Source organism: Burkholderia sp. KBS0801, from assembly GCF_005937855.2.
Classification (GTDB): Bacteria; Pseudomonadota; Gammaproteobacteria; order Burkholderiales; family Burkholderiaceae; genus Burkholderia; species Burkholderia ambifaria.
The window spans coordinates 570,448-628,118 of sequence record NZ_CP042179.1; the positions used below are offsets into that span (position 1 = coordinate 570,448).

The window sequence follows — 57,671 nt, forward strand, 5'->3', positions numbered from 1 at the left end:
GTGTTTCGACACAATCCCGCAATCAAATATCGTGATATAAAATACGCGTCGAGAATGTTTTCACGAAAATGAGCCGCGTTTGGTCTCTCTCTTGAATCGCTTTACGCACTCAGGGCAGTGCTCATCGTCGGACCTTTGTAGCGCACCTTACCGCGACCTGACTGATCGTCGACCACGCGAAAAGGATGCTCGCCCCCGCCTGGATCTCGCCTTGCTTTGTTCCGCAATAGTCAGCAGACACATCAAAGCCATGGCGAAAATCTCGCTTCATATTAATAATATTCACTTCGGAATTTCATTGGCTTTGCCAATCAATGATTAGAAAGTATAGAAAAATAAAAGCAACGAACTATAAATTTCTTTCTTGCCTGGGGAAGTTTCGCGCTCCATCTTGGCGCATAACCCACGTGCAACCCGACCTATACTTTGAAGATTTGCAGCACTGCAGGTCGGCATTCACTTATTATTAATAGAAGAATGACGAAGCGTATATTTTCACAATTATCGAAGCTGCGAATAAGTTCGCGTTTGAGTTGCACGTAATACACGCTATGTCGACGATGCAGTCGCAGAGGTGACGCCTTATTCAACGTCCGGAGAGGATCCGGTACTAGCCATTGTCGTCAACACGCGTCGGAAGACGGCTTCGGGTCGGTAACCACCCATCCCGGAAGCGCGAGCGTCGTTCTGAGCACAGGTTTACGCATTGAGCTATGTCACACATGCCGCAAGTACCGCTGCACCCGTAATCCCCCAGTGTCATCAGCCGGCGTGCGGCAACAACCGCGCAACGACTGTTCAGTTTCCGCACACATAACCACAAACGCACCCCGCTCCGCGCAGGCCCGCCGGGTGCGAACAAACCCGTATAGCCCCGTTTCGCCGCCCCTGCCTACCCTCGCCCGCATGCCGGTCGACACCCAAGCCCCCAAGCAACACCCGATCCGGCCGATCCGAATGTCCTCAGGAGCGTAAATGGATAGCAGCACCAGCACCAACACCGCACTGTTCGACGCCGACGTCTGGCGCGGCAAGACTTTCAACGGACACTGGCACGCGAGCGCGCACGCCGCCGACGTGATCGAACCGGCGACCGGCAACACGCTCGGCCGCATCGGCCTCGCCGACAGCACAGCCATCGCCGACGCGTCGGCCGCCGCGCATCGCGCGCAGCCCGCATGGTTCGGCCTGCCGTACGACGAGCGCGCGGCGGTCCTGCGCCGCGCGGCGGCCGTCGCCGAAACGCACTTCGATGCGATCGTCGACTGGCTCGTGCGCGAAAGCGGCTCGACGCGCGCGAAGGCGTCGTTCGAAACGTCGGTCACGATCAAGGCACTGCACGAAGCGGCCGGGTTGCCGTCGCGCGCGGCCGGCGAGGTGCTGCCGTCGGCGGCCGGTCGGCTGTCGCTCGCGCGTCGCCGCCCGCGCGGCGTGGTCGGCGTGATCTCGCCATTCAACTTCCCGCTGTACCTCGCGATGCGCGCGGTCGCGCCGGCGCTCGCGCTCGGCAACGCCGTCGTGCTGAAGCCGGATCCACGTACCGCCGTGTGCGGCGGCGTCGCGATCGCGCGCGTATTCGAGCTCGCCGGCTTGCCGGCAGGCGTGTTGCACGTGCTGCCCGGCGATGGCGCGGCCGGTGCCGCGCTGGTCGCCGATCCGCATGTCGCGATGATCCAGTTCACCGGCTCCACCGCGGCCGGGCGCAAGGTCGGCGAAGCAGCGGGCCGCCATCTGAAGAAGGTGTCGCTGGAACTCGGCGGCAAGAATTCGCTGATCGTGCTCGACGATGCCGACCTCGACCGCGCGGTCGCGAACACCGCATGGGGCGCGTATCTGCATCAAGGCCAGATCTGCATGGCAACCGGCCGCGTGCTCGTGCAGCGCGCGATTCACGACCGCTTCGTCGCGAAGCTCGTCGAGAAGGCGCAAAGCCTGCGTGTCGGCGATCCGGCCAGCGGCGACGTCGGCCTCGGCCCGCTGATCAACGCCGCGCAACGCGACCATGCGGCGAGCGTGGTCGACGCGGCTCGTCGCGCCGGCGCACGCGTCGAGACGGGCGGCGGCCATCGCGACCTGTTCTTCGAGCCGACCGTGCTGAGCGGCGTCGCGCCGGGCAATCCGGCGTTCGACGAGGAAATCTTCGGGCCGGTCGCGATCGTCGTGCCGTTCGATACCGACGAAGACGCGATCGCGCTCGCGAACCGCACCGAATACGGGCTGTCGATGGCGATCCTGTCCGCCGACGTCGGCCGTGCGCTGAGGATCGGCGAGCGGCTGAACACCGGACTGCTGCACATCAACGACCAGACGGTCAACGACGAAGCGATCAACCCGTTCGGCGGCGTCGGCGCATCGGGCAATGGCTCGAGCATCGGCGGTGCGGCAAACTGGGAAGAATTCACGCAGTGGCAATGGCTGACGATCAAGGGCGAAGCGCCGCTGTATCCGATTTGACGAGGAAACCGACCATGTATACCGAAAACGATACGCGCGCCGTCACCGCGGCCGTCGCCCGCGCCGCCGGCGCGCCCTTCTCGATCGAACCGGCCCGGATCCGCGCGCCGCGCGGCGACGAGGTGCTGGTGCGCGTCGTCGCGACAGGCCTGTGCCACACCGACCTGATCGTGCGCGACCAGTACTATCCGGTGCCGCTGCCGGCCGTGCTCGGTCATGAAGGCGCCGGCGTGGTCGAAGCCGTCGGCCCGAACGTGAAGACGCTCGCCGCCGGCGATCACGTCGTGCTCACCTACGGCGCGTGCGGCCATTGCGCGTCGTGCGCCGGCGGTCACGGCGCGTATTGCCGGCAGTTCTTCGCGCTGAACTTCGGCGGTGCCGATGCCGACGGACAGACGGCCCTCCGCGACGCAGCCGGCGAACCGCTGCACGATCATTTCTTCGCGCAGTCGTCGTTCGCGAGCTACGCGCTCGCGCGCGAGAACAACGCGATCAAGGTGCCGAAGGAAGCGCCGCTCGAACTGCTCGGCCCGCTCGGCTGCGGCATCCAGACCGGCGCGGGCGCGGTAATCAATTCGCTGGCGGTACGCACGGGCAGCAGCTTCGCGAGCTTCGGCGCCGGCGCGGTCGGGATGAGCGCCGTGATGGCCGCGCGTATCGCCGGCGCGACGACCATCATCGCCGTCGACATCGTGCCGTCGCGGCTCGCGCTGGCGCTGGAGCTCGGCGCGACGCACGCGATCAACGGCAAGGAAGTCGACGTCGTCGACGCGATCCGCGAGATCACCGGCGGCGGCGTCGACTACGCGCTCGAATCGACCGGGCTGCCGGCCGTGCTGTCGCAAGGGATCGACGCGCTCGGCTCGCGCGGCACGATGGGCGTGGTCGGCGCGCCGAAGCTCGGCACGAAGGCCGAATTCGACGTGAACAGCCTGCTGCTCGGCGGCCACACGATCCGCGGAATCGTCGAAGGCGACAGCGTGCCGCAGACCTTCATTCCGCAACTCGTGCAGCTGCATCTGCAAGGCCGGTTCCCCTTCGACCGGTTGGTGAAGTTCTATCCGCTCGAGCAGATCAACCAGGCCGCCGCGGACAGCAGCAGCGGCATCACGCTCAAACCGATCCTGCGGTTGCCGCATTGAGCGCGTGGCGCCGCCGGCGGCACCCCGATGCAAATCGGCGGCACGCGGCGTGCACCCTTGCACGGCACGACGATACCCCGCTTCGGGCGCCGGGCTATATTACGCATTCGCGCGACACGCCGGCCGGCATGCCCGGCCCGGCCATTCGACCCACATGGAGCGCATGTGTGAATACAGCCCCTGAATCTCCTGCACGGCTGGTCGATCTCGACCGGCTCCGAGCCCGGTTCGCGGCGGGCGAGCCGCTGCCCGAAACGGCGTTGCCGGCCAGCGTCGCGCGCTCGTGGCTGCGTTCGCGCGACGCCGGGCTGCGGCCATGGCAACACGCCCGCTATGAAATGCAGCGCGAGCTCGACGAATCGCGCGCGGACCGGCGGCTCTACCGTTGCGTCGCGCAGGAAATCGAGCCGCTGTGGGCGGCGTTCGGCGGCCGCGAGTGGACGATCTTCTGCGTCAATCCGCGCGGCACGATCGTGCATGCGCGGCGCAGCCCGCAATGCGACGACGCGCTGCTGACGCCGATCGTGGCCGGCCGCCGGATCGTCGAACCGAACATCGGCACGACCGCGCCGAGCTGCGTGATTCACGACGGCGCCGAGGCCGTCGTCGCGGGCGCCCAGCACTATCTCGACGAGTTCTCGCGGGTATTCTGCCTCGCGGTGCCGCTGGTCGGCCTCGACGGTGAAGTGATCGGCGCGCTCGACATCACCGGCATCGGCCGGCGCAACGTCGTGCAGCTGCGCGAGCAGTTCCGGCACGCGGCGCTGTCCGCCGAGCAGCGGCTGTATGCGATGTTGCGCGACTGCCATCTGCTGCAGGTCCAGCACGATCCGCGCTGGCTCGGCACGCCGCTCGCCGGCGTCATCGCGCTCGACGGAGCGGGCCGCGTGCGCGCGGTGAGCCGGCTTGCCCGGCAGATGCTCGATCTCGCGCCCGCAGGGCCGGTCGCGCCGTACGACCTGCGGCAACTGTTTCCCGGCGCGACGCCCGCGCAACAGCGTCGTTTGCTGACACCGGCGCGCACGCCGCAGCGAATCGCGCGCGACGATGGTAGCCACGTATGGGTGCGCACGCTGCGCGCGCCGCTCGATCGGGCGACGACGGCGCGCCATGCCGATGTGCTCGAAGACGCCGCCGATGTATGCACCGCGGCGGCGGCCGCCAGCCCGCAGGCAAGCCTGCACGAACAGTCGCTCGAAGCCATCCGCCGCGCGCTCCGCGAACACGACGGCAATGTGTCGGCGGCCGCGCGGCAACTCGGCATTTCACGCACGACGCTGTACGCGAAGCTCAGGCGGCTCGAAGCTGCGGGGATCGGGACTGACGGGCTGCATTGACGCGGCGTGCAACGTGCGGCGTGCGGCGTGCGGCGATGGGCATGAACCGACGGCGGCCACGCCATCGCCCTGCCCGATTCCTTGCGAACCCGATCGCCGCCGTCGCATCCCCCGTCGCGAATGGCTTGCTCGGATCTCCGCCGGGTCATCGCGAACCCGCTGCCGCGATCGTCGAGCGTGACAGGTCGATGCCGCCATTGCGGCGTGATCGTCGATCGCCGACGCGACGGAGAATCGACCCGCTACGCCACCGCCCGCCGCTCATGCAGCCGCAACGCGGCCCACGCGATCCCGGCCGAGAAGATCCCGACCACCCCGCCGAACGTGCCGATCCACGGCAGCCCGAACGCCCCGGCGATATGGTTGCCGAGCAGCGCGCCGGCGCCGATCCCGACGTTGTACAGCCCGGAAAATATCGACACGGCGAGATCGGTCGCCTCGGGCGCCAGCTTCAGCACCCACGCCTGCATCGCGAGACCGAAGCAGACGATCGCGCCGCCCCACACCAGCGTGTGAACGGACAGCGTGACGATGTTCAGCGCGCTCGGGAACAGAATCAGCAGACAGGCCGACAACGCGATGATCGACGCGAGCAGGAAATCGGCCGGCCGCTCCGGAAACACGCGATTGAAGCAGAGCGCGGCCGGCACGCCGGCGACGCCGAACAGGATCAGCACGTAGGTAATCCGGCTGCTGCTCGCATGATTGACGCTCTGCACGAACGGCTCGATGTACGTATACGACGTGAAGTGCGCGGAGATCACCAGCACGGTGATCGCGTACAGCGCCACCAGCGCCGGCTTGCGCAGGAACGTGCCGATGCTCGCGAGCGAGCCGGCGCCCTGGCTGGGGAGCGTCGGCAGCGTCATGCGCAGCGCGAGCAATGCGACGGCCGCCGCGCCGCCGATCACGAGGAACGTGACGCGCCAGCCGAGCGCCTCGCCGATCACGCGCCCGAGCGGAATGCCGGCGACCATCGCGGTCGCCGTGCCCATCGCGAGCAGGCCGAGCGCGCGGCTTTTGCGGTCGCTCGGCGCGAGCCGCACGGCCAGCGGGACGGAAATCGACCAGAACACCGCATGCGCGCACGCGATGCCGAGCCGGCCGAGCATCAGCACCGTGAAATTCCACGCGACGCCGGTGAGGACATGGCTGCCGATGAACACCAGCAGCGCGCAGCTCAGCAGCTTGCGGCGCTCGACGTGACGCGTGACGAACGTCAGCGGCAGCGACACGACGGCGACGGCCCACGCGTAGATCGTCAGCATCAGGCCGACGGCGGTCGGCTGCATCTGCAGGCTGTCGCCGATCGCGCTCAGCAGCGCGACGGGCACGAATTCGGTGGTATTGAAGATGAAGGCAGTGAGTGCCAGGGCCAGAACGCCCCACCACGACTGTTCGGAACTGACGGCGTCCGGGGTTGCCATACGGGAATTCGACGAAGGTTGGCGGCGCGGGCAGCCGGCCCGGCGCATCGGCGCGATTGTACCAGCGGCGCTTGAAACGCCGCTGCCGGCCGCGATGCGCGAACACGGCGATGACACGGCCTTGCGCCGATAATGTGTCGAATCCGCTTTCCCCGAACGAATCGCCCGAACGTCATCGGGCCAGGAGATTCACATGCGCATTGAAACGTCGTTTCTGTTCGATCTCGACGGCACGCTCGTCGACAGCGTCTATCAGCACGTGCTCGCGTGGAAGGAAGCGCTCGACGCCGAGGGCATCGAGCTGTCGGTGTGGCGCATCCACCGCAAGATCGGGATGAGCGGTGGCCTGTTCCTGAACCAGCTGCTGCGCGAGACGGCCGGCGACATCGACGCCGAGCGCGTCGAGCGGCTCGCGCGGCTGCACGCGGCCGCGTACCAGCGGCTGCGCGCGCAGGTCCGGCCGCTGCCGGGTGCACGCGAGCTGCTGGCCGCGCTGACGAATGCCGGCATTCGCTGGGCGATCGCGACCAGCGGGCGGATGGAAACCGCCGCGATCAATCTGGAGGCACTCGGCGTCGATCCGGCGAAGAACGTGGTCGTCACGCGCGACCAGGTGAAGTACGCGAAGCCCGATCCCGACCTGTTCCTGACCGCCGCCGCGAAACTGAACGTGCCGATCGAACATACGGTCGTGGTCGGCGACAGCATCTGGGACATGCTCGCCGCGAGCCGCTGCCGGGCGCTGGGCGTCGGGCTGCTGTCGGGCGGTTACGGCAGCGACGAGCTCGAACGCGCGGGCGCGCTGCGCGTGTATGACGATCCGGCGGATCTGCTGTGGCATCTGGATGAGATCGCGGCGCGGCCGTAACGCCTGAATCGTCCGCATGACCGGCATCGGCCTGGTCTCCGCGATCGCCTTCCCCGGCTTCGTTCCCCTCGGGCACGCGCCTCCCTGCCGGACGCGCGTGCCAACACCGTGCCGGTGGAATCAGTCGTCGTCGACGCGCTTGTCGACCAGATAGCGCCCGCGCTCGACGCCCGCCCGCAGCGCCTCGTCCTCGGTCAGCCACTCCGTGCCGGCCGGCTCGGGTACGTACAACTCGATGCGCGCGCCGTCGACATACACCTGCACCTCGTCGTCCCACGCGCCCCGCGCGTTGCGGCGCGCCCACACGCGAATCTCGTGGCCGCGATACGGGTCGCGAACCTGTGCGTCCTGTTGATGTTGCATCCTGGCCCCCTGTACTTATCTGCGATAAAGATGCAAAAAATGCGCGCCGCATGATCGCCGCGCGCGCCGTCGGCCCCGCGCGCACGCGGCGTGCCCGGTATCGGCCGATCCGGCACGGGCCTTGCGTCCCTATTGAGCATCGAACCGGACATCAAACCGGGTATCGATCCACTCTAGTACACCCAACAAAAGGAGGCCACGATGATCGACACGCTCGGCACCGACCGCGTGCGCGTGAAGCGATTCATCGTCCAGCAGTCGGACGACGATCCGGACACGGACGACATCTCGGTGTCGTTCTCGCGCACGAGCGGCGCGGAATTTGCGGCGATCTGCGCGGCGCTGCAAAACCTCGCCGGCGTGCGGACCTGTCGCCCCGATACTTCTTCAAGGAGTTTTGCGTGACTCAGACCGACCTGCTCTCCTACCTCGTAACGAGCCAGCTGACGGCGCGCATGCGCGGCGGCGCGTGGATGACGACCAGCCAGACGGTCGGCGCGCTGCGCGCGTGGCTCGCATGCCATCACGCCGAATGCGGCTGGCTCGACCGGATCAGGATCGCGGACGCGTCCGCCACGATTGCGCAAGGCATCTACGAGATCGCGTGCGCGTACGGCGATCCGGACAGCGGCGAACGCATCCGGCTCGACGCCGATTCACCGGAACTGCAGGCGCTGCGCGCGCGTTGCGACGTGCTGCTGCAACGCATCGACGGCGACCGGGACGTCGACGCCCGATGATCGTGCCGGGACGCATGACGCGCGCCAGCGTCGCGACGGCGCGCTCCGATGGCGCGACAGCCGACCCGTCGCGCACGGACGAGCCGCTGCGCCACGGGCTGCTCGAGCGCGGGCGCAACTGCGACACGATCCGCCATGCGGACCGCTTCGCGATGCTGGTGGACGGCGACGCCTATTTCGCGACGCTGCGTACCGCGCTGCTGCGGGCGCGCCATACGGTGTTCATCGTCGGCTGGGACGTCGACAGCCGCATGCACCTGCCGCCTGCCGATCCCGGCGACGGCCTGCCCGACACGCTCGCCGCCTTTCTGCACGCCCTGGCATCGTCGCGGCACAACCTGCGCATCTACGTGCTCGCGTGGGACTTCGCGATGATCTACGCACTCGAGCGCGACTGGCCACCGGTCTATCGCGCCGCGTGGCGCGCGCATCGCGGCATCCGGTTCCGGCTCGACGACACGCATCCGCGCGGCGCATCGCATCACCAGAAACTCGTCGTGATCGACGACCGGCTCGCATTCGTCGGCGGGCTAGACCTCACGCGCGCACGCTGGGATACGCCCGCGCACGCGGCCGACGATCCGCGTCGGCGCGACGCGCACGGGATGCCGTACGGGCCGTTTCACGACGTGCAGGCGATGTTCGACGGCGACGCGGCCGCCGCGATCGGCAAGCAGGCGCGCGCACGCTGGTTCAATGCATGCGGGCGTCCGATCGCGATCCGCGCGCAGCGGCATCTCGATCGTGAGGAAGACGTCGATCCGTGGCCGCCCGACGCGCGCGTCGACCTGCGCGACGTGCGGCTCGGCATCGCCTACACGGCGCCGCGCCACCGCGATCGCGAGCCGGTGCGGCAGGTGTCCGCGCTCGTCGAGGGCACGATCCGCGCCGCGCGCCGGCACCTGTATATCGAGAACCAGTATTTCACCGCGGCGGTGGTGCGCGAAACGCTGTCCGAGCGGCTCGCCGATCCGGAGGGGCCCGACGTGACGGTCGTCGCACCGCGCGTGCAGAGCGGCTGGCTGCAGGAAGCGACGATGGGCGTGCTGCGCGCGCGGCTGCATGGCACGCTCAAGGCCGCCGACCGTTTCGACCGCTATCGGCTGCTGTATCCGCATGTCGACGGGCTTGGGGACGCATGCGTGAACGTGCACAGCAAGATCGCGATCGCCGACGACGAATGCATCGTGATCGGCAGCGCGAACCTCAATAACCGGTCGATGGTGCTCGACACCGAATGCTGCATCGCGCTCGTCGCGGCCGGCGAGCCGCGCATCCGCACCGCGATTGCCGGCCTGCGCGACCGGCTGCTGGCCGAACATCTCGACACGACGCCTGCCGAGGTTGCCGCCGCGCTCGCGCATGACGAACGTCCGAATAGCGTGCTCGACGGGTTGCGCGACAAGCCCGGCCGCACGCTGCGCACGCTCGAGCCGGTCGTGACGCCGCAACTCGACGCACTGGTGCCGGTCAGCGCGCGGCTCGACCCCGAGCAGCCCATCGAGCCGGACCGCTTCGTCCGCGAGTTCGTGCCGCGCGAGCAGCACCGCGTGCTGACCGCGCGCTTCTTCGTGCTCGGCGCGGCCGTGCTGCTGGTCGCGGCGCTCGCGCTCGCGTGGCGCTTCTCGCCGCTCGGCACGGAACTGAACATTGCGTCGCTCGCGCGAATGGCCGCTCACGCCGCGCAGCTGCCCGGCGCGCCCGCGTTGCTGCTGGCCGGCTACGTGATCGCAGCGACGCTGTCGGTGCCGATCACGCTGCTGATCACGGTGACGGGCCTGGTGTTCGGCGCGTGGCCGGGCTTCGCGTATGCGGCGCTCGGCACGATGGCGGCCGCCGCCACGACCTACGGGATCGGACACTGGCTCGGGCGCGACGCGGTGCGCCGGCTCGCGGGCGCGCGCGCGAACCGGCTCAGCGAACACCTCGGCCGGCGCGGCGTGGTCGCGATGGCCGTGCTGCGGCTGCTGCCGATCGCGCCGTTCACGATCGTGAACCTGGTGGCCGGCGCATCGCACATCGGCCTGCGCGACTATCTGGTCGGCACCGCGATCGGGATGCTGCCCGGTATCGTGCTGACCGTCACGTTCGCGCACCAGCTGACCGCCGCGTTCAGCCATCCGGGGCCCGGCGCGTTCGCGTGGCTCGCGGCGATCGGCGCCGTGCTGGTCGGCGTGTCGGTGCTGCTCGTCAGGGTGCTGCGACGATGGCGCTGAGCGTGCAACCGGCCCCGCCGCCGCACATCGTCACGTCCGACGGCCCGCCCCCCGCCGCGCCGGGCGGGCGCGACCTGCGGATCGCGACGTACAACATCCGCGGCGGCTACGGCAAGTGGCACACACGCGCGGCACACCGGATCGCGCAGGTGATCCACGAACTCGACGCGGACGTGATCGCGCTGCAGGAAGTGCCGCTCGGCGGCACGCACGCGCCCGACGTGCTCGCGCACCTGCGCGATGCCACCGGCATGCATGCGGTGGCCGGCCCGACCATCGACACGCCCGAGCGCCGTTACGGCAACGCCGTGCTGTCGCGCTGCCCGATTCGCGCGGCGCGCACGCTGGACCTGTCGTTTCACCAGCGCGAGCCGCGCGGCGCGCTCGATGCGGACATCGACTGCAGCGCGGGCATGATCCGCGTGGTCGCGACCCATCTCGGGCTGTCGGCGAGCGAGCGCAGCGCGCAGGTGCAGCGGCTGCTCGCCGCGTTCGACACCGGCGCGATGCCGGTGATCCTGATGGGCGACATCAACGAATGGTTCGTGCGCGGCCGCGCGCTGCGGGCGCTCGTCACGCGGTTCCGGCGCGCGCCGGCGCCGCGCACGTTCCCGACGCTGTACCCGGTGTTCTCGCTCGACCGGATCTGGATCCATCCCGGCGAGTGGCTCGTCGACGTGAACGTGCATCGCAGCATGCGCGCGCGGCGCGCGTCCGATCACTACCCGCTCGTCGCGCGCATGCGTGCGACGCCGGGCACGCCGCTTGCGCGACGAGCGCCCCAGCCTGATGAAACCTGACGGAGCTTGCCGATGCGAACCGACGAACTCGCCGGAACCGCCCTCGATTACTGGTGCGCACGCGCGTTGTGCGCGGATGACGAAGACACGCTGTGCTTCACGGCCGTCGACCCGAAGGTGATCCTGACCGGCGCGTGCGACGCGTTGCGGCGCCTCGACGCGCATTTCGCGCCGTCGGCGTCGTGGGCCGATGCGGGCGCCGTGCTCGATCGCGTGGCCGACCTGCGGATCGTGCGGCGCGGCGATGGCATCGAATGCGACGCCAGCTTCATCGACGGCCCGTCCACCTGCGCGGCACACGCGCCGGACGTGCGCACCGCGGTGCTGCGCGCGTTCGTGCGTGCGCGCTTCGGCGACGAGGTCGACACGCCGCCGTCGTTCGCGCACCGGATCGAGCATGGGGCGGCAGTGCGCTACGACCCTGGCGAGCCGATTCCGGAAGCGGACGATGATGCGGCTACTGGTGACAGTTCGGATATTCGATCGATTCCGCGAATGTGAGGGTGTGTTGCGTGGCGCCGCCGGCTGCTTACGGGGTTGTCGGCGACGATGCCAGCGCATGCGCCGAGTTTTTCATCGCCCGCTCGACGCCATTGGCAAAAGTTTCACTCGGCCGGCCCCCTCGTCGATCACGCGACCCCGCGTAAAAGCGCTGACACCGCGCCCCAGGATGCAAAAAACGAGCATCCGAGCCGTAGCGAACCCTGCCGAAGCGTTTACAGGACCACCCGCCTCACAGCAGGAACACGCATTGCGGCAAGCACACCTGTTGCCGATCCGGCCGCCGCCCGCACACGCTACCCATGAACCCCACACCACCCTTCGCTCCTCACATCTACTTCTGCGACGCCCGCCTCGTCGGCCCGCTCGATGCATGGCCCGACACGTTCCAGCACATCGCCGGCATGGGCTTCGACCACGTGCTGATCGGCGGCTTCTGGGCCGCCAGCGTCGCGGGCTTCCCGCGCCACGTCGCCGATTTCCACCGGCCGGCCGCGACGTTCACGACGCGCGCCGGTGCGCTCGAGACATTCTCGCGGCTCGCGCAGCTCGCGCACGGCCACGGGCTGCGCGTGCTGCTCGAAGTGGTGCCGGACCGCATCGCGCGCGACAACCCGCTGCGCGCCGAGCATCCGGACTGGTACGTCGAGCGCGCGCACGACGACGCGTTGATCGATCCGCGCAGCGCCGCCCATGAAATGGACATCGCGCATGCCCAGGTCGGGGAAGACGCCGCGCACGACGCGCTGTCCGCGTGGTGGTGCACGCACCTCGCCACGTTCGCGGATGCCGGAGCATCGGGTTTCCTGATCGACGCGCCGCATCACCTGCCGGCCGCGTGGTGGCCCGGCTGGCGCGCGGCGCTGCGCCGCGCGCGCCCGGACATCGCGGTGCTGGCCGGCGTGCCCGGCCATGCGCGCGACGCGCTCGCCCAGCTCGAGGCGGCGGGCTTCGATGCGGTGTTCTCGTCGGTCCGCTGGTGGGACCTGCACGCGCCGTGGTTCGTCGACGAACACCGGCTGCTGCGGCGCATCGGCTCGCCGATCGCGTTTCCCGACGCAATCGACGGCCCGCGCCTCGCCGACAACTGGAACACCGCGCCGGACGAGACGGTCGCCCGCGCGTACCACCGCGCGTTGTGGACCGCCGCCGCGGTCGGCACCGGCTGGCTCGTGCCAATGGGCTTCGAGCGCGGCGTCACGCTGCCGCTGATGGCGCGCGACGCGGACGCCGCACGCTTCCGCGCCGCGCTGGACGACGCGCGCTTCGATCTGTCGGGCGCGATCGCCGACGCGAATGCATGGCGCCGCGCGACATCGCTCGCGGCCGAGCGCGGCGAAATCGCGCAACTGAGCGCGCCGGGCGCGCGCGCGACGGCGCTGCTGCGCGGCAGCGGTCCGTCGCTCGAACACGACGACACGGCGCTGCTGATCGCGCTGAATCCCGATCTCGACGCGCCGACGCACGTCGATCCCGCGGCGATCCTGCCCGGCGTGCCGGGCGGCTTCACGCACGTCTCGCCACCGAACGGCGCGCGCAAGCCGGCGCCCACCGCGCCGGTCGCGCTGCAAGCCTTCACGCTCGAGCCCGGCGGCTATGCGCTGCTCGACGCGCGGCGCGCGCCGCCCGCGCTCGCTCGCACCGATGCCGCGGGCGAGCGCACCGCGCTGTCGGCCGCGCTCGCGGCCGACCGGATCGCGATCGAGCGCGTCGAGCCGGCGGTCGACGGCGGCCGCTTCGCGATCAAGCGTGTGATCGGCGAAACACTGGTTGTGCACGCATCGATCTTCACGGACGGCCACGCGCATCTCGCGGCCGCACTGCAGTGGCGAGCCGACGACGAAGACACATGGCGCGAAGTGCCGTTCGTCGCGGAGCCGAATGATCGCTGGCACGCGTGCATCTCACTCGACCGGCTCGGCCGCCACGCGTTCCGCGTAATCGCATGGCGCGACGACTGGGCGTCGCTCGTCACCGACATTGCGAAGAAGCGCGCGGCCGGCCAGGACGTGACGCTGGAGCTACGCGAGGCGCAGCTGCTGCTCGCAAGCGCGTTGAAGCATGCCGATCCGGTCGACCGGCGCGCGCGCACGCGGATGGAACAGCTCACGGCGGAATTCAACGACGCATCGCCCGACAAGCGGCTCGAACTGCTCGGCGCGTCCGCGCTCGCCGATGCGTACGCGGCGCTGCGCTACCGGCCGTTCGTCACGCACGACGATGCCGTCTACCCGGTCGACGTCGAACGCCGCACCGCGCGCTTCTCGAGCTGGTACGAGATGTTCCCGCGCTCGGCGAGCACCGACCCGCACCGGCACGGCACGTTCGACGACGTGATCGCGCAATTGCCGCGCATCCGCGACATGGGTTTCGACGTGCTGTATTTCCCGCCGATCCATCCGATCGGCACGACCGCGCGCAAGGGCCGCAACAACACGCTGACGGCCGGCCCCGACGACGTCGGCAGCCCGTACGCGATCGGCTCGCCCGAAGGCGGCCACACGGCCGTGCATCCGCAGCTCGGCACGCTCGCGTCGTTCCGCACGCTGGTCGACGCGGCGCATGCGCAGGGGCTCGAGATCGCGCTCGATTTCGCGATCCAGTGCTCGCCCGATCATCCGTGGCTCGCCGCGCATCCGGGCTGGTTCGCGTGGCGGCCCGACGGCTCGCTGCGCTATGCGGAGAATCCGCCGAAGCGCTACCAGGACATCGTGAACCCCGATTTCTACGCGCCGGATGCGCTGCCCGACCTGTGGGTCGCGCTGCGAGACGCGGTGCTGTTCTGGGTCGACGCCGGCGTGCGGATCTTCCGCGTCGACAATCCGCACACGAAGCCGCTGCCGTTCTGGGCATGGATGATCGCGGACGTGCGCGGCAAGCATCCGGACGTGGTGTTCCTGTCGGAGGCGTTCACGCGGCCGGGAATGATGTACCGGCTCGCGAAGGTCGGCTTCTCGCAGTCGTACACGTATTTCACGTGGCGCGAGACGAAGCGCGAATTCATCGACTACCTGACCGAGCTGACGGCCGGCCCCGCACGCGAGTTCTTCCGGCCGAACTTCTTCGTGAACACGCCCGACATCAATCCGCGCCACCTGCAGAACGCGCCGCGCTCGCAGTTCGTGATCCGCGCGGCGCTGGCGGCGACGCTCGCCGGGTCGTGGGGCCTGTACTCGGGCTTCGAGATCGGCGAATCGGCGCCGCTGCCCGACAGCGAGGAATACGCGGACGCGGAGAAATACGAGCTGCGCGTGCGCGACTGGCGCAAGGCCGCGCACATCGGCGGCGAAATCGCGCGGCTCAATCGCGCGCGGCGCGACCATCCGGCGCTGCAGACCCATCTCGGCCTCACCTTCGTCGATGCGGACAACGACCAGGTGCTGGTGTTCGTGAAGGCGACGCCCGCGTACGACAGCGTCGTCGCGGTGGCGATCAGCCTCGACCCGTGGCATCCGCAGGCCGCGAATTTCACGCTCGATGCGGCGCTGTGGCGTGGCTTCGGGCTCGTCGACGGCGAACCGCTCGACGCGCTCGAGCAGGACGCCGCGCATGCCGAAACCTGGCGCGGGCATCGCCAGTACGTATCGCTCGACCCGCACGTGCGGCCGTATGCGATCTGGCGGCTTGCGCCGTCTCCCGGCGCCGCGCGAGCGGCGGCGCCCGACCCGGCCAATGCCCGGGGCCATTCCGGAGCACACGGATGATGAAACGCGAAGATCCCCTCGACGACGTGCGTCGCGCGCAATTTCCGTCCCTCGCACCGGCCGGCACGCCGCGCCGGCGCCGTTCACGGCGCCGCGCGCCCGCGCTCTGCGCGGACGATCCGCTGTGGTACAAGGACGCGATCATCTACCAGGTACACGTGAAGTCGTTCTACGACTCGAACAACGACGGGATCGGCGACTTCCCGGGCCTGATCATGAAGCTCGACTACATCGCCGAGCTCGGCGTCGACACGATCTGGCTGCTGCCGTTCTACCCGTCGCCGCGCCGCGACGACGGCTACGACATCGCCGACTACCGCGACGTGCATCCCGACTACGGCACGCTCGCCGACGTGCGGCGCTTCATTCGCGAAGCCCACGCGCGCGGCATCCGCGTGATCACCGAGCTGGTGATCAACCACACGTCGGACCAGCATCCGTGGTTCCAGCGCGCGCGGCGCGCGAAGCCCGGCTCGATGCATCGCGACTACTACGTGTGGTCCGACACCGACACGAAATACGCGGGCACGCGGATCATCTTTCTGGATACCGAAACATCGAACTGGACGCACGACCCGGTGGCCGGCCAGTACTACTGGCACCGCTTCTACTCGCACCAGCCGGACCTGAACTTCGACAACCCGGCCGTCGTGCGCGAGGTGATCCAGGTGATGCGCTTCTGGCTCGATCTCGGCATCGACGGGCTGCGGCTCGACGCGGTGCCGTACCTGGTCGAGCGCGAAGGCACCAACAACGAGAACCTGCCGGAAACGCATGCCATCCTGAAGCGGATCCGCGCGACGATCGACGCCGAGTATCCGAACCGGATGCTGCTCGCGGAAGCGAACCAGTGGCCGGAGGACGTGCAGGAATATTTCGGCGAGGAGAACGAATGCCACATGGCGTTCCACTTCCCGCTGATGCCGCGCATCTACATGTCGATCGCGAGCGAGGACCGCTTCCCGATCATCGACATCATGCGGCAGACGCCGGCGCTCGCGCCGAGCAACCAGTGGGCCGTGTTCCTGCGTAATCACGACGAGCTGACGCTCGAGATGGTGACCGACTCGGAGCGCGACCTGCTGTGGCAGACCTATGCGAGCGACCGCCGCGCGCGGATCAACCTCGGGATCCGGCGCCGCCTCGCGCCGCTGATGGAGCGCGACCGGCGCCGCATCGAGCTGATCAACTCGCTGCTGCTGTCGATGCCCGGCACGCCGGTGATCTACTACGGCGACGAGCTGGGCATGGGCGACAACATCCACCTCGGCGACCGCGACGGCGTGCGCACGCCGATGCAATGGTCGTCCGACCGCAACGGCGGCTTCTCGCGCGCGGACCCGGAACTGCTGGTGCTGCCGCCCGTGATGGGCGCGCTGTACGGCTATGACGCGGTCAACGTCGAGGCGCAGACGCGCGACCCGCATTCGCTGCTGAACTGGACCCGCCGGATCCTGTCCACGCGCCGCGCGACGCAGTCGTTCGGCCGCGGCACGATCCGCTTCCTGCGTCCGGAAAACCGCAAGGTGCTCGCGTATCTGCGCGAGCTCGAAGGCCACGAGACGGTGCTGTGCGTCGCGAACCTGTCGCGCGCGTCGCAGGCGGTCGAGCTCGACCTGTCCGAATTCGCGGGCCGCGTGCCGATCGAGATGACGTCGGACTCGGCGTTTCCGCCGATCGGGCAGCTCACGTACCTGCTGACCTTTCCGCCGTACGGGTTCCTGTGGTTCGTGCTGTCCGAGCACGGCCGCGAGCCGTCGTGGCGACAGCCGCACGCGGAGCCGCTGCCCGAATACGTGACGATCGTGATGCGGCGCGGCGACGCGCGGCCGGACGTCGGGCAACTGCACACGCTCGCGCACGATGCGCTCGCGTCGTGGCTCACGCGGCGGCGCTGGTTCGCATCCAAGGACCGGAAGATCGGCGACGCGTGGCTGAACGTCGTCACGCCGATGCCGGACGAACCGTTCCAGTACGCGGAAGCCTGGGTGTCCGCGAGCGACGGCGGCGTCGAGCGCTATGTCGTGCCGCTCGCCACCGCATGGGGCGGCGAGACCTCGCATCCGCTGTTCACTCAACTCGCGCTCGCACGCGTGCGGCGCGGCCATACGGTGGGCTACCTGACCGACGCATTCGCGCTGCCGGCGTTCGCACGCGGGATGCTGCGCAAGCTGCGCGATGGCGCGACGGTGCCGACGTCCGACGGCGGCCGCCTCGACTTCCTGCCCGAGCACGCGCTCGCCGGCCTCGATCCCGGCGACGAGGCCGAGGTGCGCTGGCTCGCGGCCGAACAGAGCAACAGCTCGCTCGTGATCGGCGACGCGATCGTGCTGAAGCTGGTGCGCAAGGTCGCGCACGGCATCCATCCGGAAGCGGAGATGAGCCGGCACCTGACGCGGATCGGCTATGCGAACACCGCGACGCTCGCCGGTGAAGTCGTGCACGTCGATCCGGACGGCACGCCGCATACGGTCGCGATCCTGCAGCGCTACGTCGACAACCAGGGCGACGCGTGGACGCGTTCGTTCGATTTCCTGCGGCGCGCGATCGACGAGCTCGCGCTACCGGCCGCGGGCGACGGCGACGCAACCGAAGTCGACGACGAACCCGATGCGCTGCTCGGCTACGCGGCGTTCGCGGGCATTATCGGCACGCGGCTCGGCCAGTTGCACGTCGCGCTCGCGCAACCGTCCGACGATCCCGCGTTCGCCCCCGAAGCCGCGACGCCCGAGCACGTCGACGGCTGGTGCGTGGATGCGATCGCATCGTTCGAGCGCGCGCTCGACGTGCTGCGCACGCAGCTCGACAAGCTCGATCCGGTCAACCGCGCGGCCGCGGACACGCTGCTCGCGTCGCGCGACGCGGCCGTGCAGGCCATCAGCGAACTCGTGCCGCGCACGCTCGATGCGCAATGCACGCGCATTCACGGCGATTTCCATCTCGGCCAGGTGCTCGACGTGCAAGGCGACGCGCTGCTGATCGACTTCGAAGGCGAGCCGGCGCGCGCGCTCGACCGGCGCCGCGCGAAATCGCATCCGCTGCGCGACGTGGCCGGCCTGCTGCGTTCGCTGTCGTACGTGAGCGCCACCGCGCAGTTCGCGATCGAGAAGGCGCCGCCGCAGACGGCCGGCCGCAAGCGCGCGCTGTTCGACCGCTTCGGCCAGGCCGCCGCCGACCGCTTCGTCGAATGCTATCGCGCGGCCGCCGACCAGGCACCCGAGCGCTTCGTCGACCCGCGTTACGCGGACCGCCTGCTCGCGCTGTTCCTGATCGACAAGGCGTCGTACGAGCTGTGCTACGAAGCCGCGAACCGCCCCGACTGGCTCGGTGTGCCGGTCGGCGGGCTCGCCGCGCTGATCGAACGCCTGCTCGCGACCGACCGCGCACCCGACCACGGAGGCAACCGATGACCGACATGCTGTTCGACCGCACCGACATCGACGCGCTGCTCGCCGGCCGCCATCCGGACCCGTTCGCGTGTCTCGGCCCACACGCCGACGCCGGCCGGGTCGTCGTGCGCGCGCTGCTGCCCGGCGCGCAGCGCGTGCGGGCGGTGACGCCCGACGGCGACGAACTCGGTGCGCTCGCGTGCGTCGACGACGCCGGCTGCTTCGCGGGCACGCTCGCGCACGACGGCCGCTACCGGCTGGCCATCGACTGGCCGGACGCCCGCCAGATCACCGACGACGCGTATGCGTTCGGCACGCTGCTCGACGAGGCCGCGCTCGCGCGTTTCGCGTCCGGCGACCCGGCCGCCGTGCTCGACTGCCTGGGCGCGACGCCCACGCGCGTCGACGGCATCGACGGCGTGCGCTTCGCGGTGTGGGCGCCGAACGCGCAGCGCGTATCGGTCGTCGGCGACTTCAACATCTGGGACGGCCGTCGGCATCCGATGCGGCTGCGCCGGCCGTGGGGCGTGTGGGAGCTGTTCGTGCCGGGCATCGGCGCCGGCGAACACTACAAGTACGAGCTGCGCGCGGCCGACGGACACGTGCTGCCACACAAGGCCGACCCGTGCGCGCGCGCGACCGAAGCGCCGCCGCGCACCGCGTCCGTCGTCGCCGACACCGCGGCGCTCGACGCGTTCGCGTGGCACGACGACGGCTGGCTGCACGCGCGGCCGCCCGCGGACCGGCGCTTTCGCATGCCGTGGTCGATCTACGAGGTGCATCCGGAATCGTGGCAGCGCGTGCCCGAGGAGATGGACCGCAGCGCGACCTGGGACGAACTCGCCGAGCGGTTGATCCCGTATGTGCGCGGCATGGGCTTCACACACGTCGAATTCATGCCGATTTCCGAATACCCGTTCGGCGGCTCGTGGGGCTACCAGCCGCTCGCGCAGTTTGCGCCCTCGGCGCGCTTCGGCCCGGTCGAGGGATTCGCGCGCTTCGTCGACCGCGCGCACGCGGCCGGCATCGGCGTGATCGTCGACTGGGTGCCCGCGCACTTCCCGAACGACGCGCACGGCCTCGCGCAATTCGACGGCAGCGCACTGTACGAGCACGCCGATCCGCGTGAAGGCATGCACCCGGACTGGAACACCTGCGTGTTCAATCTCGGACGCAACGAGGTCGGCGCGTTCCTCATCGCGTCGGCGCTCGCGTGGGCGCGCCGCTATCATGTCGACGGGATCCGCGTCGACGCGGTCGCGTCGATGCTGTATCGCGACTACTCGCGCAACGAAGGTGAATGGGTGCCGAACATCCACGGCGGGCGCGAGAACCTCGAATCCGTCGCGTTCCTGCGCACGTTGAACGACACGCTGCACGGTACGCTCGCGCCGCCCGGCGTCGTCACCTTCGCGGAGGAATCGACCGCGTGGCCGGGCGTCACGGCGTCGACCGGCGATGGCGGGCTCGGCTTCGACTTCAAATGGAACATGGGGTGGATGCACGACACGCTGTCGTATGTGCGCGAGGATCCGATCCATCGCCGCTATCACCACGACCGGATGACGTTCGGGCTCGTCTATGCGTTCTCCGAACGATTCGTGCTGCCGCTGTCGCACGACGAGGTCGTGCACGGCAAGGGCTCGCTCGCCGTGAAGATGCCGGGCGACGCGTGGCAGCGGCTCGCGACGCTGCGCGCGTACTTCGGCTTCATGTGGGCGCATCCGGGCAAGAAGCTGCTGTTCATGGGCAGCGAATTCGCGCAATGGGCCGAGTTCGCGCACGATGCGACGCCGCACTGGGACCTGCTCGACGCACCGGCGCATCGCGGCGTGCAGCGGCTCGTGCGCGACCTGAACCGCACCTACGCGGCCGAGCCGGCGCTGCACGCGCTCGACTGTCACGCGTCGGGTTTTTTCTGGCTGATCGGCGACGATCGCGACAACAGCGTGTTCGCGTTCGCGCGCCGCGACGATACCGGGCGCCTCGTCGTCGCGATCTGCAACTTCACGCCCGTGCCGCGCCCCGGCTATCGCATCGGGCTGCCCGCGCCCGGGCACTGGCGCGAACTGATGAACACCGATGCCGCCGTGTATGGCGGCACGAATGCCGGCAACGACGGCGCCGTGTGGACGGAAGATGTGCCGTCGCACGGCCAGTCGTGGTCGGCCACCTTGCGCCTGCCGCCGCTCGCGACCCTATGGCTGAGCCCGGCCTGACGCCCGGCGCCCTCGACACGGAGACAATCCCCCCATGCCGACCGCCCTGCCTTCCCGTCTCGAACCCGGCCGCTGCTATCCGCTCGGCGCCACATGGGACGGCCTTGGCACCAACTTCGCGGTGTTTTCCGCGCATGCGCAGCGCATCCAGCTGTGCGTGTTCGACCCGACCGGCCGCAAGGAACTCGCGCGCCTCGACCTGCCCGAATGCACCGACGAGGTGTGGCACGGCTACCTGCCGAACGCGCATCCGGGCACCGTGTACGGCTTTCGCGCGGATGGCCCGTACCAGCCGCAGCACGGCCATCGCTTCAACCCGACCAAGCTGCTGCTCGACCCGTACGCGCGCAAGCTCGTCGGCCAGTTCCGCTGGTCCGACGCGCTGTTCGGCTATCGCGTGCATTCGAACCGCGCGGACCTGTCGATGGACCGCCGCGACTCGGCGCCCGCGATGCCGAAGGCCGTGGTCGTCGACGAGGCGTTCGACTGGCGCAACGACCGGCGCCCGGACGTGCCGTGGCGCAGCACCGTGATCTACGAGACGCACGTGCGCGGCGCGTCGATGCGTCGCGCCGGGCTGCGCGTGCCGGAGCGCGGCACGTTCGCGTCGCTGTCGCATCCGGCGTTCATCGATCACCTGCTGTCGATCGGCGTGACGACGATCGAATTGCTGCCGGTGCACGCGTTCCTGCAGCAGCGTGCGCTGGTGAACCGCGGGCTGCGCAATTACTGGGGCTACGACACGGCCGCGTTCTTCGCGCCGGAGCCGTCGTACCTGACGACGCGGCGGCTCGACGAAATGCGCATCGCGATCCGGCAGCTGCACGCGGCCGGCATCGAGGTCGTGCTCGACGTGGTCTACAACCACACGTGTGAAGGCAACGAGCTCGGCCCGACGCTGTCGTGGCGCGGCCTCGACAACGCGAGCTACTACCGGCTGCGGCCGGACGACCGGCGTTACCATGTCGACGAGACCGGCTGCGGCAACACGCTGAACCTGTCGCATCCGCGCGTCGTGCAGATGGTGATGGATTCGCTGCGCTACTGGGCCACCGCGTTCAACATCGACGGCTTTCGGTTCGACCTCGGTGTGACGCTCGGCCGCGAGGATCACGGCTTCGAGCCCGGCGCGGGGTTTTTCGACGCGTTGCGGCAGGATCCGGTGCTCGCGCAGCGCAAGCTGATCACCGAACCGTGGGACATCGGCCCCGGCGGCTATCAGCTGGGCCGTCATCCGCCCGGCTTCGCCGAATGGAACGACCGCTTTCGCGACACGGTGCGGCGCTTCTGGCGCGGCGATGCGGGCCAGCGCCCGGAGCTCGCCGCGCGGCTCGCGGGCTCCGCCGACCTGTTCAACCACCAACGGCGCCGGACCTGGGCGTCGGTCAATTTCGTCACCGCGCACGACGGCTTCACGCTCGCCGATCTCGTGTCGTATGCGCACAAGCACAACGAGGCCAACGGGGAGGACGACCGCGACGGCCGCGACGACAACTGCAGCGCGAACTGGGGCGTCGAAGGCGCCACCGACGATGCGTCGATTCTCGACCTGCGCTCGCGCGTCGCGCGCTCGATGCTCGCGACGCTGTTTACCGCGCTCGGCACGCCGATGATCGTCGCCGGCGACGAATTCGGCCGCACGCAGCACGGCAACAACAACGCGTATTGCCAGGATAACGAAATATCGTGGCTCGACTGGGACCTCGCGCACAGCGAAGAAGGCGTCCAGATGATCCGTTTCGTGTCGCGGCTCGCCGCGCTGCGGCGCATGTACCCGGTGATGTCGGCGCCGCGCTATCCGTCCGGCGACCGCGACGGCGCGCCGGGCATGCGCGAGATCGGCTGGTTCGACGAACACGGCCTCGAGCTGAGCGTGCCCGCGTGGGAAGACGGCGAGGGCCGCGCGCTGACGATGCGGCGCGTCGGCACCGGCCGCACCGGGCGCACCGAGGCGTTGCTCGTGATGCTGAACGCGTCGGCCGGCACCATCAAGTTCAAGCCGCCCGCACCGGTGCTCGACTACCGCGTGCTGCTCGACACCGCGACGCCCGACTCCGGCCCGCGCTCGTGGCCGGATGCCGGCCTCGACGTCGCCGCGCACACGGCCGTGATCGCGGTCGCGGCCGTGCCACCCGACCTGCCCTCGTGAGGAACCGCCATGTCGTCACGCACCGCCCATCCATCCGGTACGCACGCGTTCGCATCGTCGTTCGGCGCGACCTGCGTCGACGCGCAGCACACCCGCTTCCGGCTGTGGGCGCCCGCGAGCCGCACGGCCGCAGTCGAACTACACGGCGACGAGCGCATCGCGATGCAGGCCATCGGCGACGGCTGGTTCGAGGTCGTCGCGCGCTGCGGCGCCGGCACGCTGTACCGCTTCCTGCTCGACGACGGTCTCGCGGTGCCCGATCCCGCGTCGCGCTTCCAGCCGTCCGACGTGCACGGCCCGAGCCAGGTCGTCGATCCGACCACGTACCGCTGGCGCAACGACGCGTGGCGCGGCCGGCCGTGGCACGAGACGGTGCTGTACGAGTTGCACGTCGGTGCCTGCGGCGGCTATGCGAGCGTCGAGCGGCGCCTGGCCGACATCGCCGCGCTCGGCGTGACCGCGCTCGAGCTGATGCCCGTCAACGCGTTCCCCGGTGCGCGCAACTGGGGCTACGACGGCGTGCTGCCGTTCGCGCCCGCTGCGTCATACGGCCGGCCCGAGGAGCTGAAGGCGCTCGTCGACGCCGCGCACGGGCTCGGACTGCAGGTGTTTCTCGACGTCGTGTACAACCACTTCGGCCCCGACGGCAACCTGCTGCCGCGCTATGCGCCCGAATTTTTCCGCGCGGACCGGCAGACCGCGTGGGGCCCGGCGATCGATTTCTCGCGCGCGCAGACGAGCGCGTTCTTCATCGACAACGCGCTGTACTGGCTCGACGAATTCCGTTTCGACGGCCTGCGTATCGACGCCGCGCATGCGATCGACGACGATGCGTGGCTGCGCGAGCTGGCACGGCGCGTGCGTACCCATTTCGGCGATGCGCGCCACGTGCATCTGGTGCTCGAGAACGAACGCAATACCGCGAGCCTGCTCGGGCCCAACGGCTTCGATGCGCAGTGGAACGACGACTTCCACAACAGCGCGCACGTGTTGCTGACCGGCGAGCGCGAAGGCTACTACCGCGCGTATGCCGACGCGCCGCTGCGCCGTCTCGCGCGCACGCTCGGCGAAGGGTTCGCGTATCAGGGCGAGCCGTCGCCGCTGCACGGCGGCGCGCCGCGCGGCGAGCCGAGCGCGCACCTGCCGCCGACCGCGTTCGTCACGTTCCTGCAGAACCACGACCAGATCGGCAACCGCGCGTTCGGCGAACGGCTGCGCGCGCTCGCGAACGACGACGCGGTGCGCGCCGCGACCGCGTTGATGCTGCTCGCGCCGCAGATCCCGCTGCTGTTCATGGGCGAGGAAGACGGCAGCACACAGCCGTTCCAGTTCTTCACCGACTATCGCGGCGAGCTGGCCGATGCGGTGCGCGAAGGCCGTCGCCGCGAGTTCGCCGCGTTTTCCGCGTTCGCCGATCCCGCGCACCGCGATGCGATCCCCGATCCGAACGATGTCGCCACGTTCGTGCGTTCGTCGCCGGCCCACGCGGACGACGATGCGTGGCCCGACGCCGATGCATGGCGGCACTTCTACCGCAGCGCGCTGACGGTGCGCGCGGCGCTGGTGACGCCGCACCTGCCCGGCGCGCGCGCGCTCGGCGTCGAGTTGCTGGCGGGTCACGTTAGCCCCGACCCGGAGGCGCTGGTCGCGCGCTGGCGGCTCGGCGATGGCAGCACGCTGACGATCGCGTTCAATCCCGGCTCGCACGACGCGGTGCTGCCCGCGCTGCCGGTCGGCAAGATCGTGTTCGAGACGCCGCCGCGCGCGCGCGACCGGCTCGCCGACCAACGGCTGCCCCCTCGCACCTGCATCGCGTGGCGCGACGGCGCGGTCAATCACGATGCGCTGAAACACCGCGCGAACGGGCACACGCGACCATGACGACCGACGTACCGATCGCCGAACTCGCGCGCGCGGCCGGGCTCGAACCCGACTGGATCGACGCGGGCGGCGTCGCACGGCGGGTGGCCGACGATTCGCTCGTCGCGCTCGTCGATGCGCTCGGCTGGCCCTGCGGCACGCCGATCGAGCGGGTCGACAGCGCGGCCGCGCTGCTCGATGCGCACGACGCCGCGCCCCCCGTCGTGACGGGCGACGCGGGCGTGCCGCTGACGCTGCCGCGCAGCGTCGCGCCGCGCGGCGCGCGCTGGCGGATCACGCTGGAATCGGGCGAGCACGTCGACGGGCGCGTGGCCGGCGCGGGCGAATACGGCAGGCTGCCGCCGCTCGCGCTGCCCGGTTATCACACGCTCGACATCGGCGAGCACCGTATCGGGCTCGCGATCGCGCCGCCGCGCGCGCGGCCGTTTGCGGCTGCCGACGGCCTGCCGGATGCGCCGCGCCGCTGGGGCATCTCGGCCCAGCTCTACGGCCTGCGGCGCGCGGGTGACGACGGGGCGGGCGACTACACCGCGCTCGCGGGCCTCGCCGTACAGGCCGCGCGGCACGGCGCCGACGCGGTCGCGATCAGCCCGACGCACGCCGGCTATCCGGCGCTGCCCGAGCACGACAGCCCGTATTCGCCGTCGTCGCGGCGCTGGCACAACGTCGCGTATCTCGACTGCGATGCCGTCCCGGGGGCCGATGTCGTGGGGCGCACGAATGGCGCGGCGGCGGACGTCGCACCCGCGCCGGATACGCCGCTGATCGACTGGCCGCAGGTGCTGCCGCTGAAACTGCGCCGCCTGCGCGCGTGCTTCGATGCATGGCGTGCGAACGGCGCGCCCTCGCGCGACGCGTTCGAGCAGTTTCGCGCGGCGGGCGGGGCGGCACTCGACGCGCATGCGCGCTTCGATGCGCTGCAGGCGTTCTGCATCGAACACGGGATCGGCGCGGACTGGCGCCACTGGCCCGCGCAGTGGCGGATGCCGGCCACCGCCGAGGTCGACGCATTCGCGCATGCGCACGCCGACGCGATTGCGTTCCACACGTTCCTGCAATGGTGCGCGTCGCGCGCGCTCGGCGACGCGCAGCAGGCGGCGCGCGATGCCGGGATGGCGGTCGGGCTGATCGCCGACCTCGCGGTCGGATCCGATCGCGCGGGCAGCGACGCGTGGGCGCACGGCACGACGCTGTTGCGCGGCGTGTCGGTCGGCGCCCCGCCCGATCTGTTCAATGCGGACGGCCAGGCGTGGGGCGTGACGACGTGGACACCCGCCGCGCTGCGCGCGAACGGCTTCACGCCGTTCATCGACCTGTTGCGCGCGGCCCTCGCTCACGCCGGCGGGATTCGCATCGATCATGTGCTCGGCTTCGCGCGCATGTGGATCGTGCCGGAAGGCGGATCGGCGCGCGACGGCGCGTACCTGCGTTATCCGCTCGACGATCTGGTGCGGCTCGTCGCGCTGGAGGCCGCGCGGCACCGGGCGGTCGCGATCGGCGAGGATCTGGGCACGGTGCCGGCGGGTTTTCGCGAGCGGCTCGGCGCGCAGGGCATCGCCGGGATGCGCGTGCTGTGGTTCGAACGCGACGCGGATCGCGCGTTTCGGCCGCCGTCCGCGTGGGATCGCGACACGATCGCGATGACGTCGACGCACGACCTGCCGACCGTGGCCGGCTGGTGGCGGGGTATCGATCTCGAATGGCGGCGGGTGGCGGCCGAGGCCGCTGCGGCGCCGGCCAAGCCGCACCCTGCCGGTGACGACGTCGGCCGCGCCGCGGCCGCACACGACACCGGCCACGACGCACGGATCGATCCGGTCCTGCGTAGCGATGCGCCCGCCCAGGATGACGGCCGCGACGCGCCGCCCCCCGCTTCTTTCGACCTCCGCGCCGCCCAGGACGAACGCACCACCGACCGCGCGGCGCTGTGGCGCGCGTTGCAGCACGCTGGCTGCGTACCGGCCGGCGATCCGATCCCGTCCGCCGACACGCCGCCCGTCGGCGCAGTCCTCGCGTACGTCGCGCGCAGCCCGTCGCCGCTCGCGATCGTGCCGCTCGAGGATCTGCTCGCGCTCGACGAGCAACCGAATCTCCCCGGCCCGCCATGCGGCCATCCGAACTGGCGGCGCCGGCTGCCGCGCGCGGTCGACGCGCTGTTCGACGCCGACGCGCGCACACGCATCGCGGCGATCGAGCACGCGCGCCGAGCGCCGGAGGACGACGCATGACGCCGCGCGCGACCCTGCGATTGCAGCTGCACGCGGGCTTCACGTTCGACGACGCGGCCGCACACGCCGACTATTTCGCGCGCCTCGGCGTGAGCCACCTGTACCTGTCGCCGATCACGACGGCCGAGCCCGGTTCGCTGCACGGCTACGATACGGTCGACCATCGCGCGCTCAGCACGGAACTCGGCGGCGAGGCCGGCTTCCGGCGCCTCGTCGACGCGCTGCGTGCGCGCGGCCTCGGCGTGATCGTCGACATCGTGCCGAATCACATGGGCGTCGGCGGCGCGTCGAACGGCTGGTGGAACGACGTGCTCGAATCGGGACAGGCGAGCCCGTACGCACGCTACTTCGACATCGACTGGCACCCGCCCGATGCGGCGCTCGACGGCAAGGTGCTGCTGCCCTGCCTCGGCGCGCCCTACGGCGACGCGCTCGCGTCCGGCGACATCACGCTCGGCGCCGATCCATCGGCCGGGCGCTTCTTCATCGCGTGCCCGGGCAGGCGGCTGCCCGTCGCCATCGCGACCTACGCGGAAATCCTGCGCATCGCGAACCGCGCGGACCTGAACGCGCTCGCCGAGCGTTTCGCCGCCGCGTCGGCACGCGGCGGCCCGCGTGTCGCGGCCGCGCACGCGGCGCTGCGCGACTACGCCGCCGCCCAGGGCCCGCATGCGTTCGACGCGATATTGCGCGGCGCCGACCCGCGCCGCGCACGCTCGCGCGCGTGCCTGCACCGCTTGCTCGAACGCCAGCACTACCGGCTCGCGTGGTGGCGCACCGCCGCCGACGAACTGAACTGGCGGCGCTTCTTCGACATCGCGACGCTCGCGGCCGTGCGCGTCGAGGACGACGCGGTGTTCGACGCAGTGCACGCGCTGCCATTGGGCCTCCACGCGGCCGGCTACATCGACGGCCTGCGCGTCGATCACGTCGACGGCCTCGCCGATCCGCGCGCGTACTGCCGCCGCCTGCATGCGCGGCTCGCCGCGCAGCGCGACGAGCGGCCGTATGTCGTCGTCGAGAAGATCCTCGCGCCAGGCGAGACGCTGCGCGAAGACTGGCGCGTCGACGGCACGACCGGCTACGACTTCATGAACGACGTCGCCGCGCTGCTGCACGACCCGGCCGGCGCCGCGCCGCTCGCCGCGCACTGGGCGGCCGTGTCGGGATCCGCGCGCTCGTTCGCGCAGGAAGCGGTGGCCGGCAAGCGGCGGGTATTGAAGCGCCAGCTCGCCGGCGAACACGCGCGCGTCGCGCGCGCCTTGCATCGCATCGCGCGTGCGGCGCCCGCGACGCGCGACGTCAGCCAGATTGCGATCCATCGCGTGCTGGGCGAACTGGCCGTGCATCTGCCCGTGTACCGGATGTACCCGACGCCCGGCGACGAGCCCGCCGGCGCCGATGGTCGCGTGCTGGCGCTCGCGTACGACGCGGCGTGCGCCGCGATCGATCCGTCCGACCGCTACGCGCTCGATCGCGTCGCCGGCTGGCTCGGGCTGCCGGGGATGCGCGTGCCGCGCGCGGATGCCGCGCTGCTGCACGCGGCGCGTGTCGCGTTCGCGCAGCTCACCGCGCCGCTCGCCGCGAAGGGCGTCGAGGACACGGCCAACTACCGGTACGGGCGACTGCTGTCGCGCAATGAGGTCGGCGCCGACGCGGGCGACTTCAGCCTGTCGCGCGGCGCGTTCCATGCACGCAACCGGCGTCGCGCGCGCACCGTTCCTCATACGCTCGTCGCGACCGCGACGCACGATCACAAGCGCGGCGAGGATGCGCGTATGCGGCTCGCGGTGCTCAGCGAAATGCCCGACGCGTGGCGCGCGGTGTCGCTCGACTGGTCCGCGCTGAACCAGCCGCACCGCGGCGGCGCGCATCGCGATCTTGCGTGGGCGCCGGGGCCGGCCGCGGAAGCGATGCTGTACCAGACGCTCGTCGGCTGCTGGCCGCCAGCGCTCGCACCCGACGATGCGACCGGGCTTGCCGCGCTGGCGGAGCGCGTGGTGCGCTGGCAGACGAAGGCCTTGCGCGAAGGAAAACAGCATACGGACTGGCTCGCGCCCGACGCCGACTACGAGCGCGCTTGCGAGCAGTTCGTGCGCGCGATCCTGACGCCGCGCGGCGCGGGCGATTTCGTGCACCGGCTGCATGCGTTCGTCGCGCGGATCGCGCCGGCCGGGGTGGTCAATAGTCTCGCGCAGGCGACGCTGCGAATGGCGTCGCCGGGCGTGCCCGATCTGTACCAGGGGACCGAGTCATGGGATCACTCGCTCGTCGATCCGGACAACCGGCACGACGTGCCGTTTGCCGCGCTCGCGGCCGAACGGGTCGATGAACCGGTCGCCGCGTATCTGCCGCACTGGCCCGATGCGCGCGTGAAGCGCGCGCTCGTCGAGCGGATGCTCGCGCTGCGCGCACGATGGCCCGAAACGTTCGCGGATGGCGCCTATGTGCCGCTGCGCGTGCGCGGCCGGCTCGGCCGGCATGCGGTGGCGTTCGCCCGGCGCGACGAAAGCGCAACGATCGTGGTGATCGTCACGCGGCTCGCGTGCGGGTGGCTGGGCGAAGCGCCGGAATTGCCGCGCGTCGAGCCTCGTGAATGGGGAGATACGGTCGTGGTGCTGCCGGGCGGTGCTGGCGAGCGGTGGATCGACTGGCTGAATGACGGAAGCGAAGTCGAGGCGCCGGACGGCACGATGCGACTCGCTCGATGTCTGGCGACGTTGCCGGTTGCGGTGCTGGTGGCTGGCGATACGAAGCGTCGCGAGCTGTAGTCGGTTTCGTGCAAAGGCGGGTGGCGCCCGGAGGCCAATCTTCACCCGGCAGTCGCCGAGCGAAGTAGCACGACATCGGAGCCTATCCGAACCTTTGTGTGTGAGGCATAAACTGATGGCCAAGGAGCCACTTTATGCCACGCAAACGCAAGGAAGAAGTGACGATTGAGCCGGGCAAGGGCTTGAACCTGGACCCGGAACTGATCAAGCAACTGGTGCCCGGGACGTTGGACCGCGCAACGATCAACGAGCAGCTCGCTGCGCTCAAGAAGGCGATCTTCGAGCGCGCGCTGGGTGGCGAGTTGACGCACCACCTTGGCTACGAGAAGGGTGAAGCCAAACCGGGCGGCCGCACGAACCATCGCAACGGCACCAGCCGCAAGCGCATCGCGACCGATGACGACCTGCTCGACGTCGAGATTCCGCGCGACCGCGAAGGCACCTTCGACCCGGTGCTGATCGCCAAGGGCGAACGGCGTTTCACCGGCTTCGACGACAAGATCATCGCGATGTACGCACGCGGCATGAGCGTGCGGGAGATTCAGGGCTTCTTGCTGGAGATGTACGGCATTGAGGTGTCGCCGGACTTCATCAGCACCGTCACCGACGCGGTGATCGACGAAGTGCGTGAGTGGCAACAGCGGCCGCTCGAGCCGATGTACCCGGTGGTGTTCTTCGACGCCTTGCGCGTCAAGATCCGCGACGAAGGCGTGGTCCGCAACAAGGCGATCTACTTGGCGCTGGGCGTGCGCCGCGACGGCACACGTGACGTGCTGGGCCTCTGGATCGAGCAGACCGAGGGGGCCAAGTTCTGGCTGCGGGTGGTGAACGACCTGAAGCTGCGTGGCGTGCAGGACATCCTGATTGCCGTGGTCGACGGCCTGAAGGGCTTTCCGGAAGCAATCAACACGGTGTTCCCGGAAACGACGGTCCAGACCTGCATCGTGCATCTGATCCGGAACTCGCTGGACTTCGCCAGTTGGAAAGACCGGAAATCCGTCGCGGCGGCGCTCAAGGAAGTCTATCGGGCACCGTCGGCCGAAGCGGCCGCCGTGGCGCTGGATGCGTTCGATACGAGCCCGTGGGGTACGAAATACCCACCGATTGCCGCCCTCTGGCGACGAGCCTGGGATCAGGTGATTCCGTTCTATGCCTTCGCGCCCGATATCCGGAAAATTGTATATACGACCAACGCCATCGAGTCGCTGCACATGCAGCTTCGAAAGATCATCAAGGCGCGCGGCCACTTCCCGTCGGACGAGGCCGCGCTCAAACTGATCTGGCTAGCGCTGCGCAACGTCGTAGCCAAGTGGACCGGTTCCCGGCACGATTGGAAGAGCGCGATGACCCAGTTTGCGCTGCTTTACCCGGAACGATTCAACATTGGAGTCTGAAACTCAATCCGCCTCACACACGAAATTCCGGATACCTCCCGACATCGAGTCCCGATTGGATTGACGGCGCCTTGCGCGTCAGATCCCCCGCTGATTCACCCGCTTCGACAATTCCTCCGCGCTTTCCTTGCGCTCGCTGTACCGGTCGACCAGATACGGGCCGATGTCGCGCGTCAGCAGCGTGAACTTCACCAGTTCCTCCAGCACGTCGACGACCCGATCGTAATAGGCCGACGGCTTCATCCGCCCCGCGTCGTCGAATTCCATGAACGCCTTGGCCACCGACGACTGGTTCGGGATCGTCAGCATGCGCATCCAGCGCCCCAGCACGCGCATCTGGTTCACCGCGTTGAACGACTGCGAGCCGCCGCTCACCTGCATCACCGCGAGCGTCTTGCCCTGCGTCGGCCGCACGGCGCCCACCGACAGCGGAATCCAGTCGATCTGCGACTTCATGATGCCCGTCATCGCGCCGTGTCGTTCCGGCGAGCACCACACCATCCCTTCCGACCACATCACCAGTTCGCGAAGTTCGACGACCTTCGGATGGCTCTCCGGCGCATCGTCGGGCAGCGGCAGGCCGCTCGGATTGAACACGCGCACCTCGGCTCCCATCGCGGTGAGCAGGCGCTCGGCTTCCTCGACCAGCAGGCGGCTGAACGAACGCTCGCGCAGCGACCCGTACAGCAGCAGGAAACGCGGCGGATGGGTGGACGGCGACGCCGGCCGCAAGCGGCTCGCGTCCGGCACCTGGAACAACGCGGGATCGAGTTGCGGCAGGTCGGTCAGTCGGTCGGTCATGGATGGATTCCGGAATTGGCTCAAACGCGCTCGTACCAGCCCTTCGACCGGTTCACGATGCGCACCACCAGCAGCATGACCGGCACCTCGATCAACACGCCGACGACGGTCGCGAGCGCCGCACCGGAGTGAAAACCGAACAGGCTGATCGCGGCCGCGACGGCGAGCTCGAAGAAATTGGACGCGCCGATCAGCGCGGACGGACACGCGACGTTGTGCTTCTCGCCTACCGCGCGATTGAGCCAGTATGCGAGCGCCGCATTGAAGAACACCTGGATCAGGATCGGCACCGCGAGCAACGCGATCACCAGCGGCTGCTTGAGGATCGCTTCGCCCTGGAACGCGAACAGCAGCACGAGGGTGGCCAGCAGCGCGGCGATCGACCACGGGCCGATCCGCGCCATCGCGGCGTCGAACGCGGCCTGCCCGTTCCTCAGCAGCCGCTTGCGCCAAAGCTGCGCGAGGATCACCGGAATCACGATGTAGAGCACGACCGACGTGAGCAGCGTCGCCCAAGGCACGGTAATCGCGGACATCCCGAGCAGCAGCCCGACCAGCGGCGCGAACGCGATCACCATGATGCTGTCGTTGAGCGCGACCTGCGACAGCGTGAACAGCGGATCGCCGCCCGTGAGCCGGCTCCACACGAACACCATCGCGGTGCACGGCGCAGCGGCCAGCAGGATCAGGCCGGCGATGTAGCTGTCGAGCTGGTCCGCCGGCAGCATCGGCGCGAACAACTGCCGCACGAACAGCCAGCCGAGGAACGCCATCGAGAACGGCTTGACGAGCCAGTTCACGGCGAGCGTGACGCCGATCCCCTTCACATGCCGCCGCACCTCATGCAGCGCGCCGAAGTCCACCTTCACGAGCATCGGCACGATCATCACCCAGATCAGCAGCCCGACCGGCAAGTTGACCTGCGCATACTCGATGCGGCCGATCCGCTGGAACAAGCCGGGCAGCAGTTGGCCGAGCGCGATGCCGGCGACGATGCACAGCGCGACCCAGAGCGTCAGGTAACGTTCGAAGAAATTGATCGCGGGCCTGACGGCGGCGTTGCGAGGCGGGACGACGTTGGACGTGTTCATCGGACGTGGCTCGGGATGGAGAAAGGCACGCGGCACGCAGGTTCGTGCATGCCGCCGCGCGACCGCTCAGTTGTGCGCGATGGCGGTCAATGCGGCCTGGAGTTCGGCGTTGCTCATGCGTTCGAGCGGCAGCGCGAGCAGTTGCAGCATCCGGTAGCCGAGCGCCTCGCGCGTCAGTTCGAACGCGAGCTGCTTGCCCGCATCGCCGCCCGTCGCGTTCGACGGATCGGCGTAGCCCCAATGCACTTTCACCGGGCTGCCGGGCCAGTAAGGGCAAGTCTCCGCAGCCGCGCTGTCGCAGACGGTAATGACGATGCGCATTTCCGGCGCGCCGTCGCCGACGAATTCGTCCCAGCTCTTGCTGCGGTATCCGCTGACGTCGACGCCGGCGCGCGTCAGCGCGTCCAGCGCGAACGGATTGAGCCGGCCGCTCGGTGCGCTGCCGGCGCTGTACGCGCGCACGTCGCGGCCGAGCTTCACGGCCCAGTGATTGAGCATGCCCTCGGCGAGCACGCTGCGCGCGGAGTTGTGGGTACAGAGGATCAGGACGTTGGTGGTCATCGGCGGGGGCGTGAACGGGGGCTTACGTTGGGTCGGAGCAGGCGGGCGAACAGGCGGAGGCCGGCGTGCACGGATTGCCGCCGCAGCAGTTCTCGGTGAGGTAGCCGACGAGGCCGTTCATCGTCCCGAAGTTCGCGCAATAGAACACGAAGCGCCCTTCCTGGCGGCTCGTGACGAGCTGCGCGTGAGCCAATTCCTTCAGATGAAACGACAGGGACGACGGCGGCACGTCCAGCAGCGTCGCGATTTGGCCGGCCGCCAGGCCCGACGGGCCGGCCTGCACGAGCGCGCGGAAGATGGCGAGGCGGGATTCGTGCGCGAGGGCGGACAGCGCGGCGATGGTCTGGTTCGTTCCCATGTTTCGATAATACTCGAAATGTGGAAACGATGGAACTCCCGCATCGCAAAAAAGGCATGGCCCGTGCCGGCACCGGGCGGTTGAATCGGGCGGCACCGCCCCGTCCGGCCCCCGTTACATCATCACGACCATTCTTCCGGCGGCATGTCGCCGCTGTCGTCTTCCCAAAGCGGCTTGCCCGTCGCGTCATTCCCGCCCGTCGTCACCGGCCCGTTGTCACTTCTGCGCTCACTGCGCCGAGTGGACTCACGCGACGTCGCCGCGCGCACTCGCGCCCGCGTGCGGGTTGGCGCCACGGTCCGCTGCTCGCCGCCGCGGCGCTCGCCGGTCGAACCCGCATCGTTGTTCTGTCGTCCATTCGAATCCGCATTCATGTTTGACCTCCTCGATCATCGAAAGAAGAAAAGAAGAAACCATCGTCCTGGCGCCGCAATTTCGGTGCCGCGCGTCGGGCAAGCGCCTTGCTCTTCCTTGCTATCCGTTTCGTACCCCACCCGGAGGTGACCATGCCGACCGACCGCAGCACGCCCGCCACCCGCCATCGCCTCGGCGGATGGATGGCCAGCGAGGAAGCGCACATGGCCGCGTATCGTGAAAAAATTGCGGGTGAAGCGCGCGCGCATGCCGGCGAACGGCTGCGCACGCCGGCCGTGCAGGAACTCGCGCGACTGTTCGACGACAATGCCGTGCTGCGCATGAGCCTCACGCGCGCGATCGACGAGGCGCTCGAATCGGGCCGCAAGCTCGGCTACGCGTCGATCGGCGAGTTGATGACCGTGATCGACCACCTGATGACCTACACGCCGCCGTTCAGCGAATCGAGCCTGATCGTGTGCCCGCTGAACGCATTCCTCGACTGGCCGATGTGCATGCCGTCGGGCCACGCGGTGTTTCGCGACGCGGCGGTGAACGCGCACCTGAAGCAGGTGCTGAACGTATGGTGCGACTTCCTCGGCGGCCCGCATTCGTGTACGCATCTCGACACGTCGGCGCCCGACGGCTGGTTCTGCGACGAAGCGCGGGAGCGGCTGGGCCTGTCGCAGTTCCAGTACCAGGAAGATCAGCCGCACTGGGGCTTCGCTTCGTGGAACGACTTCTTCACGCGCCGGTTTCGCGCGGATGCGCGGCCCGTCGCCGCGCCGGGCGATCCGCACGTGATCGTCAGCGCGTGCGAGGCCCAGCCGTATCACACCGAGTCCAGCCTGAAGATCCGCGACAAGTTCTGGATCAAGGGGCAGCCCTATTCGCTGCGCGACATCTTCACGCCGGCGCGGCTGCCGCTCGCCGAACGCTTCGTCGGCGGCGACCTCTATCAGGCATATCTGAGCGCGTACAACTATCACCGCTGGCACGCGCCGGTGCGCGGCACCGTCACGCATGCGTACCGCGTCGACGGCACCTACTATTCGGTCGCGGAAGCCGAAGGCCCGGATCCGGCCGGGCTCAACGACTCGCAGGGCTACATGACGGCGGTCGCCGCGCGCGCGGTGATCGCGATCGATTGCGACGATCCGGGGATCGGCACCGTGGTGGGCGTATTCGTCGGGATGGGCGACGTGTCGTCGTGCGTGATCGAGGTCATGCCCGGGCAGCGCATCGACAAGGGCGAGGAGATCGGCTATTTCCAGTACGGCGGCTCGACCTACTGCCTGCTGTTCGAACCCGGCGTGATCGACCACTTCGTGCACGCGCCGCCGTTCGACGGCGATACGCCCATCGTGCAAGTCAACGCGCCGGTCGCGATCGCGCGCTGAGCCGCGTGCCGGCCGGCGCCGGCGCTGGCGCGCGATGGCACGATCGCGTTACGCGATTGCATCACGCATCGGTGCCGCCGTGCCGCTGCATGCACTGCACGATCGACAGGCCGTCGGCGGTCAGCGCGGGACGGCTCGCGCCCGACGCGTCGCGACGTATCTCGATCAATTGTTGTTCGATCAAGGCGACAACATCGTCGTGGTCGCTCTGAATCTGTTCCGGCGCGCGGTGCACCAGGAACAGCGCGGCAAATTCATGGGCTGTCAGCATGTTCGTTCCCCCGTGTCCAGCTTCGTGCGATGCGGCAGGGCACCGCGTCGGCGCGGGCGCGCATCGGGCACCTGCATCGGAAGCTACACGCAGGAAGCGTGCCAATATGTGGGACATAGCCGTGCCGCGCGCGGCCTGCGCGCGGCACGATGTGTCCCTGCGAGCCGCGTGACGGCCGCTGCAAAGTTTTCAACCACGTGTAATGGAGCGGCAACGCCGGCGCGACGGCGAGCACGGTATGGCGTGCGCCCGACCTGGCCCCCGGGCGACTTACGATTTCCGCGAGCGGGCCATGCCGGCGCGGGCCGTATTGCCCGCCGCCTTGTCCTGCACGCGGAAGTAGCCGCTGTGCAGCTCGGTGCCGCCCTTGCCGTCGGCAAGCACTTCCGCGCACGCGGCTTCGATGCGTGCACGGCCGCGTTCGAACGCTTCGCGCAGGTCGGCCTCGAGCGCGGAGCGCGCGCCGAAGTGATCCTCGAGCGCCTCGACCGTGATCGCGCAGATCTGCGGCTTCCCGTCGAACTCGACGACGAAGCGCATCTGCATCACCGCGCCGTCGAACTCCGGCGGCGCGTCGGTCAGTCTCACGCGGTGAACGGATTCGGTCGGCATCGCTCACGCTCCTCGCGACGCGAGGGACTGCACCAGCGCGCCGTTGAATGCAGGCAGGTCGTCAGGCTTGCGGCTCGTGATCAGGTTGCCGTCACGCACCACCTCCTCGTCGACCCACTTGCCGCCCGCGTTGCGGATGTCGTCCTGCAGGCTCGGCCAGCTCGTCATCGTGCGGCCTTCGACCAGCCCCGACGACACGAGCAGCCAGCCGCCATGGCAGATCGCCGCGATCGGCTTGCCCGCGCCGACGGCCGCGGTCACGAATTCGCGCGCGGCCGGCAGCATCCGGATCGCGTCGCCGTTGACGACGCCGCCCGGCAGTACCACCGCGTCGTAATCGCCGATGCGCGCATCGTCGAACGTATGGTCGACCTTCACGCGATCGCCCTTGTCGACGTGCCTGAACCCCTGGATCTCGCCGGGCTTCTGCGAGATCACGTCGACCCGCGCGCCTTCCGCCTTCAGCGCGCGCTGCGGCTCGACGAGCTCGGCTTCCTCGAAGCCGTCGACCGCGAGTATCGCCACCTTGCAATGGTCCAGCTTGCCTGTCATGGAATGCTCCCTGTTATGTTGCGGCACCGGTGGTGCCATGCCTGTCGCGTAGCAAGCGGCGTGCCGCGGCCTCGTCGAGGCAAATCGTACGAGCCGATTCCGCCAGGGCACGACCCCGGTATCAGCGGCTGATGGCCCCGGGTATGCCGCCGCGGGGGTGCGCGCGGTTCGCTGTACGTCGGGCGGCGCGGCGCCTGCAAAGATTTCAACGGAATATGTAATGCGACTGCGTGCGCCGCGCTCATTGCAGATGACGCGCGGCGTCGAGCATTGCGTCGGTCAGCTCGACCGTCACCGTCAGGTCCTCGGTGGCGTCCGACAGCGATTCGAGGGTGGCCTGCACGCTGTCGTGCAGCATCGCGTGCACGCGCATCCGCGCGCCGTCGTCGAGGTCCGCATAGCGCGCCATCGTGTCGCAGTCGAGCGCGAGCACGACCGAGTGGCGCGCAATGCCCTGCGGTGCATGGGGCGCGAGCGCCCACGCCGCATGAAAGGTGATCCTGCCGGTCTCGACGTCGAGATTCACCGCCGTATCGAGTTCATCGCTATCAACGTCGTCGGTATCGAGGTCGATTGCGTCGAACGTAGTTCGGTAATTCGATTGCATGATGTTCTCCTGCGTGGTGGCGGCGTGACGGCCGCGGGGCCGCCGGCCGCCATCGCGCCGCGCCGGCGCGACACCGTGATCGTCAATAACCGCTGGAACCCGCGCCGCCGGCGCCGCCCGCGCCACCACCGCCTGCGCCTGCGCCACCGCTGCCAGCGCTGCCGCCGGCCGCGCCGCCACCCGTGCTGCCGCTACCGCCGGTTCCGGCCCCGCTCGGACCGCCCGGCTTGGTCCGTACCTGCGGGCGCACGTGCGAGCGGGTGCCGCATGGTCCCTGCATGCGGGTCGCCGGCGGCGGCGCCACGGTATTGCCGTTGGTCATGCCGCCCGTTCCCTGCGCCGACGTGTCGTCCGGCGGCGACAGGATCGGCGCGCCGGTGCCCTCACCGGGACGTTGCGAATTCTGTGCCCACGCGGCCGGCGCCGCGGCGATGAGCGCGACGGCCGCGCATGCGGCGATCCGGCGCGCGGCGGCTTTCGATTCGGATGCTGGTTTCATGGAGCGTTCTCCGTCAATGGAATCGCTGGTCGTGGAATGTCTGTCCTGCCCATGCGATTCAGCAAGGCCCGTGCCGGTCAGCGGGCGCGGCACGCGGCTTGCGGCCCCGTCACCCGTCATCCCGAACCCGTACGGAGCCCCGCCATGCCTTCAGCTTCCGCTTCCCATCCGCACGGCAAACGCGCGACCCGCCGTCCGGGACGCACCCGCGGCCACGCTTCGCATCCGCGCAAGCGCTGGTCCGCGGACGTCATGCAAAAGAGCGACGCGCTCGACATCGAGCCCGAAATCTTCAAGTCGGACGATCCGGGCGAGATCGCCGCCTCCCTCAAGCGCTCGGCCGAACATAGCCGCCGTCGCAAGGCCACGCCGTTCCAGTCGGCGATGTCGATGCTGAACTTCTACGTGAATCGCGCGGGCCGCACGCTGCCGAAAACGCGCCGCACGACGCTCGAACGCGCGAAGCGCAAGCTGCGCGAGGCGTTCGGGCGCAAGCCGTGACGGCCCCCGCCTGCCTCGTATCGACCCGTTCCGCTTGCTCGCATGCATGAAACGCTGTGGTATCTGATCATCGGCGCGGTGCTGATGGGCATGGGCGTCGCGACGTCGGCGCTGCGCCGTCTGCCGTGCAGCACCGCGATGATCTATCTCGTGCTCGGCGTCGCGCTCGGTCCGTCCGGCGTCGGGCTCCTCCACCTCGATATCGAACGCGACGCGCGGCTGCTGCGCGAGATCGTCGAGGTCGCGCTGCTGGTGTCGCTGTTCGCGATCGGGCTGCGGCTGCGCGTGCCGCTGTCCGACAAGCTCTGGCTCGTGCCATGCCGGCTCGGCCTGCTCGCGATGATCGTCACCGTGCCGCTGCTCGCCGGCTGCGCGGTGCTGACGCTCGGCCTCGGCTGGGGCCCCGCGCTGTTGCTCGCGGCGATCCTCGCGCCGACCGACCCGGTGCTCGCGCACGACGTGCAGGTGCACGATCCCGGCGACCGCGATCTGGTGCGCTTCGCGCTGTCCGGCGAAGGCGGGATGAACGACGGGATCGCGCTGCCGTTCGCGCTCGCGGGCCTCGCGCTGTGCGGCGTGCCCGATACGCCGCACGGGCCGCCGCCGTTGTCCGGCACGTTCGCGCTGGCCGTGCTGTGGGGCATCGCGGGCGCGGCCGCGATCGGCGGGCTGCTCGGCGCGGCAACGACCAAGGCGATCGGCCGGCTGCGCACCCGCTATGCGCAGGCGCTCGGCTTCGAAGGCTTCTTCGCGCTCGCGCTGATCGTGCTGTCGTTCGGCGCCGCGCAGTTCGCGCATACGTTCGGCTTCATCGCGACGTTCGCCGCGGGCGTCGCGATGCGCCGCGTCGAGCATCGTGCGAGCGGCGATCGCCCGCCGCGCGAAGTGATCGGCCAGGTCGATTCGGAAGACGTGAGCGCGACCGAGAAACATCCGGAGAAGGTCCACGCGTTCATGGCCGAATCGGTGCTCGATTTCACGATCGAGCTCGAGCGGATCGCCGAGGCGCTCGTGATGACGATGATCGGCAGCGTGCTCGGCACGCTGTCGGCCCCGCTCGTCACGTGGGGCGCGATTGCGCTGGCGCTCGTGCTGTTCGTCGCCGTGCGGCCGTTCGCGGTGCTGCTGACGCTCACAGGTTCACACGCGACGCTTGCGCAGCGGCGGCTGATGGCCTGGTTCGGGATACGCGGGATCGGTTCGTTCTACTACCTGCTGTTCGCGCTCGAACACGGGCCATCCAGCACCGTGCGGCCACTCGCGGCGCCGGTGCTCGCCGTCGTGGTGGCGTCGGTAATCGCGCACGGGATCTCCGCGACGCCGCTGATGGACTGGTACTACCGGCTGCAGCATCGGCGCGGACCCTGACTGCGTCACGACGTGCCGAGCCGCGCGCGCATTTGTGCGGTGATCCGCTGGCGCGTGTCGTCATAGCCGTCCCACGGATCGCGCTTCAGTCGATCGAGGCGCTCGTGCAGCGTGTCGATCGTCCATTGCGCGCCGCCCGTCGTGTCGGGCACCTCGTCCCAGCGCAGCGGAACCGACACGCCGAGCCCGGGCCGCGCGCGCACCGAGTACGCGGCGATCGTGCTCGCGCCGCGGCCGTTGCGCAGGTAGTCGATGAAGATCTTGCCGCGCCGGTGCTTCGGCCCCATCGTCGCGGTGAAGCGATCAGGCAACGCACCCGCGACATGCTGCGCGACCGCGCGCGAGAAGTCCTTCACTTCGTCCCATCCCATGTGCCGCGTGATCGGCACGACGACGTGCAGCCCCTTGCCGCCGCTCGTCTTGCAGAACGAGATGAGGCCGAGTTCGTCGAGCAGCCCGCGCACGAGCTGCGCGGCGTCGATCATCGCGCTCCACGGCAGCGCCGGATCGGGATCGAGGTCGAACACGATCCGGTCGGGCCGCTCGATGTTCGACGCGTGCGCATTCCACGTATGCAGCTCGATCGTGCCCATCTGCGCGGCGCCGAGCAGCGCATCGACGCTGTCGAGCGACAGCAGCGGGCCATGGCCCGGATCGAGCCCGTCGTGCTGCGTGACGAACGGGATCTCGCGGCGCTCCGCGTGCTTCTGGAAGAACAGCTCGCCCGAGATGTCGCCCGGCGCGCGCACGAGCGACACGGGCCGGCCCTTCAGGTCCGGCAGCAGCCACGGCGCAACCCATTGCCAGTAGCGCGCCAGATCGATCTTGCGCGTGCCGCTGTGCGAATCGATCACGCGCTCCGGATGGCTGATGCGGACGCGGCCGAGCTGGTCGGGGCCGGTATCGTCGGCCTCGGCGCGACGGGAGCCGCGGGCGCGCGCGGGGTGTTTGCCGTCGCTGGTGTCGCTCGTGTCGCGCTCTGCGTGGGCCGTGCCCTTGGGTTTGTGCCTTTCGTGCTGCGCGGTTTCACGCTGATCCATCTGCACCTCCGTTTCCGTATGCTTCGGCACCTCGCGGACGATCCGTGCCGCCGGCTTGTCCTCGCGCAGCGCGATGAAGGCGGCCTGCCGCACGATGCCGTCGCCGGTCCATTCCGCGAATTCGCATTCGGCGACGAGCACCGGCTCGATCCAGTGCACGGGCGTGCGCGAGCGTTCGCGCGGCGGCGGATCGAACGGCATCGTGTCGCGTTCGTGCTTGCGCAGGATGGGAGTAAGCCGGTCGAGCATCCGCGTGTCGAAGCCGGTGCCGACGCGGCCGACGTAGCGCAGCGGCCCCGGCCCGCGCCGCCGCTTGCCGTCCGCGGCCGGTTCGTGCACGCCGAGCAGCAGCGCGCCGAAGCCGTGCCGGCTGCCCGACGGCTCGGTATAGCCGCCGATCACGAACTCCTGCCGGCGCCGGCACTTGAGCTTGATCCACGCGGGCGAGCGTCCGGCGCGATAGCGCGACTCGGCGCGCTTGCCGATCAGCCCTTCGAGGCCGGTGTCGCAGGCGCTCGCGATCAGCGATGCGACGTCGTCGCCGAGATCGGGCGAAAAGCGCAGCCGCGTGGGATCGCTGTCGGCGAGCAGCGGTTCGAGCAACGCGCGGCGCGCGGTGAGCGGCGCGTCGCGCAAGTCGTAACCGTCGAGATAAGGCAGGTCGAACACGAACAGCGTGATCTCGTCCGAATGCCCGCCGCCGAATGCGTTCTGCAATGCCTGGAAATCGGGCAGGCCGTTCTTGCCGAGCACGACGGCCTCGCCGTCGAGCCATGCGGCGTCGACATCGAGCGCCGCGAGCGCGTCGCGTTGCGCGCGCAGCTTCGCGGTCCAGTCGCGGCCTTCGCGCGTCATCAGCTTCACATGCCGGCGCGCGCCCTTGCCGGAAATGCGCGCAAGGATCCGGTAGCCGTCGAACTTCAGTTCATAGCACCAGTCGCCCTGCGTCGGCGGACCGTCGACCAGCGTCGCGAGTTGCGGCGCGACGTGCTCGGGCAGCGGCGCGCGCACCGCGCCTTCGATCCGGGAAGGGTCGACAGGCGCGCCGGCGTGGCCGTCGTGGGCCCGGTCGTCATGCCGCGCGGCGCGCGTGGCGGGCTTCTCGCTGCGCCCTTGCCGTGAACCGCGCGCGCGCGCCGAGCCGTTCTTCGCGTCCGCACGCGCCGACGCCGCGCCGTCGTGCACACTGCCCGGCCGCTCGCCGACGACGTCGAATTCATCCATGCTGCGCGCGTCGTCGTCGCGCTCCTTGATCAGCAGCCACTGCTCCTGCCGCCCCTGCTGCCGCCCGCTGCGCACGAGCGCCCAGCCGCCGTGCAGCTTTTCGCCGTCGAGCCGGAACGTCAGCTTGCCCGCGCGATAGCCTTCGCGTGCCTGCGCGAGCCCGCCATCGGGCGTCCACGTGCCCTCGTCCCAGACGACGACCGAGCCCGCGCCGTAATGGCCCTCCGGAATCTGGCCTTCGAACGACGCGTATTCGAGCGGATGGTCCTCGACGTGCACCGCCAGGCGCTTCACCGACGGATCGAAGCTCGGCCCCTTCGGCACGGCCCACGACTTCAGCGTGCCGTCGAGTTCGAGCCTGAAGTCGTAGTGCAGTCGCCGTGCATGGTGCTCCTGGATCACGAAGCGCAGCGGGTGAGCGCCCCGTGCGCGCGTGCGCGCGGCGGCCTTCGCAGCGGCCTGCGTACGGCGCCCGTGCGCGCCTTCGGGTTCCGGCGTCGCGCCGAAGTGGCGCTTGCGCCGATACGGATCGAGCTTGCCGGCCATCGCATCACCTCGCGTCGTGCGGCATCATGCGGCGTGCTTGCGGCGCACGGCGGTTTTCTTCGCCGCATGCTCGCCCGTCGCCGCGCGTTTCGTGGCCGGCCGCTTCGCCGCGGCCTTTGTGGCCGCGCCTTTCGACGCGGATTTCGCGGCCGGCTTGCGACGTGCGCCGGCCTGCGGCGACGTCTCGGCTTCCTCTTCCGCGCGTTCGTCGCGCAGGTCCGACGCGCGCGCGCCGCCGCCGCCCTTCAGGCTGCGCTTGAGCAGTTCGGTGAGGTCGACCACGTTGGTCGCGGCGCGGCCCGTCTGCGCCGGCCGGTCCTCGATTTCCTCGATCTTGCCCGAGCGCACCTTGCGCTCGACCAGTTCGAGGATGTCGTCGCGGAACGTGTCGTGATACTCGTCGGGCGTCCACTTGCCCGCCATGTCGTCGATCAGCTTCTTCGCCATCGTCAGCTCGCGCGCGGTCACGCCCGCGCGCTTCGCGTCTTCCGTCGGCACCGACAGTTCGTCGAGCGGGCGCAGCTCCTCCTGCCAGCGCAACGTGTCGAGCGCGAGCAGCGGCCCGACCGGAATCAGCGCGCCGAGATGCTGGCGATCACGCATCACGACGAGCGCGATGCCGATCTTGCCGCTGTCCTTCAGCGCGTCGCGCAGCAGCGCATAGACCTTCTCGCCCTTGCGGTCCGGCACGAGGTAGTACGGCGTGTCGAGATACAGGAACGACACCGCGTCCGCGTCGACGAACGTGAGAATGTCGACCGTCTGCGTCGATTCGGGGTTCGCCGCGCGAATCTCTTCGTCGGTCAGTACAACGTAGCGCTCCTTCTCGTACTCGTAGCCGCGCACGATGTCCTCGCGCGCGACCTCCTTGCCGGTGCGCTTGTTGATCTGCCGATAGCCGACCGGATCCATCGAGCGCTTGTCGAGCAGCCGGAACGACGGCTTCACGGTGCGTGTCGCCGGGAACAGCTGCACGGGCACGTGAACGAGCCCGAAGCTGATCGCGCCTTTCCATATCATTCGCGGTGCCATGCCTGTCCTCCTTGCCGCCAGCGCGCCCGCCCCCGAAGGGGCAGGCGCCGTGCGACGCTATGCCGGCAGCTCGGCCGCCTGCTGCTCGCGCGACCAGACCCGATGCCGGCCGATCTCGTCCGAAAACGTGCGCAGCAGCGCGTCGAGATCGGCCGCTTGCGCGACGCACACGCCCTCGGCCGGATCCGGCAGATGCGCGGCGCTCAGCAACTGCCGCCCGGAGCCGACCGCCGCGATCAGCTTCAGGTGCTTGAACGCCTCGCGCACGAAGTGCCGCGCGTCGGCACTGTGCGCGAGATTTCGGCCGTCGCCGTCGCCGCCGCATACGAACACCGCGTCGAACATCACCGACGGCATGCCGGCGAGCGTCGCCTGCGGCACGATGCTGCCGATCGGCGCGAGGGTCGGCGCGACGATCGTCGGCACCGCACCCGAGGACGTCAGCTCGCCGCGCACCTGCTCGACCAGCGTCTGGCTCACGCCGGGCGTGGCGATCAGCGCGATCTTGCGCGAGCGGATACCGGGTTTCGAGCGGCCGATCAGGCTCAACGACGGCGCACGCTGCTTGACTGCCGGCGTCGTGGCCGTTTGCGGCGCCGGCAGCCCGAGCCGTTCGGCGACCTGCGCGGCCAGCCCCGCGTCGAACCGCGCGATGATCTCGTTGACCACGCGTTCGCGAATCTCCGGCTTCGTCACCTTGCCGAGCTCGAAGCAGTACGCGTCGCGGATATGCCGCTGCTCGATCTCGGTCATGCTCTGGTAGAACAGCGCCGGTTGCGAGAAATGGTCGGCGAACGTTTCGCTGCGCACACGCACCTTGTCGCCTTCGAGCGGTTCGTGCACCGTCTCGAAGCCGCCGCCGGACGGCGCGGGCGGCGTCTCGCGCGGCCAGCCGCCGTTCAGCGAATTCGGCTCATACGACGCCTGCCCGACCGCGATCGTCTGCCGGTGCATCGCATCGCGCTGGTTGTTCGCGAACGGGCACACCGGCCGGTTGATCGGAATCTCGTGAAAGTTCGGGCCGCCGAGCCGGCTCAGCTGCGTGTCGGTGTACGAGAACAGGCGCCCCTGCAGCAGCGGATCGTTCGTGAAGTCGATGCCGGGCACCACGTGGCCCGGGTGAAACGCGACCTGCTCGGTCTCCGCGAAGAAATTGTCCGGATTGCGGTTCAGCGTCATGCGGCCGATCGGGCGCACCGGCACGAGTTCCTCCGGCACCAGCTTGGTCGGGTCGAGCAGGTCGAAGTCGAACTTGTTCGCGTCGGCGGGATCGATCAGCTGCACGCCGAGCTCGAACTCCGGATAGTCGCCGCGCTCGATCGCCATCCACAGTTCGCGCCGGTTGAAATCGGGGTCGTGGCCGGCGATGCGCTGCGCTTCGTCCCACAGCAGCGAATACGCGCCACTCACGGGCCGCCAGTGGAACTTCACGAAGTGCTCGGCGCCGGCCGCGTTCACGAAACGGAACGTGTGCACGCCGAAGCCGTCCATCGCCCGAAAGCTCGCGGGCAGCGCGCGATCGGACATCAGCCACAGCACCGTATGCGTGGTTTCAGGCACCAGCGACACGAAATCCCAGAACGTGTCGTGCGCGGACGCGCCGGTCGGCATCTCGTTCGGCGCCTCGGGCTTCACCGCATGCACGAAGTCGGGAAACTTGATCGCGTCCTGGATGAAGAACACCGGCATATTGTTGCCGACCAGGTCGTAGTTGCCCTCTTCGGTATAGAACTTCACCGCGAAGCCGCGCACGTCGCGCACCGTGTCGGCCGAGCCGCGCGGGCCCTGCACGGTGGAAAAGCGCACGTACACCGGCGTTTCGGCGGCCGGGTCCTGCAGGAACGCGGCCTTCGTGTAGTCGGCCATCGGCTCGTAGACGCGAAATACGCCGTGCGCCGCCGAGCCGCGCGCGTGCACGACCCGTTCGGGAATCCGTTCGTGATCGAAGTGCGTGATCTTCTCGCGCATGATGAAGTCTTCGAGCAGCGACGGGCCGCGCGCACCGCCGCGCAGCGTGTTCTGGTTGTCGGCGATGCGCACGCCCTGGTTGCTGCGCAGCGCCTCGCCGTCGGGCCGCTGCCGATTCTCGTCGAGCTGGCGCGACTTCGCGCTGTCGGGTTGCGGCGGGTTGGGCGTCGGATTGCCGGATTGCGGGGGATTCGTCATGCGCGCGTCCTCTCGTATCGGTTCTGTTTCGGTTCTGTTTCGGTTCTGTGAAGGGCGGCGTGTACGGGCGCGTAGCGGCGCACACGGCTGCCGGCACGTAAAACGGGCGAGCCGCGCGGCGTATGCCGCGGCGGCCCGCCTGCGGTGTCGCTGCAGGCTGCGGCGCCTGCGTCAGGGCGCGCGCAACGCGCTGTCGAGCTCGTCGCGCGTCACGTCGAGCGCGACGTTGCATTCGATCTCGGCGTCCTCGACTCGCGGCTTTTGTTCGTCCACCGCGCGCCGCGCGAGGTCGCACAGCCGGGTGCGCACGCGCAGCCGGTCGTCCGCGCCGAGCGACGCATAGCGCGTGAGCACGTCGGGATCGAAGCGCAGGTCGACCACGCAGCGCCATTGACGCGCGTTTTCATCGGCCGGCACCCGCACCCATGACACCTGAATCGTGAGCCGGCCCGATGCGTCGTCGGTATGCACGACGAGGGTCGACTCCGATGGAAAGCCGTTCGCGAGCGCAGTCTCGAGTTCCGCGATGCGCTGCGAACGGTCGGGGGTGGCCGTCATCGGCGTACGACCCCCAGGAGCAACGTGACCAGGAAGATCACGACGAAGATGTAGAACAGGATCTTCGCGATCTCGGCCGCACCGGCCGCGATGCCGCCGAAGCCGAACACGGCCGCGATGATCGCGATGACGAAGAAGATGATGGCATATCTCAGCATGAATTCCTCCTGGAGTCCTGAAGAACGACGATCGTCGGCGCGGGTCGCCGTCGATCAATGCTTGTGCTTGGGTTTGCCGTGGGCCGGCGTCGAAGCCATTTTCTCGAGCTCCTTCTCGCTCATCGACTTGGCCATCGACTTCGACGGCGCCTTCAGATCCTTCATTTTCGTGTCACCGCGCTTGGCCGACAGGGCGGCCCCCGCCGCGCGCTGCTGGGCCTGGGATTTGGCTGGCATGATTTCCTCCTTTCGGTGGCGCGCGCGACGGTCGCAGCTCGCGGGCCGCGCGCGGTTCGGACGGTATCGTCAGGCGGCGTCGCGCCGACGCAATTCGGCCGGCGGGATCTTCATGGCCTGGCGATACTTGGTCACCGTACGACGCGCAAGAAGGATGCCGCGCCCCGCGAGGTTCTGCGCGAGCGCGACATCGGACAGCGGGTCGGTATGGCGCTCGGCCGCGATCATGTCGCGGATCAGCACCTTCGCGGCCGATGCCGAGCACACGCCCTTGCCGGCCGCCTCCAGCTTGCGCGGGAAGAAGTGCTTGAACTCGAACGTGCCGTGCGGCGTGGCCATGTACTTGTTGCCCGTCGCGCGCGACACCGTCGATTCGTGCAGGTCGAGCTCTTCCGCGATATCGCGCAGCACGAGCGGCTTCATCGCAATCTCGCCGTAACGGAAGAAGTCGCGCTGCCGCGCGACGATGCATTCGCCGACACGCTGGATCGTGTCGAAGCGCTTCTGCACGTTGCGGATCAACCAGCGCGCTTCCTGCAACTGCTGGCCGAGCGGCGAATCGCGCTCGCCGCTCGACTGCGCGAACAGCGTCGCATAGCGTTCGTGCAATCGCGCGCGCGGCAGCACGGCCGGGTTGATCGTCACGATCCACTCGTCGCGCACCTGGCGCACGATCACGTCGGGCACCACATAGTCGCCGCGCGTGCTGCCGTAGTGATTGCCGGGGCGCGGATCGAGCCCGCGCACCAGTGCGCACGCGGCCTGCATCGTCGCCTGGCTGCAGCCGACGCGCCGCTGAATTTCGGCGGTCTCGCGCCGCGCGAGCCGTTCGAGATGTTCGCGCGCGATCACCTTCGCTTCCGCGAGCGCCGGCGTGCCGGCGGGAATCGCGTCGAGCTGCAGCAGCAGGCATTCAGAAAGCGACCGTGCGGCGATCCCCGGGCGGTCGAGCATCTGCACGAGCCGCAAGGCAACCCCGAGATCCTGTTCCGACAGCAGCAGCGCGGGATCGGCCGCGACCAGCAGCTCGGACAGCTCCTGACGCAGGTAGCCGTCCTCGTCGAGCGCGTCGATCACGATGCGCGCGGCCTCGCGGTCGCGCCGGTTCAGCGGATAGAGACGCAGCGCGTCGTGCAGTTGCTGGTGCAGCGACGGCTCGGCGGCCATCCATTCGCCGGGCGACAGGTCACTGACGTCGTCGCCCTGCCGGCCCGTGGTGCGCGGCGCGGGCGCGGCCGTGTATGACACGTCGCCGTCCGGCGGCCGCACGTCGTCGCCATCGGGCACGGGCTCGGGCGCGACGGCCTCGGCCGGATGGTCGGGCGCGTCGGCCTCGGCGACGGCTTCGTCGTCGGCCTGGCCATCTTCGAGAAACGGATTCGAGTCGAGCGCCTGCCGCAATTCCTGCTGGAATTCGAGCGAAGACAGCTGCAGCAGACGCAGCGATTGCTGCAGCCTCGGTGTGAGTGCCAGATGCTGTCGCATCTGGAGCGCAAGCGTGACGGACATCGATGCCCCTCCTGACTGTGTGCGAAATTCACGTGCAGGAATTCATGCACCTTTCATGCCAAGGCGGCGAACCGCCGTCCGGCGCGGCTTTCACCGCTTCACACCACATGATTGGGGCACTTCGGAGCCGCTTTTTTACAAGCGCCGGGAAGTTAGGGGGCACGAAATTCGCGCAGGCCGCGCGCGCCGGAATGAATGGATGGCATCGCGTCCTTCGGCGCTTCGGCGCTTCGGCGCGCGGCAACCGCCCCCGCGATGCGTACCGCGTCAGGTCAGTACTGCATCAGCGGCGGTGTGCCCGGGAGCGGCCGGTCGCCCTCCACGCCGTTCGGCCCCGGCTGCGGCACATCGACCGCCGCGCCGCCGGTCGCGCCCGGCGGCATCGCGTTGTGCGGCGACGGACGCGTGTCGTAGCGCGTATTCGCGTCCGGCATGGTCGTGGTCGGCGACGCGCCATGCGCGCCCGGCGGCGCCGGCGGCGCGCCGCGCGGGCCATAGGTTTGCGGTTGCGTGCATGCGCCCAGCGCGCACGCGGCGGCGAACGCACATGCGCCTACGCGTATCGTCTGGATCGGCTTCATCGGAATCCTCCGTGGAATCGGCGGCGCTGGCCGGCCATCGCGGCACGGCTCAGAGCCGGTTGAAATGGAAATCGCCCGCGTACGCGGTCGGCGCGCGACGCGCCATCATCGTGTCGAATTCGGCCGCGACGCGCGTGAGTGCGCCGCGTTGGCGGTCGGTGCCGGCCTGTTCGAGCGCCGCGAACGCGTCGGCGTCGAAGGTGACGGTCAGCGACGCCGGATGGCCGTCGACGCGAAAGCCGAAATGCAGCGCGCCGGACGGCTGCTCCTCGACATGGAACGGCATCGCGCGCGCCTCGAAATGGCGGCCGAGCGTCTCGGCCACGTCGCGCAGCATGCCGGGTTTCACGCTGATGCTCATCGTGGGCCCTCCATGGATGGGGTGAACGCGGCCGGCGGTACGCCCGTCGGCGGCGCGTGAACCGGCGGCTCCCGGGTTGGCGGCTCGCGTTCCGGCGGCGGGTGCACCGGCGGGTCACCCTCCGGATCGTGGAACGGTTCCGGCGTGCCGGGCGGCACGATATCCGGCTCGGGCGGCTCGGGCTCCGGCGTGATGCCGGGCGGCGGCGGCTCGGGCCGGTGCAACGACTGGGCGGGGTGTCGATTCATGGGCATTCGATCGTGTCGCTCCTCAACGGCCCGGACCGGTGGTGCGCGGGCGCACGCCGCTCGAGGGTCTACGCACTCCTGATCCGCAAGCCGCATGCCGGGCGCGGGGCGTTCGCGTGGTGTCCGCGTGGTGTCCGCGTGGTGTCCGCGTGATGTTCGCGTGGTGTCCGCAGCCCTCCGCGCGCCATCCACGTGCCCTCCGCGTGCCCTGCGTATGCCCTCCGCGCCGTCCACGTGCCGTCCGCGTCCATCCACGTGCCCTCCGTGTGCCCTCTACGTGCCCGCCGCGTGCCCGCCGCGTGCCGTCCAGTCCCGCACCGTCCGCATGCACACGCATGCCCCCACACCGCACGCCGTGCATTCGCTACACCGCGCGCTGCAATTCTTTCAAGAGAGTCGCTACGCTTCGTATGCGGCCATCACGAGCCATAGCTCGCGGCCGTCGTCGCGCACCCGCGCGGCGAGCGCATACGGATCGTGCGGGTCGCACGCGCGCTGCAGCGCCAGGCGCGCCGGCTCAGTCGAGCCGAACGTCTCGTCGCCGAGCGGCCGCACGTCGGCCTTGCCTTCGAACATCCTGCGATCGGGCCGGTAGATCAGCGGCTCGTGTTTCCACGTGCTGAAATGGCTCTTCACCGAATCGAACCCGCCGCCGCATACGTTGACTTCATAGCGCACCCCTGGTCGCTGTTTGGGATTGGTCATCGTGCCTCCTGCTTGCTGTGCGTGTGTACATGTGCGGCATATCGGGCCGCGCGTCGTCGTTGCCGCCCAAGCGGCAAATCGCGTGCCGCATCCCGCCGCGGGCACGGCCGTTGCGCTGAATGGTTCATCGTCACCGACACGGAGGCTTGCCATGAAGGATTCGACCCGGTCCGGCCGCGACGCGCCGGCGCACGAGCAACCGGACACGTCGCCGCCGCTGAAGCACCAGGATCAGACGAAAACGCGCCACTCGGAGCGGCACATCGACAAGCATCTCGAGGACACGTTTCCCGCCAGCGATCCGCCCGCGACCGGCGGCGTCACGCGCATCGAACCCGACACGCCGCCGGGCACGCACGACGACGGCCCATGGCAGGACCCGGCCAAACGTCGCGACAAGTGACGGATGACGGCCGGAAGGTGCGGTGGCCGCGCGCGACGCGGCACGCCGCTTGCTGAATCGAATGGCCCCGCTTCAACCTGGAAGGAGGACCTGATGCATCGCGTCAACGAAATCATGTCGCAGGACGTCGTGCATATCGCGCCGACCGACTCGATCCGGCATGCCGCGCAACTGATGGAGCGCTACGACATCGGCGCGCTGCCCGTGTGCGACAACAACCGGCTGGTCGGGATGGTCACGGACCGCGACCTCACGGTGCGCGCGATCTCGGTCGGCAAGCCGCCGGAAACGCGGATTCATGAAGTCGCGTCGGGCCCGATCGAATGGTGTTTCGAGGACGATCCGCTGGACGAGATCCAGCATTACATGGCGGACGCGCAGTTGCGCCGCCTGCCGGTCGTGGATCACGACCAGCGTCTGGTCGGCATGCTGTCGCTCGCGGACATCGCGACGCGCACGGCCGGCCCGATACGCGACGAAGTCGCGAACACGCTCGAAGGCGTGTCGCAACCGAAGCGGACGTGACGGGGCGATCCTCGCCTCGCCCGATAACCCGCGCGACCCGGAGGGCCCATCCCGGGCACTGTCGCGCCCCATGCAGCCAGGAGGACAACCATGCAGACTCCCGATCAAGGACGGACCCGCATCATCGGCAAGGGCGCCGCGACGGCGGCGGGCCCCGGCCCCGACGTGATGGCGGCCGACACGCTGGAAGGCGACAAGGTCTATACGACCGATGGCGACGACGTCGGCAAGATCAAGGACATCATGCTCGACGTGCGCTCGGGCCGCATCGCGTATGCGGTGCTCTCGAGCGGCGGCCTGCTCGGCATCGGCGACAAGCTGCTCGCGATTCCATGGAGCGCGCTGACGCTCGATACCGAACGCAAATGTTTCCTGCTGTCGGTATCGTCAGAGCGGATCAAGAACGCACCGGGCTTCGACAAGGATCACTGGCCGGCGATGGCCGACCCGCAATGGGCCGAGCCGCTGCACGAGTACTACGGCAGCACGCCGTACTGGAGCGCGGGCGACGAGCTCGGGCTGACCGATCCGACCGAAGACCTCAACGATCCGCGTACGCGTGGCACGCATTAAAACGGCTTACGATTTGCCGGTGAGTTAGCCGACGGAGCCCCGCTCGATGCGGGGCTTTTTTTGTCTCCGGACAAGCGCCGCGCCTGCGCCGGTGCGACAGCGTGGGACACGTATTGCGACGACATCGAGCCGGAACACCTCGACGCGACGCTCCGGCCCGGCCTTGGTTGGTAGTGCGCAACGTTGATTGCGAACGATGGCGATGCAAACATCGACTCGCCGGTGAGCATATATGCGAAACAACAAGCAATTGCCCACAGTCTGAACAACGGTTCACGCGTTTATCGCGCGCGCCGCGCCGTCTTCTCGATATGTTCGAGTTCTTTTTGAATCAGGGCCCGCATCCAGTCCGCGATGGTCAAATCGGCCTCGACTGCCAACATCTTCAACCGCTTGTGAATCACCCTTTCAAGGTCGAAATTGATCCGTACGGAACCCACGGGCGCGGCCCTCTTGGGTGAGGCTTTCGCCGTCGGCTGCGTGGTAGCGGGCCGTGATGCCGTGGGCCGTTTGACAGCGGACCCGGCGCGCGTGCGCTTGGCAGGTGCGGCGGCTGCGCTCGTTTTGTCGTCCCCGAACAGATCCCGATTTGCCGTGGCGGTCTTCGATGCCGGACCTTTCGCGCGCTTTGCCGGCGCCGGAGTGTCACTGAGCTTTTGAGTTTTTACTTTACTCATTTACGTTACTCACTTGATTTCCACGAAGCTCGCATCGTAACCGAAAACACACGCCAACTGACACAGGGGAAAGTCCTTCTCGCAAACGTTGGCCGATCTGGTAATTCCGATTTTTCTGTAATGCTTTCAACACAGTCGAGTAAAACGCTTCCTGGTTGATAATCGGTCGGCTTTTTAGTGCGGAAATTCAAGGGTTTACGGGGCGGCGCTCAGTGCGGGCGCAATGCCGCCTTACAACGATCTTGCGTCACGCATTATCACGCGAGCTATATCACGCATAACAAACAAAAAAGCCGCCTCGTGGGCGGCTCGACGGGAGTCCATGATCGCGTTATGCCGCGCTCACGGGTTGCGATATGGCGTCAACCCCGGGCGGCCGGCGCATGTCCGTCGCAGTACTCAAAAACCATGCTATAGCGAAGGCGGGCTGCGTCGCTCGGGAAGATCCGCATATAACCATCCTCGTGCTCCGCACCGGGAAAGAGTCTGGTGCATCTTCCTGCCTTCGGATCGAAACGGACATGGCTAAGTCGGTCGACAGGATGCCCCCGCGCACATCACCGAACGAAGCATTGCGGTTCGCGAATGATCGGGTGTGTGAATTTCCCGATCACTGCAATGGCCTTCACCGCTCTGCCTGCTTAGCGTCGCTGCTGGTGCTCGGGCCGCACGAGCCCGTCAATCAGCGAACGGACGACTTCCGACACACTCATCCCGTTTTCGAGCGCGTACAGCTTGAGCAGTCGGTGTACCGCCGGAGCGATATCGAGGTTGAGCCTGATCGGCTTCTCCGGGCGGCTCTTCGCCGCCTGTGACTGCACGAACGTTGCGCCCGCGATGAGGTCGATGGGTTTGCTCGGCGCACTCTCATCCGCCGCATAACGCGGATTCAACTGAAATTTGTTCATTTCATTCCTGTTTTAATCAAACACTCATCCGTGTATTAACTCATGCGCTCGCGGAAAATTGACCCGCGATGCGTGCGGATCCGCTAGACAGATACCTCGCGAGGGTTGACGGCGCTCGTGGATTTTCCAACGCAGCTCTTTTCATCGACCACCTGCACAATCATATATTCCCCGCCAATTTCGATTACTCAACTCAACGCATCAATATATGCCATTGAGTCGTTGAGTTAAGTATGCGTGGTTAATAGATACAACGTCAACAATGTAGCGAATAATTTTTCTGTCTTGTAACAAACCCGCGGGCGCGATCATGCATTTCGCGTGCAAACGTGGCCCAGAACCCGAAATACGTCACAACGTGATTGAATTCCGGCCGCGTGGCGCGCCCGCGAATGCATGGCCTGGAGCTGGCGGAAAACCTGCGCGACGAGCGCGGAGTCGTACTTTCGTTGTTGCGCGATTCAGCGGCGGACAATGTGATCGCGACAGCCGATCGCAGGTTCACGCGCACTGAAATCAGGAAGGACCGCACGTGCAATCCGGGATGATGATCGCCGCCGTAAAGACGGCGCGCCCCGAACATATGCGTTAGCGGTTTGCGCCTCGTAGAGCGTTCCATAAGCCGCAAAATTCCCCGTTCGTTGTACTTGTGTCTACCGTCCTGTCGGAGGCAGCCACTTGTTGAATTTGCTTGATGAACTGTCGCCCGACTGCCGGCTTGCCGACGATGTCAACAGACAACTGATAAGTGAGCGCGAGTGTATCGAGTTTTGTGTTCGTGCGCACGGCTCCACGGCATCGCATGCCCCTGACTTAACCATGCTTGACAGTTGATAGTGACGCCGGATGCGCCGCGAGTGAGTCGCAGGAGTTTCTAATCGCCCTCCCTTTGCGCGTTCTGCGAACGTATTCACCTCGACGTGATCGTTTGCGCGCATCGGCGCCGCGATTCGGGCCCTGCGCGCAAGCGTCGCGCGTCGCGATTACGCCTATCGCATCCGCGACAGCAGCCGACGCGCATCGAACCTGCACATGACAGCGGCGACGGCGCTGGACACCGGCGAGGAACCGTTTGCCCCGGCAACGTCGGGCGTACCGGTCAGCGGCGAGGCGTACCGAGTGACCGCAAAAACAGCCGCACGTGCATTTGGAACCGCACAACGCGCCGCTTGCTGCCATAGCCGCCGGCACTGCAGTCGGCACCGCGACCACGCGCACGGAAATCACCCGCCCGATGCATTTGCCGGATAGATATCGAGAACAGGTCGCCGCCACACCTTAAAAATCCTTAAATATTCTTAGTCATGTGTGGCGAGAAAGACACGACCGCATTTTCCATGCTTGGAACTTTCACCACTTGCCGCGCATTAAATCAGCTCTTTTATATCTTCGATTCACGCCCGGCTTCGCCGAATAACACACCGCCCCGCCCCGCAGCATAAGGCTTCGGAAAATATTGCACGCCCGCAACACCTTAATTAAATTGGGTTTTTGAATAACTCAATTCCACTCCTGATTAACTCCTTTACTCATCCACTCATATACGTTTTTCGTGTTGTTTACGTTAGGATCGCCGCGGAGTTTTTGAGTAATAAAGGATGACGCATTTAATACGCACGAACCTCCCGGTGCGTGAACGCGGTGGCTGTCGCGGGAGAGAACGGGGCGCATTGCTGTAGGCGCGCAAACCTTCGTCAACAGGAATCAGAGAATGAACAAGAACTATCGATCCATATGGAACGATGCTCTCGGCGCGTGGGTCGCTGTGTCCGAACTGGACTCGGCGTGCGGTAAAAGCGCCAGCAGTGTCGTAACTCGTTCACCGGATACGGGAGCCGGCGCCATGAGCGGCATCGTGGATGGCTTCTTGGATGGCATGCCGGCACTTAGCGTGCTGACTGTCGCTGCCGTCGCAGTTGCCGCCGGTCTGAGTGCGCCTGATGAAGCGTATGCGCAATACGTCAACATCCCCGGTGCTGCGTGTACGGACACAACGACAGCCGCGAACCTTATGACCGTTGCGGTTGGCTGCGGCGCAACTGCGGCGGCTTCCGGCACGACTGCTATCGGTGCAGGCGCATATGTAACGGGCATGAACGCTACAGCAGTCGGTATCAATGCGACCGCTTCTGCGCAAGGTGCGTCGGCATTCGGTACCGTTGCGCGCGCAACCGGATTGAATTCCGTCGCATTCGGTCCTAACGCCCGCGCAAATGCGGCTAATGGCGCGTCGATCGGGATCGGTGCGACAAGTGATAACGCCGGTTCAGTTGCGATTGGCGCAGCTTCGACGGCGAATCAGGACTACACAGTTGCTATCGGCGTTGGCGCAAATGCAATAGCAGTAAACGCAACCGCACTCGGACGCACGGCAATCGCCGACGGTGCTCAAGCTATGGCGCTTGGATACTCCGCGCAAGCGGACGGTACAAATTCGACTGCGCTCGGTATGAACGCCTTAGCGAGTTCAACATCGAGTATGGCGCTCGGTGCGACAGCAACGGCGAACGGAACAAATGCGACTGCAATAGGTGTCGGCACAACTGCTTCTCTTGCAAACAACGTGGGCATCGGTACTTTGGCAACGGCAAGCGGCAGCGGCTCGATGGCAGTCGGTACCTCCGCGATAAGTAACAACACGAATTCGCTCGTCGTGGGTAACAGCGCGCTGGCTTCAGGGGTGAACGCGACAGTCGTTGGTATGAATTCAACGGCATCGAATACGAACGCAACGGCCGTCGGCGTATCGGCAGTTGCGTCCGGGTTGCGAGCCGTGACCATCGGCTCGGGCAGCCGAGCGAACGGCACCGACTCTTTCGCAGCAGGCACGAACGCGGTCGCCGGCGTGGCAGGCAGCACGACGATCACCAACGACCTTGCACTCGGTAGCGGCGCTTCGGCTGTTGGCGGAAATTCGGCCGCAATCGGCGCAACGGCCATTGCTTCGGCCGCTGGAGCGATGGCGCTCGGCAACGGCGCAACGGCCACAAACGCCAACAGCCTTGCGTTGGGTACGGGTTCGGTGACTGCCGCCGCAAATCCGTCGCCGAATGACGTGATCGGCGGCAAGACGTACACGTATGCTGGTGGCGCACCGACGAGCGTTGTTAGCGTAGGCAAGCCCGGCGCTGAACGCCAAGTTACAAACGTCGCCGCAGGTCGTGTCAGCGGCACAAGTACTGACGCAATCAACGGCTCGCAGCTCTTCGCAACGAATACCGCAATCGAAACACTTTCGACTTCGACTTCGACCGCAGTTTCGAGCCTGAGCACGGGCCTTTCCACCACGGACAGCAATCTCGATTCGCTGTCGACCTCCACATCGACCGGAATGTCGAGCTTGAGCACGGGCGTCAGTTCGCTCAGCACCGGCCTTTCGACGACGAACAGCAACGTCGCGTCGCTGTCCACTTCCGCATCGACAGCAATCAGCTCCCTTTCGACTGGCGTTTCCAGTCTGTCCACGGGTGTCAGCTCGCTGTCGACCGGTGTATCGAGCCTGAGCACGGGCGTGTCTTCCCTTTCGACGGGACTGTCCACGACGAACAGCAACGTCGCGTCGCTGAGCACGGTCGTTTCCACGACGCGCACGCATTACGTCAGCATCAACGACAACGGCACGCAGCAAGGAAACTACGACAACAACGGTGCGAGCGGCGTCA

General features: G+C 68.3%; 46 protein-coding genes and 3 pseudogenes (1 of these 49 running past the window's edge). 24 read left to right on the plus strand and 25 right to left on the minus strand.

Translation table 11 applies throughout. The features are described from left to right. The first annotated feature begins 975 nt into the window (after positions 1-975). From FFI87_RS32130 to FFI87_RS32140, 3 genes are all read left to right on the plus strand, one after another. Positions 976-2,454: a benzaldehyde dehydrogenase gene (locus tag FFI87_RS32130; RefSeq protein WP_138850490.1), complete on the plus strand. Its 1,479-nt coding sequence runs from the start codon at positions 976-978 to the stop codon at positions 2,452-2,454. A gap of 14 nt (positions 2,455-2,468) precedes the next feature. Continuing rightward, positions 2,469-3,596 (plus strand): NAD(P)-dependent alcohol dehydrogenase, encoded by a 1,128-nt coding sequence (locus FFI87_RS32135; RefSeq protein ID WP_138850491.1) that lies wholly within the window; start codon positions 2,469-2,471, stop codon positions 3,594-3,596. Positions 3,597-3,763: 167 nt separating this feature from the next. Then, positions 3,764-4,933: a helix-turn-helix domain-containing protein gene (locus FFI87_RS32140; RefSeq protein ID WP_138850492.1), complete on the plus strand. Its 1,170-nt coding sequence runs from the start codon at positions 3,764-3,766 to the stop codon at positions 4,931-4,933. Between the two features lie 242 nt (positions 4,934-5,175). Here FFI87_RS32140 and FFI87_RS32145 read toward each other — a convergent pair whose 3' ends face one another. Then, entirely contained in the window at positions 5,176-6,360 is a 1,185-nt protein-coding gene (locus FFI87_RS32145) for a sugar transporter (RefSeq protein ID WP_012372626.1), read from the minus strand. A 193-nt stretch (positions 6,361-6,553) separates the two neighbouring features. On the opposite strand from FFI87_RS32145, the gene FFI87_RS32150 reads away from it, so the two are divergent. Beyond that, complete coding sequence (locus FFI87_RS32150) at positions 6,554-7,228, plus strand: HAD family hydrolase (protein WP_006753754.1); 675 nt, start codon at positions 6,554-6,556, stop codon at positions 7,226-7,228. Positions 7,229-7,348: 120 nt separating this feature from the next. Here the strand turns inward: FFI87_RS32150 and FFI87_RS32155 are convergent, their stop codons facing one another. Further along, positions 7,349-7,591 carry a DUF6566 family protein gene (locus FFI87_RS32155; RefSeq protein ID WP_011660491.1) on the minus strand — a complete coding sequence of 81 codons (243 nt, stop codon included), beginning with the start codon at positions 7,589-7,591 and terminating at the stop codon, positions 7,349-7,351. A gap of 207 nt (positions 7,592-7,798) precedes the next feature. Between FFI87_RS32155 and FFI87_RS32160 the strand changes: the two are divergent. From FFI87_RS32160 to FFI87_RS32225, 13 genes and pseudogenes are all read left to right on the plus strand, one after another. Next, a pseudogene (locus FFI87_RS32160) lies at positions 7,799-7,996 on the plus strand (MgtC/SapB family protein); the annotation flags it as partial. Further along, positions 7,993-8,331, plus strand: coding sequence for a hypothetical protein (locus tag FFI87_RS32165; RefSeq protein WP_012372629.1), 339 nt, complete (start codon positions 7,993-7,995; stop codon positions 8,329-8,331). The pseudogene FFI87_RS32160 and the gene FFI87_RS32165, both read left to right, overlap by 4 nt. Then, entirely contained in the window at positions 8,328-10,547 is a 2,220-nt protein-coding gene (locus FFI87_RS32170) for a VTT domain-containing protein (protein WP_138850493.1), read from the plus strand. Before FFI87_RS32165 ends, FFI87_RS32170 begins: the two co-directional genes overlap by 4 nt. Continuing rightward, a complete protein-coding gene (locus FFI87_RS32175) occupies positions 10,538-11,347 on the plus strand; it encodes an endonuclease/exonuclease/phosphatase family protein (RefSeq protein ID WP_138850494.1) in 810 nt (269 codons plus the stop codon). Before FFI87_RS32170 ends, FFI87_RS32175 begins: the two co-directional genes overlap by 10 nt. Positions 11,348-11,359: 12 nt before the next feature. Next, positions 11,360-11,848, plus strand: coding sequence for a phage protein NinX family protein (locus tag FFI87_RS32180; RefSeq protein ID WP_138850495.1), 489 nt, complete (start codon positions 11,360-11,362; stop codon positions 11,846-11,848). A 302-nt stretch (positions 11,849-12,150) separates the two neighbouring features. Beyond that, complete coding sequence (locus FFI87_RS32185; protein ID WP_138850496.1) at positions 12,151-15,552, plus strand: maltotransferase domain-containing protein; 3,402 nt, start codon at positions 12,151-12,153, stop codon at positions 15,550-15,552. Beyond that, on the plus strand, positions 15,552-18,962 hold the full coding sequence (gene treS / locus FFI87_RS32190) for a maltose alpha-D-glucosyltransferase (RefSeq protein WP_138850871.1): 3,411 nt from the start codon (positions 15,552-15,554) through the stop codon (positions 18,960-18,962). The genes FFI87_RS32185 and treS overlap by 1 nt, the downstream gene beginning before the upstream one ends. Further along, positions 18,959-21,160, plus strand: coding sequence for a 1,4-alpha-glucan branching protein GlgB (gene glgB, locus FFI87_RS32195; RefSeq protein WP_138850497.1), 2,202 nt, complete (start codon positions 18,959-18,961; stop codon positions 21,158-21,160). The genes treS and glgB overlap by 4 nt, the downstream gene beginning before the upstream one ends. A gap of 34 nt (positions 21,161-21,194) precedes the next feature. Then, positions 21,195-23,309, plus strand: a complete 2,115-nt coding sequence (glgX, locus tag FFI87_RS32200; protein WP_138850498.1) for a glycogen debranching protein GlgX — start codon at positions 21,195-21,197, stop codon at positions 23,307-23,309. Positions 23,310-23,318: 9 nt separating this feature from the next. Beyond that, on the plus strand, positions 23,319-25,190 hold the full coding sequence (gene treZ, locus FFI87_RS32205; protein ID WP_138850499.1) for a malto-oligosyltrehalose trehalohydrolase: 1,872 nt from the start codon (positions 23,319-23,321) through the stop codon (positions 25,188-25,190). Continuing rightward, complete coding sequence (malQ, locus tag FFI87_RS32210) at positions 25,187-27,418, plus strand: 4-alpha-glucanotransferase (RefSeq protein WP_138850500.1); 2,232 nt, start codon at positions 25,187-25,189, stop codon at positions 27,416-27,418. The genes treZ and malQ overlap by 4 nt, the downstream gene beginning before the upstream one ends. Beyond that, positions 27,415-30,189, plus strand: coding sequence for a malto-oligosyltrehalose synthase (gene treY / locus FFI87_RS32215; protein ID WP_138850501.1), 2,775 nt, complete (start codon positions 27,415-27,417; stop codon positions 30,187-30,189). Before malQ ends, treY begins: the two co-directional genes overlap by 4 nt. A gap of 134 nt (positions 30,190-30,323) precedes the next feature. After that, entirely contained in the window at positions 30,324-31,583 is a 1,260-nt protein-coding gene (locus FFI87_RS32225; RefSeq protein ID WP_138848321.1) for an IS256 family transposase, read from the plus strand. A 78-nt stretch (positions 31,584-31,661) separates the two neighbouring features. Here FFI87_RS32225 and arsH read toward each other — a convergent pair whose 3' ends face one another. The 5 genes from arsH to FFI87_RS32250 all read right to left on the minus strand — a co-directional run bounded on the left by arsH (position 31,662) and on the right by FFI87_RS32250 (position 34,768). Next, entirely contained in the window at positions 31,662-32,384 is a 723-nt protein-coding gene (arsH, locus tag FFI87_RS32230; RefSeq protein WP_012372644.1) for an arsenical resistance protein ArsH, read from the minus strand. 20 nt (positions 32,385-32,404) lie between these two features. Next, complete coding sequence (gene arsB / locus FFI87_RS32235; protein WP_138850503.1) at positions 32,405-33,475, minus strand: ACR3 family arsenite efflux transporter; 1,071 nt, start codon at positions 33,473-33,475, stop codon at positions 32,405-32,407. A gap of 66 nt (positions 33,476-33,541) precedes the next feature. Continuing rightward, entirely contained in the window at positions 33,542-34,036 is a 495-nt protein-coding gene (locus FFI87_RS32240) for an arsenate reductase ArsC (protein WP_138850504.1), read from the minus strand. Positions 34,037-34,058: 22 nt separating this feature from the next. Then, positions 34,059-34,394, minus strand: coding sequence for an ArsR/SmtB family transcription factor (locus FFI87_RS32245; protein ID WP_138850505.1), 336 nt, complete (start codon positions 34,392-34,394; stop codon positions 34,059-34,061). 122 nt (positions 34,395-34,516) lie between these two features. Further along, complete coding sequence (locus FFI87_RS32250; RefSeq protein WP_138850506.1) at positions 34,517-34,768, minus strand: hypothetical protein; 252 nt, start codon at positions 34,766-34,768, stop codon at positions 34,517-34,519. A 132-nt stretch (positions 34,769-34,900) separates the two neighbouring features. On the opposite strand from FFI87_RS32250, the gene FFI87_RS32255 reads away from it, so the two are divergent. Then, positions 34,901-36,148, plus strand: coding sequence for a phosphatidylserine decarboxylase family protein (locus FFI87_RS32255; RefSeq protein ID WP_138850507.1), 1,248 nt, complete (start codon positions 34,901-34,903; stop codon positions 36,146-36,148). A 61-nt stretch (positions 36,149-36,209) separates the two neighbouring features. On the opposite strand, the gene FFI87_RS32260 is transcribed toward FFI87_RS32255, so the two are convergent. The 5 genes from FFI87_RS32260 to FFI87_RS32280 form a co-directional block, all read right to left on the minus strand. Continuing rightward, positions 36,210-36,419: a hypothetical protein gene (locus FFI87_RS32260; protein ID WP_138850508.1), complete on the minus strand. Its 210-nt coding sequence runs from the start codon at positions 36,417-36,419 to the stop codon at positions 36,210-36,212. Between the two features lie 270 nt (positions 36,420-36,689). Then, a complete protein-coding gene (locus tag FFI87_RS32265) occupies positions 36,690-37,031 on the minus strand; it encodes a DUF1488 domain-containing protein (protein ID WP_138850509.1) in 342 nt (113 codons plus the stop codon). Positions 37,032-37,034: 3 nt separating this feature from the next. Further along, positions 37,035-37,583 (minus strand): type 1 glutamine amidotransferase domain-containing protein, encoded by a 549-nt coding sequence (locus FFI87_RS32270; RefSeq protein ID WP_138850510.1) that lies wholly within the window; start codon positions 37,581-37,583, stop codon positions 37,035-37,037. Between the two features lie 241 nt (positions 37,584-37,824). Further along, positions 37,825-38,190: a DUF3022 domain-containing protein gene (locus tag FFI87_RS32275; RefSeq protein WP_012372653.1), complete on the minus strand. Its 366-nt coding sequence runs from the start codon at positions 38,188-38,190 to the stop codon at positions 37,825-37,827. 82 nt (positions 38,191-38,272) lie between these two features. After that, complete coding sequence (locus FFI87_RS32280) at positions 38,273-38,809, minus strand: hypothetical protein (protein WP_409995124.1); 537 nt, start codon at positions 38,807-38,809, stop codon at positions 38,273-38,275. Between the two features lie 24 nt (positions 38,810-38,833). Here FFI87_RS32280 and FFI87_RS32285 point away from each other — a divergent pair, with 24 nt between their 5' ends. Both FFI87_RS32285 and FFI87_RS32290 read left to right on the plus strand, forming a co-directional pair. After that, positions 38,834-39,190 carry a DUF3175 domain-containing protein gene (locus tag FFI87_RS32285; RefSeq protein WP_006754300.1) on the plus strand — a complete coding sequence of 119 codons (357 nt, stop codon included), beginning with the start codon at positions 38,834-38,836 and terminating at the stop codon, positions 39,188-39,190. Positions 39,191-39,232: 42 nt separating this feature from the next. Next, entirely contained in the window at positions 39,233-40,558 is a 1,326-nt protein-coding gene (locus FFI87_RS32290; RefSeq protein ID WP_012372655.1) for a cation:proton antiporter, read from the plus strand. A gap of 5 nt (positions 40,559-40,563) precedes the next feature. Here FFI87_RS32290 and ligD read toward each other — a convergent pair whose 3' ends face one another. From ligD to FFI87_RS32345, 11 genes and pseudogenes are all read right to left on the minus strand, one after another. After that, positions 40,564-43,368 carry a DNA ligase D gene (ligD, locus tag FFI87_RS32295; protein ID WP_138850512.1) on the minus strand — a complete coding sequence of 935 codons (2,805 nt, stop codon included), beginning with the start codon at positions 43,366-43,368 and terminating at the stop codon, positions 40,564-40,566. A 24-nt stretch (positions 43,369-43,392) separates the two neighbouring features. After that, positions 43,393-44,400, minus strand: a complete 1,008-nt coding sequence (locus FFI87_RS32300; protein ID WP_138850513.1) for a Ku protein — start codon at positions 44,398-44,400, stop codon at positions 43,393-43,395. Positions 44,401-44,457: 57 nt separating this feature from the next. After that, positions 44,458-46,599 (minus strand): annotated as a pseudogene (gene katE / locus FFI87_RS32305) (catalase HPII); the annotation flags it as partial. 138 nt (positions 46,600-46,737) lie between these two features. After that, the gene (locus FFI87_RS32310; RefSeq protein ID WP_006753988.1) at positions 46,738-47,124 is read right to left on the minus strand and encodes a DUF3022 domain-containing protein; all 387 of its coding nucleotides are present in this window, start codon (positions 47,122-47,124) and stop codon (positions 46,738-46,740) included. Beyond that, positions 47,121-47,282 (minus strand): DUF1328 family protein, encoded by a 162-nt coding sequence (locus tag FFI87_RS32315; protein ID WP_006498332.1) that lies wholly within the window; start codon positions 47,280-47,282, stop codon positions 47,121-47,123. The genes FFI87_RS32310 and FFI87_RS32315 overlap by 4 nt, the downstream gene beginning before the upstream one ends. A gap of 54 nt (positions 47,283-47,336) precedes the next feature. Next, positions 47,337-47,519, minus strand: coding sequence for a DUF3008 family protein (locus FFI87_RS32320; protein WP_011660519.1), 183 nt, complete (start codon positions 47,517-47,519; stop codon positions 47,337-47,339). Between the two features lie 69 nt (positions 47,520-47,588). Beyond that, a complete protein-coding gene (locus tag FFI87_RS32325) occupies positions 47,589-49,028 on the minus strand; it encodes an RNA polymerase factor sigma-54 (RefSeq protein WP_138850515.1) in 1,440 nt (479 codons plus the stop codon). Between the two features lie 272 nt (positions 49,029-49,300). Further along, positions 49,301-49,609 (minus strand): hypothetical protein, encoded by a 309-nt coding sequence (locus FFI87_RS32330; RefSeq protein ID WP_138850516.1) that lies wholly within the window; start codon positions 49,607-49,609, stop codon positions 49,301-49,303. Positions 49,610-49,658: 49 nt separating this feature from the next. Further along, positions 49,659-49,970: a hypothetical protein gene (locus FFI87_RS32335; RefSeq protein WP_012372661.1), complete on the minus strand. Its 312-nt coding sequence runs from the start codon at positions 49,968-49,970 to the stop codon at positions 49,659-49,661. Further along, positions 49,967-50,224 carry a hypothetical protein gene (locus FFI87_RS32340; RefSeq protein ID WP_012372662.1) on the minus strand — a complete coding sequence of 86 codons (258 nt, stop codon included), beginning with the start codon at positions 50,222-50,224 and terminating at the stop codon, positions 49,967-49,969. Before FFI87_RS32340 ends, FFI87_RS32335 begins: the two co-directional genes overlap by 4 nt. A gap of 393 nt (positions 50,225-50,617) precedes the next feature. Beyond that, entirely contained in the window at positions 50,618-50,923 is a 306-nt protein-coding gene (locus FFI87_RS32345; RefSeq protein ID WP_011660522.1) for a hypothetical protein, read from the minus strand. A 151-nt stretch (positions 50,924-51,074) separates the two neighbouring features. Here FFI87_RS32345 and FFI87_RS32350 point away from each other — a divergent pair, with 151 nt between their 5' ends. The 3 genes from FFI87_RS32350 (at position 51,075) to FFI87_RS32360 (ending at position 52,424) form a co-directional block, all read left to right on the plus strand. Continuing rightward, positions 51,075-51,326: a hypothetical protein gene (locus tag FFI87_RS32350; protein ID WP_138850517.1), complete on the plus strand. Its 252-nt coding sequence runs from the start codon at positions 51,075-51,077 to the stop codon at positions 51,324-51,326. Between the two features lie 93 nt (positions 51,327-51,419). Further along, positions 51,420-51,851 (plus strand): CBS domain-containing protein, encoded by a 432-nt coding sequence (locus tag FFI87_RS32355; protein ID WP_011660523.1) that lies wholly within the window; start codon positions 51,420-51,422, stop codon positions 51,849-51,851. A gap of 90 nt (positions 51,852-51,941) precedes the next feature. After that, the gene (locus tag FFI87_RS32360) at positions 51,942-52,424 is read left to right on the plus strand and encodes a PRC-barrel domain-containing protein (protein ID WP_006753979.1); all 483 of its coding nucleotides are present in this window, start codon (positions 51,942-51,944) and stop codon (positions 52,422-52,424) included. Positions 52,425-52,705: 281 nt separating this feature from the next. Here FFI87_RS32360 and FFI87_RS32365 read toward each other — a convergent pair whose 3' ends face one another. Both FFI87_RS32365 and FFI87_RS32370 read right to left on the minus strand, forming a co-directional pair. After that, on the minus strand, positions 52,706-53,101 hold the full coding sequence (locus tag FFI87_RS32365) for a hypothetical protein (RefSeq protein WP_138850518.1): 396 nt from the start codon (positions 53,099-53,101) through the stop codon (positions 52,706-52,708). Positions 53,102-53,742: 641 nt separating this feature from the next. Continuing rightward, on the minus strand, positions 53,743-54,009 hold the full coding sequence (locus FFI87_RS32370) for a hypothetical protein (protein ID WP_012372664.1): 267 nt from the start codon (positions 54,007-54,009) through the stop codon (positions 53,743-53,745). Between the two features lie 1,711 nt (positions 54,010-55,720). Here FFI87_RS32370 and FFI87_RS35410 point away from each other — a divergent pair. Then, positions 55,721-57,671, plus strand: a pseudogene (locus FFI87_RS35410) (ESPR-type extended signal peptide-containing protein); its annotated part runs 4,838 nt beyond the window's last position; the annotation flags it as partial.

What these genes read in the sequence shown, in the direction of transcription:
- FFI87_RS32325 (WP_138850515.1), bottom strand. Translation starts at nt 49,028, where the DNA reads ATGTCCGTCACGCTTGCGCTCCAGATGCGACAGCATCTGGCACTCACA.
- FFI87_RS32340 (WP_012372662.1), bottom strand. Translation starts at nt 50,224, where the DNA reads ATGCCCATGAATCGACACCCCGCCCAGTCGTTGCACCGGCCCGAGCCG.
- FFI87_RS32145 (WP_012372626.1), bottom strand. Translation starts at nt 6,360, where the DNA reads ATGGCAACCCCGGACGCCGTCAGTTCCGAACAGTCGTGGTGGGGCGTT.
- FFI87_RS32260 (WP_138850508.1), bottom strand. Translation starts at nt 36,419, where the DNA reads ATGCTGACAGCCCATGAATTTGCCGCGCTGTTCCTGGTGCACCGCGCG.
- FFI87_RS32225 (WP_138848321.1), top strand. Translation starts at nt 30,324, where the DNA reads ATGCCACGCAAACGCAAGGAAGAAGTGACGATTGAGCCGGGCAAGGGC.
- treZ (WP_138850499.1), top strand. Translation starts at nt 23,319, where the DNA reads ATGTCGTCACGCACCGCCCATCCATCCGGTACGCACGCGTTCGCATCG.
- malQ (WP_138850500.1), top strand. Translation starts at nt 25,187, where the DNA reads ATGACGACCGACGTACCGATCGCCGAACTCGCGCGCGCGGCCGGGCTC.
- FFI87_RS32345 (WP_011660522.1), bottom strand. Translation starts at nt 50,923, where the DNA reads ATGACCAATCCCAAACAGCGACCAGGGGTGCGCTATGAAGTCAACGTA.
- FFI87_RS32335 (WP_012372661.1), bottom strand. Translation starts at nt 49,970, where the DNA reads ATGAGCATCAGCGTGAAACCCGGCATGCTGCGCGACGTGGCCGAGACG.
- FFI87_RS32280 (WP_409995124.1), bottom strand. Translation starts at nt 38,809, where the DNA reads ATGACGGGTGACGGGGCCGCAAGCCGCGTGCCGCGCCCGCTGACCGGC.
- FFI87_RS32255 (WP_138850507.1), top strand. Translation starts at nt 34,901, where the DNA reads ATGCCGACCGACCGCAGCACGCCCGCCACCCGCCATCGCCTCGGCGGA.
- FFI87_RS32315 (WP_006498332.1), bottom strand. Translation starts at nt 47,282, where the DNA reads ATGCTGAGATATGCCATCATCTTCTTCGTCATCGCGATCATCGCGGCC.
- FFI87_RS32135 (WP_138850491.1), top strand. Translation starts at nt 2,469, where the DNA reads ATGTATACCGAAAACGATACGCGCGCCGTCACCGCGGCCGTCGCCCGC.
- FFI87_RS32355 (WP_011660523.1), top strand. Translation starts at nt 51,420, where the DNA reads ATGCATCGCGTCAACGAAATCATGTCGCAGGACGTCGTGCATATCGCG.
- ligD (WP_138850512.1), bottom strand. Translation starts at nt 43,368, where the DNA reads ATGGCCGGCAAGCTCGATCCGTATCGGCGCAAGCGCCACTTCGGCGCG.
- FFI87_RS32185 (WP_138850496.1), top strand. Translation starts at nt 12,151, where the DNA reads ATGAACCCCACACCACCCTTCGCTCCTCACATCTACTTCTGCGACGCC.
- FFI87_RS32275 (WP_012372653.1), bottom strand. Translation starts at nt 38,190, where the DNA reads ATGCAATCGAATTACCGAACTACGTTCGACGCAATCGACCTCGATACC.
- FFI87_RS32265 (WP_138850509.1), bottom strand. Translation starts at nt 37,031, where the DNA reads ATGCCGACCGAATCCGTTCACCGCGTGAGACTGACCGACGCGCCGCCG.
- FFI87_RS32150 (WP_006753754.1), top strand. Translation starts at nt 6,554, where the DNA reads ATGCGCATTGAAACGTCGTTTCTGTTCGATCTCGACGGCACGCTCGTC.
- FFI87_RS32360 (WP_006753979.1), top strand. Translation starts at nt 51,942, where the DNA reads ATGCAGACTCCCGATCAAGGACGGACCCGCATCATCGGCAAGGGCGCC.
- FFI87_RS32175 (WP_138850494.1), top strand. Translation starts at nt 10,538, where the DNA reads ATGGCGCTGAGCGTGCAACCGGCCCCGCCGCCGCACATCGTCACGTCC.
- FFI87_RS32170 (WP_138850493.1), top strand. Translation starts at nt 8,328, where the DNA reads ATGATCGTGCCGGGACGCATGACGCGCGCCAGCGTCGCGACGGCGCGC.
- FFI87_RS32310 (WP_006753988.1), bottom strand. Translation starts at nt 47,124, where the DNA reads ATGACGGCCACCCCCGACCGTTCGCAGCGCATCGCGGAACTCGAGACT.
- glgB (WP_138850497.1), top strand. Translation starts at nt 18,959, where the DNA reads ATGACCGACATGCTGTTCGACCGCACCGACATCGACGCGCTGCTCGCC.
- arsH (WP_012372644.1), bottom strand. Translation starts at nt 32,384, where the DNA reads ATGACCGACCGACTGACCGACCTGCCGCAACTCGATCCCGCGTTGTTC.
- FFI87_RS32330 (WP_138850516.1), bottom strand. Translation starts at nt 49,609, where the DNA reads ATGAAGCCGATCCAGACGATACGCGTAGGCGCATGTGCGTTCGCCGCC.
- FFI87_RS32285 (WP_006754300.1), top strand. Translation starts at nt 38,834, where the DNA reads ATGCCTTCAGCTTCCGCTTCCCATCCGCACGGCAAACGCGCGACCCGC.
- FFI87_RS32240 (WP_138850504.1), bottom strand. Translation starts at nt 34,036, where the DNA reads ATGACCACCAACGTCCTGATCCTCTGTACCCACAACTCCGCGCGCAGC.
- FFI87_RS32130 (WP_138850490.1), top strand. Translation starts at nt 976, where the DNA reads ATGGATAGCAGCACCAGCACCAACACCGCACTGTTCGACGCCGACGTC.
- FFI87_RS32245 (WP_138850505.1), bottom strand. Translation starts at nt 34,394, where the DNA reads ATGGGAACGAACCAGACCATCGCCGCGCTGTCCGCCCTCGCGCACGAA.
- FFI87_RS32370 (WP_012372664.1), bottom strand. Translation starts at nt 54,009, where the DNA reads ATGAACAAATTTCAGTTGAATCCGCGTTATGCGGCGGATGAGAGTGCG.
- arsB (WP_138850503.1), bottom strand. Translation starts at nt 33,475, where the DNA reads ATGAACACGTCCAACGTCGTCCCGCCTCGCAACGCCGCCGTCAGGCCC.
- FFI87_RS32250 (WP_138850506.1), bottom strand. Translation starts at nt 34,768, where the DNA reads ATGAATGCGGATTCGAATGGACGACAGAACAACGATGCGGGTTCGACC.
- FFI87_RS32320 (WP_011660519.1), bottom strand. Translation starts at nt 47,519, where the DNA reads ATGCCAGCCAAATCCCAGGCCCAGCAGCGCGCGGCGGGGGCCGCCCTG.
- FFI87_RS32155 (WP_011660491.1), bottom strand. Translation starts at nt 7,591, where the DNA reads ATGCAACATCAACAGGACGCACAGGTTCGCGACCCGTATCGCGGCCAC.
- treY (WP_138850501.1), top strand. Translation starts at nt 27,415, where the DNA reads ATGACGCCGCGCGCGACCCTGCGATTGCAGCTGCACGCGGGCTTCACG.
- FFI87_RS32365 (WP_138850518.1), bottom strand. Translation starts at nt 53,101, where the DNA reads ATGAGTAAAGTAAAAACTCAAAAGCTCAGTGACACTCCGGCGCCGGCA.
- FFI87_RS32180 (WP_138850495.1), top strand. Translation starts at nt 11,360, where the DNA reads ATGCGAACCGACGAACTCGCCGGAACCGCCCTCGATTACTGGTGCGCA.
- glgX (WP_138850498.1), top strand. Translation starts at nt 21,195, where the DNA reads ATGCCGACCGCCCTGCCTTCCCGTCTCGAACCCGGCCGCTGCTATCCG.
- FFI87_RS32350 (WP_138850517.1), top strand. Translation starts at nt 51,075, where the DNA reads ATGAAGGATTCGACCCGGTCCGGCCGCGACGCGCCGGCGCACGAGCAA.
- FFI87_RS32270 (WP_138850510.1), bottom strand. Translation starts at nt 37,583, where the DNA reads ATGACAGGCAAGCTGGACCATTGCAAGGTGGCGATACTCGCGGTCGAC.
- FFI87_RS32300 (WP_138850513.1), bottom strand. Translation starts at nt 44,400, where the DNA reads ATGGCACCGCGAATGATATGGAAAGGCGCGATCAGCTTCGGGCTCGTT.
- treS (WP_138850871.1), top strand. Translation starts at nt 15,552, where the DNA reads ATGAAACGCGAAGATCCCCTCGACGACGTGCGTCGCGCGCAATTTCCG.
- FFI87_RS32290 (WP_012372655.1), top strand. Translation starts at nt 39,233, where the DNA reads ATGCATGAAACGCTGTGGTATCTGATCATCGGCGCGGTGCTGATGGGC.